Origin of the sequence: Burkholderia sp. LFS061, assembly GCF_047978125.1 — a bacterium.
GTDB lineage: Bacteria > Pseudomonadota > Gammaproteobacteria > Burkholderiales > Burkholderiaceae > Burkholderia > Burkholderia pyrrocinia_C.
In genome coordinates, this window is record NZ_JBFPFS010000006.1 from 224267 (window position 1) to 271870 (window position 47604).

Consider the following 47604-nt stretch of genomic DNA (forward strand, 5'->3'; position numbering starts at 1 on the left):
GGCTCGTTCCCGCACGAACTGCCCGGCTATCGGCACATCAGTGACGAGATCGTGCGCGCGCAGTTCGAACAGGCGTGGTCGGCCAAGCTGCAGCCGGAACCGGGGCTGCGCATCCCGAACATGTTCGACGCGGCGCTCGACGGCAGTTTCAAGGGGCTCTACTGCCAGGGCGAGGACATCGTCCAGTCGGATCCGAACACGCAGCACGTGTCGGCCGCGCTGTCGGCGATGGAGTGCATCGTCGTGCAGGACATCTTCCTGAACGAGACCGCGAAATATGCGCACGTGCTGCTGCCGGGCTCGACGTTCCTCGAGAAGGACGGCACGTTCACGAACGCGGAGCGCCGCATCTCCCGCGTGCGCAAGGTGATGCCGCCGCTCGCGGGCTACGCGGACTGGGAAGTGACGCTGCTGCTGTCGCAGGCGCTCGGTTACGACATGCACTACACGCATCCGTCGGAAATCATGGACGAGATCGCGCGGCTCACGCCGACCTTCTCGGGCGTGTCGTACGAGAAGCTCGACGCGCTCGGCAGCATCCAGTGGCCGTGCAACGAGCACGCGCCGGAAGGCACGCCGACGATGCACATAGACGAGTTCGTACGCGGCAAGGGCCGGTTCGTGATCACCAAGTTCATTCCGACGCCGGAAAAGGTCACGCAGCGCTATCCGCTGATCCTGACGACGGGCCGCATCCTGTCGCAATACAACGTCGGCGCGCAGACGCGCCGGACCGAAAACGTCCGGTGGCATGAAGAGGATCGCCTCGAGATCCACCCTCACGACGCGCAGGATCGCGGCATCCGGACCGGCGACTGGGTCGGCATCGAATCGCGTGCCGGGCAGACGGTGCTGCGCGCGCTCGTGACGGAACGCATGCAGCCGGGCGTCGTGTACACGACGTTCCACTTCCCCGAATCGGGCGCGAACGTGATCACGACGGAAAGCTCCGACTGGGCGACGAACTGCCCTGAATACAAGGTGACGGCCGTGCAGGTGCTGCCGGTTGCGCAGCCGTCCGAATGGCAGCGTGCATACGCGCGCTTCAACGCGGAGCAGATCGACCTGCTCGAGCGCCGCGCGAGCACGCCCGACACCGTGACGACAGGCAAGTGAGGCTTCGATGGACAACGACCACCTGATCGACATGGCCAACCAGATCGGCGCATTCTTCGAATCGATGCCCGATCGCGACGAAGCGCTGACCGGTATCGCCGACCATATCCGGCGCTTCTGGGAGCCGCGGATGCGCCGCGCGTTGCTCGCCGCGCTCGACGATCCGTCGGGCGAAGGCGCGCAACGCGCGGCACCGATCGTGCGCGATGCGATCGCCGTGCACCGCGCGTCGCTCGTTCCTGCTCCCGCGACTGCCTGAACGCACCGCTACCCGGACACCGACATGCCCGCGAACCAGTTTTCGCAGTGGCGCAGCAGCCCGTTCGCGTCGGTCGCCGTGCGCCCGCGCGCGGCGACATACCCATCGGGCCGCAGCAGGTAGAACGACGGCCGCGAGCGGCCATACTCCTGGGCCAGCCCGGCGGCACCGTCGCCTTCGATATCGGTGACCCGCCACACGCGCACAGCGCCCGGCATGATCCGTTCGAGCCCCTGCACGAGCGCCTGCGCATCGGCCGCCATCGGCGGCGCAGCGCCGGTGTCTGCATTCACCGGCTCTTCGAGCAGCAGCAGCGTGAAGCTCGCCGGATCGTGCAGATCGTATAGCCGCGCCGTTCCGGGCGCCTGACCGAGCGGGCCGTCGAGCACGTGCACGAGTGCGTCGGGCGCCCGCTCGCCCGCACGCGGACCGCCGTCGAGCACACGCTCCAGCGTGAGCGGACTCTTCCGGTACTGCACGCCGAGCTCGCTGACCGTGCGCCGCACCGCATCGCGCATCGGCCCGAACGACACCAGCAGCGGCACGACATGATCGCGCAGCAGCTTCATCGCGCCGCGATCCGCCTCGACGATCTGCGTAATGAAGCCGGTTTGCCGCAACACGTCGCGCTCGATCGGATGGCGCTCGGCGTGATACGTGTCGAGCAGCCGTTCGGGCGTGCCCGCACCGAGCACGCGCGCAAGCTTCCAGCCGAGATTGAACGCTTCCTGGATGCCGGTGTTCATGCCCTGCGCGCCGGCCGGGCTGTGGACGTGCGCTGCGTCGCCCGCGAAGAATACGCGGCCGTGACGCAGTCGGTCGACCATCCGGCTATGCAGGTGGAAATAGGACGACCACGCGAGATCGCTCGGCGAGATCGACGCGCCAACGCGTGCGCGCACGATCGCCTCGCATTCCGCGAGCGACGGGGTCGGCGCATCGGGCGACGCATCGCTGCCGGGCGGCCGGTCGGCAACGAGCCGGTAACGGCCGCCGCCCATCGGAAACAGGCCCGCCATGCCTTCGGGCGTCGTGAACAGGTGGATCTCTTCGTCCGGCCAGTCGGGTATCGCCGCGAAATCGGCGAGCAGGAAAGTCTGTTCGAACGCCTGCCCGGTGAAGCTCATGCCGAGCAGATGCCTGACCGTGCTGTGCGCACCGTCGGCAGCGATCAGGTACGACGGCGCGAACGATTCGTCGCGGCCGTCGGCGCAGCGGATCGTCACGTCGAGCGACGTGCCGCCTGCGTCGCACGCGGTCAGCGTCGCGCCGCGCTCGACCGTCACGCCGAACCCGGCCAGATGCTCGGCGAGCAGCCGCTCGGTAATGCTCTGGTCGAGAAACAGCAGATACGGGTAGCGCGTTTGCAGCGGATCGAAATCGAGCCGCGCGATCACACGGCCATCGGCATGCAGCGCGGCCGCATGCGCGCGATGGCCGAGCGCGAGAAACGGCTCGACCGCGCGATGCTGCTCCAGCAGTTCGAGCGTGCGTGCCTGGATGCCGATCGCGCGCGAATACGGCGCGGGCGCGGCGAGGCGATCGATAATGCGCACCGGCACGCGGGCCCGCGCGAGGCTCATCGCCGCGGCAAGGCCGGTCGGCCCCGCGCCGACGATCAGCACGGGCGGGATATCGGGCAGTGTGTCAGCCATGAGAACCTCGATGACACGCGACCCTGCAAGTCTACGCCGCTCCGCGTGACGGGGCCATATGCCGACCGGTCGACACGCGGCACCCATGCGCGGTGTGGGAAAATACGCGCTTTCCGCCAGTTTTCGCGTCATGGATTCCGCATTCGACCGAGCGTATGCAGCACACCGCGCGGGCCGCCTCGCCGAGGCTGAGCACGGCTATCGCGCCGCGCTCGCCGCCAACCCCGCCGACGCAGACGCGCTGCATCTGTTCGGCGTGCTGCGGCACCAGCAGGGCCAGCACGCCGAGGCGGCCGATCTCGTCGGCCGCGCCGTCGCGCTGCGTCCGGACGATGCCGCGCTGCAGCTCAATCTCGGCAACGCGCTGAAAGCGCTCGGCCGGCTCGACGAAGCGATCGACCGCTTTCGCAACGCGCTGACGCTCGCGCCCGAATTTCCGCTCGCGCACTACAACCTCGGCAACGCGTATGCGGCTCTGCAGCGCCACGAGGATGCGATCGACGCGTTCGGCCGCGCGCTCCGGCTCACGCCCGACGACGCATCGATCCACAACAATCTCGGTAACGCGCTGAACGCGCTCGGCCGCCACGACGACGCGCTCGCCGCGTTCCGGCGCGCGCTCGAGCTGCGGCCCGGGCATGCGGGCGCGCACAACAACCTCGCGATGGCGCTGAACGCGATGGGCCGCGCCGACGACGCGATCGCGCACTTCCAGGCCGCGATCGCCGCGCAGCCGCGCTTCGTCGCCGCGCATTTCAATCTCGGCAACACGTTCGATGCGGTCGGCCGGCATGCCGAGGCGGCCGCCGCGTTCGAAGCCGCGCTCGCGCTGCATCCGCCGTTTCCGCTCGCGCTGTTCGGGCTCGCGAACGCACTGTGCGCGCAGGCACGCCACCGCGACGCACTGCCCTACTACGAGCGCGCCGTCGGTCTCGATCCGTCGTTCAGCCTGGCGTGGCTGAACCTCGGTAACGCGCATCACGCGCTCCGCGCGCACGAGATGGCGCTGCGCGCATTCGACCAGGCGTTGCGCGTAGAACCCGATCTCACGCTCGCACGGCTGCACCGCGCAGTCACGCTGCTGACGCTCGGCGACTTCACGCGCGGCCTGCCCGCGTACGAAGCGCGCCACGAGACGCCGGGCGCGATACCGCTCGGCACGCTGCCGCGCTGGCAGGGCGAGCCGATTGCGTCGCGCACGCTGCTGATCCGCGCGGAACAGGGGTTCGGCGACACGCTGCAGTTCGTCCGCTTCGTGCCGCTTGCCCGCGCACGCTGCGCGTGCGTCGTGCTCGAAGTCCAGCAGGAACTCGTGCCGCTGCTGGCGCCTGCCGCATCGCGCTGGCGCGTGACGCTCGTCGCGCAAGGCGCCGCGAAACCGCCGGCGGCGGACGTCGCCTGCACGCTGATGAGCCTGCCGTTCCTGCTCGGGCTTCAGCCGGCGGACATCGTCGGAGGCTCGCGCTACCTCGACGCGCCCGAAAGCGCTCGCCGGCGCTTTCGCGGCTCGCTCGGCGGGCAGTCGAAGCGCAAGTTCGGCCTCGCTTGGTCGGGGCGCCGCCAGGCACAGGAAAACCGTTCGATGCCGTTCGACGCGCTCGCGCCGCTGCTCGCGCTGCCGGACATCGACTGGATCGTGCTGCAGCCCGCGCTCGACGACGACGAACGTGCGCGCGTCGACGCGCATCCGCGCGTGCATCGCCTCGACGGCCGGCTGAACGACTTCGCCGATACGGCCGCGCTGATCGAACGGCTCGACGGCGTCGTCACGATCGATACGGCTGTCGCGCACCTCGCGGGCGCGCTCGGCAAGCCGCTGTGGGTCATGCTGCCGTTCGCGCCCGACTGGCGCTGGTTCACCGGCGACGACTGCCCGTGGTATCCGCAGGCCAGGATCGCCCGCCAGCCCGCACCGGGAGCATGGCTCGACGTAGCGGCCATGGTCGCCGACAAGCTGCGCGACGCCTGAACGAAGACGAAAAAAGGAGCGTGCTGCGCTCCCTTTTTTTCGATGCAATGCATGCGGCCGGCGCCGCGCGATGTGCAATATACGAGCGCCTGTCAGGCCGCCTTGTACTGATTGCGCGCGTCGGGCGTGCGGTACAGCACGAGCGTCGCGATCAGCCCGCAAATCGCGGCCACGCTCAGCCACAGCCCCGGCGCCGCCTTGTTGCCCGTCTGGTGGATCAGCAGCGTCGAGATCGCCGGCGTGAAGCCGCCGATCGTCGTCGCCAGGCTGTACGCGAGCGAGAAGCCGGCCGTGCGCACGTCGGCCGGCATCACTTCGGTCAGCGCGACGACCATCGCCCCGTTGTACGACGCGTACAGGAACGACAGCCACAGCTCGACCGCAAGCAGCCGCAGGAACGACGGATCGCCGACGAGCCACAGCACGGCCGGGTATGCCGACAGCAGCGTCAGCACCGTGAACGCGATCAGCACCGGGCGGCGGCCGATACGGTCGGACAGCGCGCCGGACAGCGGCAGCCACACGAGGTTGGAAATGCCGACGCAGACGGTCACGACGAGCGCGTCGAGCGACGACAGGTGCAACACTTCCTTGCCGAAGGTCGGCGTGTACGCGGTGATCATGTAGAACGACACCGTCGTCATGATCACCATCCCCATGCCGGCAACCACGATGCCCCAGTTGTCGAGCATCGAGCGCATGATCTCGCCCATCGACGGGCGGTGGCGCTTCGCGAGAAACTCGTCCGTTTCCTTCAGCGAACGACGGATCAGGAACAGGAACGGCACGATCAGGCAGCCGATCAGGAACGGAATGCGCCAGCCCCACGCGGTCATCTCCTCGACCGGCAGCGCGCGATTCAGCAGCACGCCGACGAACGCGGCGAACACGACGGCCACCTGCTGGCTGCCCGACTGCCACGACGTATAGAACCCCTTGTGGCCCTTCGTCGCGATCTCCGACAGGTAGACCGACACGCCGCCGAGTTCGACGCCCGCCGAGAAACCCTGCAGCAGCCTGCCGAGCAGCACGAGCACCGGCGCGAGCACGCCGATCGTCGCGTAGCCGGGTATCGAGGCCACCGTGAGCGTACCGAGCGCCATCAGCCCGAGCGTCAGGATCAGCCCCTTGCGGCGGCCGTGATGGTCGATGTACGCGCCGAGCACGATCGCACCGACCGGCCGCATCAGGAAGCCGGCGCCGAATACCGACAGCGACAGCATCAGCGACGCGAATGCGTTGCCGCTCGGGAAGTAGGTTTTCGCGATGGCCGACGCGTAATACCCGTAGACCATGAAGTCGTACATTTCCAGGAAGTTGCCGCTGACGACCCGGAACACGGTGCGGAATTTCGATTCCTGCGCGATGGCGTGTGACGCTGTGGACATGTTTTTCTCGCTCGGCTCGGATGGCGCGAATCCGCGCCGCATGGATCAGACGACGCCCGCGGCGCCGGACCGGCGCCCACGGGCATCGCTGCCCGCCGGCGGCGCGCCGCACGACGACGCGCGCACCGGCATGGTCCGCGAATGATGCCACGCCAAGCCGACATTTGCCTTGTGTCGCCCCTGCTGCCGCCGTCGCGGCATTCGACTCGTACGAGTCGCCCCGAAACGGGCGCGAAAATCAGACTGATTTGATCGACCGGCTCTCGCCAGCCGACCACAATGTCACGATTTGCGACGAGATTTCCGCGCCGCGGCCGGCACGGTTGCCTGTGTCGCACGGCGCACCGCCCTCATGACCCCATCGCCCCTCGTCCCCGTCGAAGGCGCGCTCGCCCGCCCTCGCATCGCTCCGCTCGATCACGTACCGCCGTTCGGCCGCGAATGGACCTTTCGCGGCGCGCCCGGTGCGCGGCCCGGCAAGCACTGCCTCGCCACACTGACGACGTCCTGCATCGACGTCGACCGGCCTCATCGCGCGTGCCGCTGGCAGCCATGGCCCGTGGCGGCGTCAGCACCGAATCCGGCAGGGGCGCCGGTCGCGCCGGCTGCAGTTGCCGGCAGACGCTCCCGGCACACCGTCCAGGGCTCTCGCGACCGACGTGCTATGTACGCAATCTGCTGGAGCATCGGCGCGTTCGGCATCATCGGCTGGCTGATCGCCGCGCACGAACCGTTCACGGGCTTCGAGCCTGCGCCCACGATCCAGATGGCCGTCATTGCGCCGGACCACACCACGTCATCGACCGGTACCGTGCGAGTTGCCGCAGTTCAGTCCGGTATGTCGACAAACACGTCACCTCGGCGCACGGTGGCGACACCCGTCACGAAGACTGCAGAATCGCCACCGGCCACGCACCATGCCGCGCCTCGTCCGGCGTCGCTTCGCACAAAGGCAACGTCCGACGTGCAGCACGCCGCCGCTGCATCGCCGCGTCGAACAAACGGCACGCGCACGACAGCGGCCCCGGCCCGGATACCGACCGTGCCGCAACTGGCTGCACGTCCGCCAGTCCTGAGCAATGCAGCCAGCACTCGCGCCCCCGATCGGCTCGCCCCGCCGCCGCGCTCGACGGACACACGCGATGCACACGACACACTCGACGATCCGCTCACGCTGATCGCGACGGCAAATACGCTGCGCGCCGCGCAGCCTGCCCGTGCGGCGCATGCGCCGGCCGCCGGCTTCGACTGGACATCGCAACTGTCCCATCGCCGCGTGACCGACATACCGGACGCGTTCGCGCGCTGACGGTCGCCCAATAAAAAACCCGGCGAAGATCGCTTCGCCGGGTTTTGCTCGTCTCTCCGTCCGTTTGACGACTCGTTACTTGTGCGAGGGCAGCCCCGTCTCGGTCTGCCTCTCGAGTTGCCGCACCTGCTCCTGCAGATCACGCAACTGCATCTGCGCGGCCCGCTTCTCGACCTGCAGCGCCTGCGCCTGCTCCTGGGCCGACTTTTGCCGCTGCACGACCTCGGCCTGCTGGCTGCGCGCGACGCTCAGATCGGCCTGCAACTGCTGCGCACGATTCGCCTGTAGCGCGATCACGCGTTCGAGGAACGCCTTCTGCGCCTGCAGCTCGGTACGGCGGATCTCGATATCCGCGAGCTGCGCGGTCTGCTGGACGAAGTTCGCATACACCATCTCCGCGCGGCTCTTCTCCTGCGACCGGATCACGCGCCACAGATGCTTGTCCTGGAACAGCGCGACGTAGTACGTCATCTCGCGCGGATCGAACATCAGGCTCGCACCGTAGCTGCCGTTGTACGTCGTGCGCATCTCGACGATCCGGCCGTCGTGCAGCATCTGCGTCAATTCGGCGACGTTACCTTGCGTGCTCGCGTCCGACGCGGATGCAGCCGGCGCCGCATCGCCGCTCAGGCTCGTGACCGCCGGACGCGTACCGGCGGCCGGCGCGGTCGCGTCGGCAGACCAGACCGCGCCCGCTTGTGCGCAGGCGGCCAGTGCAACGATCCACGTCGCGCATCGTGCAGGGAAAAAGTTTCGGAAAGCCAACGTCAGACTCCGGCGAACGAATCGGAACTCGCGATTATCGTTCAAAACGAAACGGCCGCATCTCGAAATTTATCGGGATGCGGCCGGACTGCGTGCGACACGAAGAATGCGGCTTGCTACAGACGGGTTTCGCGCGCCGCGCGCAGGAACGCATCGAGCAGCGGCGTGCAGTCGAGCAGCTCCGAGCCGCCCGCGCGATGGAACTCGGGGTGCCATTGCACGCCGACGACGAACGGCGAACGCCGATGGCGAATGCCCTCGATGATCCCGTCGCCGGCCGACACCGCCTCGATGTTCAGATCGCGGCCGAGATCGCGGATCGCCTGGTGGTGGATCGAGTTGACGATCGCTTCGCTGCGCCCGGGGAACATGCTTGCGAGCGTCGACGAGTCGGGGAAGCGGATGGCGTGGCGATGCTGGTCGTAATGCTCGCTCACGTGCGCATTCGCGGTCGGCACATCGGTGGCGATGTCCTGGTACAGCGAGCCGCCGAACGCGACGTTGATCAACTGGCAGCCGCGACAGACACCGAGCACGGGTTTGCCGGATTCGACGAACTCGTGCAGCAGCTCGAGTTCGTACATGTCGCGCACGCGGTCGCCCGGCCATTCGGGGCGGGCGTCCGACGCCGCGTAGGTTTGCGGCGACACGTCGGCGCCGCCTTGCAGCAGCAGGCCGTCGAGATGCTTCGCGTAGTCGCGCAGGCGGATATTGCTCGGGTGAATCATGCCCTGGTGGCCGACGGTCGGAATCATGAACACGAGCACGTCGCGCGACATCACCCAGTGTGCGATCGATTCCTCGAGATACTGCAGCGTCTTGCCCCGCAGCCCCTTCGCGCCCGGTTCCGGATGGAAGATCCGCGCCGACACGCCGATGCGCAGCGTGCGCTGCGTGATGCGCTGGCCGGCGCGGTCGAACAGCCGGCGCGCGCGCGCCGCGATGATCCGGCCGAACACCGACCACGGCGTGTCGCTCTGCTTCAGGTAGGCCGGCGGCGCATTCTGCGCGCTCGCGGGCGGCGGCCGCGGCGTATCGAAATCGGGCGGCGCGCCGAACCCGGGCGGCGGCGAGCCGGGCTTTGGCGGCGCGGCGGCGCCATCGCCCGCGGCGCCCGCCCCCCCCGGCTCGGATGCGGCCGTGACGGGCGACGCGCCGTCCACGGCGACGTTTTGCGCGGCAGCCTGCGCTGCCGGCGCATCGGGCGTTTTCGCCGGATCGGGACGGGGAGAATCGGAAGAAGCGGAAGAGGTGCCGGGCAGACCGGCCGGGGAAAGCGTGTTTTCGCTCATGACGATGGTCTGGTACGTCGCTCACGCGTATGGATAAACGAGGATTCATTATGCTTCAGTGCACGATCGCGCGGTAAACCTGCAACATCCTGTCGACATTGTTGCAAGTCGGTGGCAGGCCGTGCCGGGGCGCGCCCGCGTTCGCGTGCCGGCGACGCCACCGCGTCGCCGCGTGCACTGGACACCAGTGATATATCACAATAATATCCACGGATTGTCCATGCTTCCCGATCGCCCGCGCCATGATCGCGCCCCGTCCGGCCGCCGCGCCGCAACCCGCATGAATGCCCTGACCGACGTCATCCGCGACCGGCCCGCCGCGTCGGCGATCAGTCTCGCCGACCGCGCCTACGCGCTGATCCAGCGGGACATCATCACGATGCGCCTGAAGCCGGGCGCCGCGCTCAACGAGGCCGATCTGGTCGCGCGCACGGGGATCGGCCGCACGCCCGTGCACCAGGCCGTGCACCGGCTCGTGCTCGAAGGGCTGCTGTCCGTGATGCCGCGCAAGGGGCTGATGGTGCAACCGCTGTCGCTCGACGACATCGTCGCGGTAATCGACGTGCGGCGTATCAACGAAGCGCACTGCGCCGAACTCGCCGCGCGCCATGCGACGCCCGACGATCTCGCGCGCATGGCCGCACAGCTCGACGACGGGCAGGCCTGCGTCGACACGCACGACGTCGAAGGCATGATGGAGCTCGACCGCGCGTTTCATCAGGCGATCGCCGCAGCCGCGCGCAATGCGGTCCTCGCCGAAATCCTGCGCGCGCTGCACGAGCGCTCGCTGCGCTTCTGGTTCGTCACGCTGTCCGAACCTCACCATCTCGCCGACGTCCAGCACGAGCATCGCGAACTGTTCGAACGGCTGTCCGCGCGCGACGCCGCCGGCGCGCGCGCGGCCGTCGAGCGCCATATCGATTCGTTCCGCTCCACGCTTCTTCAACATCTTCGCCCCTGAGCCGCCCATGACCACGTTCACGCCCTTCCCCCCGCTCGCCCAGCTCGCCGCCGACCTCGCCGCCGGCCGGACCACGAGCCGCGCGCTCGTCGACGCCGCGCTCCACCGGATCGCCGATCCGTCGGGCCAGGGCGCCGTCGTCTTCACCGAAGTCGATGCCGACAACGCGCGCGCGGTCGCCGACGCGCACGACCGGCTGCGCGCCGCGGGCACCGTGCTGTCGCCGCTCGCGGGCATTCCCGTGTCGGTGAAGGACCTGTTCGACGTCGCGGGCCAGGTGACGCGCGCGGGCTCGCGCGTGCTCGACGGTGCGCCGGCCGCGCGCACCGATGCGGTCGCCGTCGCGCGGCTCAAGCGCGCGGGCGCCGTGCTGGTCGGCCGCACCAACATGAGCGAGTTCGCGTTCTCCGGGCTCGGGCTGAATCCGCACTTCGGCAATCCGCGCTCGCCGTACCACCGCGACGTGCCGGGCGACGCCCGGATTTCCGGCGGCTCGTCGTCGGGTGCGGCCGCGTCCGTCGCCGACGGGATGGCCGCCGTCGCGCTCGGCACCGACACGGGCGGCTCGATCCGCATTCCGGCCGCCCTGTGCGGGCTGACGGGCTTCAAGCCGACCGCGAGCCGGATCCCGACGCAAGGCGGCGTGCCGCTGTCGACGACGCTCGACTCGTTCGGCCCGATCGGCCTGACGGTCGCGTGCTGCGCGCTCGTCGACCGGATGCTCGCGGGCCTCGAACCGCACGTGCCGGCCGCACGGCCGCTCGAAGGCGTGCGGCTCGGCGTGCTGACGAACTACGTGACGGACGGCGTCGATGCCGATGTCGCGGCCGCGCTCGACGCCGCGCTCAAGCATCTCGAAGCCGCCGGCGCGATCGTCACGGAAGTGCGCTTCTCCGCGCTCGACCGGCTGCCCGACATCAACCGCTTCGGCTTCTCGCCGATCGAGGCGTACGCGTGGCATCGCCCGCTGCTCGCGCAGCACCGCGACCAGTACGACCCGCGCGTGCTGACGCGGATCCTGAAGGGCGAACCCGCGAGCGCGGCCGACTATCTCGACCTGCTCGCCGCGCGCGCCGCGATGCTCGACGAAGCCGCGCACACGGTCTGGTCGCGCTTCGATGCACTCGTCGCGCCGACGGTGCCGGTCGTGCCGCCGCGCATCGCGGAACTCGAAGCGGACGACGCCGCGTTCACGCGCACCAATGCGCTGATCCTGCGCAACCCGAGCGCGTTCAACTTCCTCGACGCGTGCGCGCTGTCGCTGCCGTGCCATCCGCGCGACGCGGCGCCGGTCGGCCTGATGCTCGCGGCAGCGCCGCATCGCGACGACGCGCTGCTCGCGATCGGCCAGGCGGTCGAGGCCGTGCTGAACACGATCCGCTGACCGCGCCAGCCGATCGACGGCGGGCGATGCGCGCGGTGCGGCAGGGTGCCGCACGCGCGTTGTCAGTTTCGTGCCAGACCGTTCGCGCTAAAATCGCGCGATTGTTTTCCGGACCGACCCACGAGGAACCCCGCCGACATGAACGACTACACGCTTGCGCTACGCCGCGAACGCCGCCTGCTGATGCTGCTCGGATGGGTGTGCATCGCCCTGCTGGCCGGTGCGCTGTACCTGCAGTACGTGAAGAACGAAGATCCGTGCCCGCTGTGCATCATCCAGCGCTACTTCTTCGCCGCGATCGGGATCTTCGCGTTCCTGGCCGCCGGGATCCGCCACTGGCGCGGCATCTGGGTGCTCGAGCTGCTGATCGCGATCGCCGCGGCCGGCGGCGGCGGCACCGCCGCTCGGCACCTGTCGATCCAGATGAATCCGGGCTTCAGCTGCGGCTTCGACACGCTGCAGCCGATCGTCGACAGCCTGCCGCCCGCGCAATGGTTCCCCGGCATGTTCAAGGTCGCCGGGCTGTGCGAGACCGTCTACCCGCCGATCCTCGGCATCCTGCTGCCCGGCTGGGCGCTGATCGGCTTCGCCGCGATCCTGATTGCGGTCGTCGCAAGCCTCTGGCGTCATCGCCGCAAGCTCGCGGCCTGACCGGCCGGCCGCTTCAGCGGCGCCCTGCGCGCGCGGCCCGCTCAGTCGGGCCGCGCAGCCGCCGGTCCGTCGTCGCCCGGCCGTGCCGGACGCCTTCGCAAGCCGCATCCGGCCAGCCACACGTAAACCCCTACCCCGCCACTGCCCGGATTTCCGGGCGAACGCGCGTCGCGCGACTGCCGCATCCGCGCCCCGTCACGCCTGCGTTTCGGCCCGATGTGCACGCAGCGGCGCCCCGATCCCGCGCGGCGGGCCTATGATCGACATGATCGCCTCCTGATAGCCCGGATCACCGCCCGGCAATGTTCCCGTCGCCTTGCGGTGCTATCTTCCTGACTGGATGGCGATCTACGTGCGCGAGGCCAGGCGGTCTCACCGCCCCCTGCGTAACGCGCGCCCGATCCGCAATGTCGACTGGATTCATCATGACAACGCAAACCATCCGCATCGGTCACCCTCATGGTGTACGCGTGTCCGGCGGCACCGCCCGCACGCGCGTTCAGCGCGCCGCCGCACTGCATCGGCCGTGCGGCCGGCCTGCCCCGCTCCCGTCCGTCCTCGTTGCCGCCGCGCCCGCCAGCCCGCGCCGCGTGTCGTGCTGCGTCGTCCCGAACGGAGCGTGCTGATGGAAGCCTGGCTCGGCGATCTGCAGCAACTGCTCGCGCACGGCGAAGCGGCCGTGCTCGTCACGGTCGCGCACACCGACGGCTCCGCGCCGCGCGAAGCCGGCACCAAGATGCTCGTCACGCGCGACACGGCCCGCCATACGATCGGCGGCGGTCATCTGGAATGGAAGGCAATCGAGATCGCGCGGCATCTGCTGAAGGATGGCGCGCACGTGCCGCATGCGCGCAGGCTCGAGCGGCTCGCGCTCGGCCCGAGCCTCGGCCAATGCTGCGGCGGCGCGGTCGTGCTCGCGTTCGAGCGGCTCGACGTGGGCGATCTCGGCTGGATCATGTCGCTCGCGAAGCGCGTCGCGGCCGGCGCCGCGACCGTGCGTAGCGTATCATTCGGCCCCTCGCCGGGCGCGCCGCTGCTGAGCGAGCCCGAATCGGAAGCCGCGCGTGCCGACTGCCTGCTGTGGGAAACCGGCGGCGTGGCGCTGATGACCGAAACGATCGCGCCGTATGCGTTCCCCGTCGTGCTGTTCGGCGCCGGGCACATCGGCGCCGCGCTCGTGAAGGTGCTGGCGACGCTGCCGTGCCACGTGCGCTGGATCGACGGGCCCGATGCGGTGTTCCCGCCGGCCGACGTGCTCGCCGGCATCGGCAATCTCGCGATCGAGGCGGCCGCTGCCCCGGCGGACGCCGTCGACACGGCACCGCCGCAGTCCTACTTCGTCGTGATGACGCACGACCACGCACTCGATTTCGTGCTGGCCGAGCGCATCCTGCGACGCGGCGACTATGCGTACTTCGGGATGACCGGCTCGCACGCGAAACGCGTGCAGTTCGATCATCGCCTCGCGGCCATCGGCATCGACCCGGCCCAGGTCGCGCGGATGCGCTGCCCGATCGGTGTCGAAGGCATCATCGACAAGGCACCCGAAGTAATCGCGATCTCGGTGGCCGCGCAGTTGCTGCAGGCCGTCGAGGCGAACGCGAACGCGCAGGCTTCCCCTACCTACTGACCGACCAAGAACGACGCCATGACCCCGACATTCAAGGACAAGATTGCCCGTGCGCCGAAAGCGGAGCTGCACATCCATATCGAAGGCTCGCTCGAGCCCGAACTGATTTTCGCGCTCGCGCAGCGCAACGGCGTGAAGCTCGCGTACGACTCGATCGACGCGCTGCGCGCCGCGTACGCGTTCACCGACCTGCAGTCGTTCCTCGACATCTATTACGCAGGCGCAAGCGTGCTGCTGACCGAGCAGGATTTCCACGACATGACGGCCGCGTATTGCGAACGCGCGCTCGCCGACAACGTCGTTCACACCGAGCTGTTCTTCGACCCGCAGACGCACACCGAACGCGGCGTGCCGATCGAGACGGTCGTCGCGGGCATCGAGCGCGCACTCGCCGATGCCGAGCAGCGCGGGCTGTCGAGCAAGCTGATTCTGTGCTTCCTGCGCCACCTGTCCGAAGAGGACGCGCTCGCGACGTTCGAATCCGCATTGCCGCTGTTCGAGCGCTATCGCCATCGCCTGATCGGCGTGGGTCTCGACTCGTCCGAGCTCGGCCATCCGCCGACGAAGTTCGCGCGCGTGTTCGACAAGGCGCGCGCGCTCGGGCTGAAGCTCGTCGCGCACGCGGGCGAGGAAGGCCCGCCGGCGTACATCTACGAAGCGCTCGACGTGCTGAAGGTCGACCGGATCGACCACGGCGTGCGCAGCATCGAGGACGCGGCGCTCGTCGAACGCCTCGCGCGCACGCGCACGGCGCTCACCGTCTGCCCGCTGTCGAACCTGAAGCTGTGCGTGTTCGACGACATGGCGAAGCACACGCTGAAGGCGCTGCTCGACCGCGGCGTCGCGGTGACGATCAACTCCGACGATCCGGCCTATTTCGGCGGCTACGTCAACGAAAACTACTTCGCGACGGCCGAAGGGCTGCGCCTCACCGATGCCGAAGTCCATGCGGTGATCCGCAACGGCTTCGAGGCGTCGTTCATCGACCCGGCGCAGCGCGATGCACTGATCGCGCGCCTCGACGCGTACTGGCAGGCCGCGTGACGGCCCGCATCGAGGTGCGCTGGACAGATGAAACACGGTAACGGCATCCGCTTCGCGACTCCCGGTCCGGCCCTGCGTCGAGCCGAACGCTTGCATGCACCCGGCGCGAACGCGTTCAACGCGTTCGCCGCCCGCCGGCGCGTGCGGTCGCGGCTTGCCGTCCCGTTCGCCGCCGCATCGGTCGCGATCGCCAACGCTGCGAGATTCGCGGGCAATCACGCGCTGGCGGCCGCGGCCGCCACGAGCGCTTGCGCAATCGCATCCGGACGCGCCGCACGCAGTGTGTCGCGGCGACTCGCGAAGCGGCGCCCGGCAGCCGCGCGGGCGGCGCCGTCCATGCCGTCGCCCGCGCGGCGTCGATCGCTTTCTTCTGTTCGCCTTACCTTGATGCAGGGCCATTCGTCATGACGCAAACCGCTTTTCGTTCCCAACTGCTGACCTTCAACGGCGACCCGGCTAAATCGAGCCAGGCCGCGAACTACGAGACCGACGGCCTCCTGATCGTCGACGACGGCAAGGTTGTCGCGGCCGGTCCGTATGCGCAGCTCGCCGCGACGCTCGCGCGCGACGCGATCGTCCATGACCTGCGCGACAAGCTGATCGTGCCCGGCTTCATCGACACGCACATCCACTATCCGCAGACGGACATGATCGCGTCGCCGGCGCCGGGCCTGCTGCCGTGGCTCGACAAGTACACGTTCCCGACCGAGCGCCAGTTCGGCGATCCCGAGCATGCGCGCGAAGTCGCCGACTTCTTCGTCGACGAACTGCTCGCCTGCGGCACGACGAGCGCGCTCGTCTACTGCACGGTGCACAAGCAGTCGGCCGACGCGCTGTTCGCGGCGAGCGACGCGCGCGACCTGCGGATGATCGCGGGCAAGGTGCTGATGGACCGCAACTGCCCCGAATTCCTGCGCGACACCGCGCAATCGGGTTACGACGACAGCGCCGAGCTGATCGGCCGCTGGCACGGCAAGGGCCGCCAGATGTACGCGCTCACGCCGCGCTTCGCGCCGACGTCGACCGAGGCGCAGCTCGAAGCGTGCGGCGAACTCGCGCGCCGCCATCCGGACGTGTTCGTGCAAAGCCACGTCGCGGAAAACGTCGACGAGGTGAAATGGGTGGCCGAGCTGTTCCCCGGCCACCGCAGCTATCTCGACATCTACGATCGCTACGGGCTGCTGCGGCCGCGCGCGGTGTACGGCCACTGCATCCACCTCGACGACGAGGACCGCCGCCGGATGGCCGAGACGCGCACCGTCGTCGCGCACTGCCCGACGTCGAACTTCTTCCTCGGCAGCGGGCTGTTCGATTTCGACAAGGCCGGCGAATACGACGTGCCCGTCACGCTCGCCACCGACGTCGGCGGCGGCACGTCGTTCTCGATGCTGCAAACGATGAACGAAGCGCACAAGGTCGCGCGGCTGTCGGGCCACCACCTGAGCGCGACGCGGATGTTCTGGCTCGCGACGGCCGGCGCCGCGCAGGCGCTCGACCTCGCCGACACGGTCGGCACGCTCGCGCCGCGCACCGAGGCCGACTTCGTCGTGCTCGATCCGCAGGCCACGCCGCTGCTCGCGCGCCGCACGAAGCGCGCGGATTCGCTCGAGGAGTTGCTGTTCGCATTGGCGCTGCTCGGCGACGACCGCGCGGTGTACCGCACCTATGCGGCGGGCAAGCTCGTCCACGAACGCGGCGCGGCCCGCCGCGCGGCCGCAGCGTAACTGCCCGCCGGGCTTCCGTCCCGGCATGCGCGGCGACGCGTCCACCGCCGCGCATGCCGGGTAGCCGAAGGCGCCACGCGCCGATCGTGTCCCAGTGCGCCTCGCAACCCTACCCGGCCGCTTTCCCGCCCGCGACACACCGTGCTAGAATTCGCCGCTCATTGGGGAGTAGCCGCTCCGCTCGATGCCTCGCGCCCCCAGCGCTCATCGTGACGGAGGCGTCCGTCAACAGACTTGGCCGTTCGGCCATGGCGGACGCAGCCACCTAGGCCTGGCGAGACCGATGGTTCACAGTGCGCCGCATCAGGGCCCGGCGCGCCGTGGATCGTCGCTCGCACGCACAACATCGGCCCGCGGAACCCCATACGTGTCCCAAGCCTTCCTGATTTCCACCGGCGCCGTCGCCCTCGCTGAAATCGGCGACAAGACCCAACTGCTGTCCCTCGTGCTGGCCGCGCGCTATCGCAAGCCGGTGCCGATCATCCTCGGCGTGCTCGTCGCGACGCTCGTGAACCACGGTTTCGCCGGCGCGCTCGGCGAATGGCTCGGCGCGCTCGTCACGCCGTCGATCATGCGCTGGGCGCTCGCGTTCTCGTTCATCGCGATGGGGTTGTGGATCCTCGTGCCGGACAAGCTCGATGCCGACGAAGCCAATGCCAACCGTTCGCGGCTCGGCGTGTTCGGCGCGACCCTCGTCGCGTTCTTCCTCGCGGAAATGGGCGACAAGACGCAGATCGCGACCGTCGCGCTGGCCGCGCGTTTCCAGGACTACATCGGCGTCGTGGCCGGCACGACGTTCGGGATGATGCTCGCGAACGTGCCGGCGATCCTGCTCGGCGACCGCTTCGCGCACCGTCTGCCGACGAAGCTCGTGCACGGGATCGCGGCCGTGCTGTTCGTCGTGCTCGGCGCGCTGGCGCTGCTGGGCGTCGGGGTCTGACGGACGGAGGTGGCCGGCGCGGCCGGGCGGCCGGGCGGCCGCGCCGTTGCTGACGCAGCGTTACTTCGCGACCGCCGCGCCCGAAGCCGGCGCAGCCGGCACCGCACGCTCGTTGGCGGCCGGCGCCGCCGGGCCGCCGCGCTTGTCGACCGGCAGCCGGACCGAGCGGACCGCGCCGTTCGACAGCGGGAAATCGGCGAGCGCGCTGCGCGCAAGGAACGGCATCGCGTACAGCAGCGTGCCGTTGTCGCCGGTCGTGCGCGCGGACACGTTGTAAACCTCCTTGCCCGTCGCGCGCTCGGTGATGCGGATGCCGAGCGTGTAGTCGAACACCTGGTACGTCTGCGCGACGTAGCCGGCCGGCATCGGCCCCCAGGGCCCCCACGGGCCCCACGGCCCGCGCCGCCAGTACGGCCCCGGCCCGACGAACCAGGGATCGTAGTAGACGGGTTGCGGCACCGTCACGAGATCGCTGCCGACCGCATAGGTCAGCCCGACGAGATACCGCGCCTGCGCCTGCGGCACCTGCCGGAACGCATACGCGGACAGCTCGCTCGCGACGATCGGCTCGTAGGTCGATTGCTCGATGCTGTTCTTCTGCGCCTCGGTGCGCGTAAACGCATAGGTGCGTGTCGCGTCGCTGCCGCTCCAGTCGGAGAAGGCCGTGACCTGGGTCGTCACGTAGCTGGTGCAGCCCGTCAGCAGCGCCACGCACAGCGCCGCCGCCCAGCCCGTACCGCGAAAAATCCATTCGCGTTTCATGTTGATCCTCGTCGATCCGTCACCCGTTCGTCGCACCGCGCGAACCGGACGGGATGCCGATAATACGCGGACTGCCGGAACCGGTAAAAAGTTCGCGCGGCACGCAGCCGCAAGCCTTTGTACAATGGCCCGGTTCGCCCGGCCCGTGCCGCGGGCCCGTCCCCCACTCCACCGATCTCGACGACCATGTCCGACAACGCCTCCTCCACCGTGATCCGCCGCGCCGACTACACGCCGCCGGCCTTCCTCATCGATTCCGTCGCGCTCGAATTCGATCTCGCGCCGGCTCGCACGATCGTCAGGAATACGATGCGCGTGCGCCGCAATCCGGACGCCGCGCCCGCGCCGCACCTGGAGTTGATGGGCGAGGCGCTCGAATTCCTCGACGCACGGCTGGATGGTGCGCCGTTTGGTGCCGTGCGCGCGCACGAGCACGGGCTGACCGTCGAGAACGTCCCCGACGCATTCGAGCTGACGCTCGAAAGCGCATGCGCGCCCGACCAGAATACGACGTTGTCGGGCCTGTATGTGTCGAGCGGCAACTTCTTCACGCAATGCGAAGCCGAAGGCTTCCGCCGCATCACCTACTTCCTCGACCGCCCCGACGTGATGGCCTCGTACACGGTCACGCTGCGCGCCGACAAGGCCGCGTACCCGGTGCTGCTGTCGAACGGCAACCTCGTCGATTCGGGCGATCTGCCCGACGGCCGCCACTTCGCGAAATGGGAAGACCCGTTCCGCAAGCCCAGCTACCTGTTCGCGCTCGTCGCGGGCAAGCTCGTCGCGATCGAGGAAAAGATCACGACCGGCTCGGGCAAGGAGAAACTGCTGCAGGTGTGGGTCGAGCCGGCCGATCTCGACAAGACGCGTCACGCGATGGATTCGCTGATCCACTCGATCCGCTGGGACGAAAAGCGCTTCGGCCTCGAGCTCGATCTCGACCGCTTCATGATCGTCGCGGTCGGCGACTTCAACATGGGCGCAATGGAAAACAAGGGGCTCAACATCTTCAACACGAAGTACGTGCTGGCGAACCCCGAGACCGCGACCGACACCGACTTCGCGAACATCGAATCGGTGGTCGGCCACGAGTACTTCCACAACTGGACGGGCAACCGCGTGACCTGCCGCGACTGGTTCCAGCTGAGCCTGAAGGAAGGCCTGACGGTATTCCGCGACCAGGAATTCTCGGCCGACATGGCCGCGGGCGACGACGTCGAATCGGCGGCCCGCGCGGTCAAGCGCATCGAGGACGTGCGCGTGCTGCGCCAGCTGCAGTTCGCCGAGGACGCGGGCCCGATGGCGCACCCGGTGCGCCCGGAGAGTTACGTCGAGATCAACAACTTCTACACGATGACCGTCTACGAGAAAGGCTCGGAAGTCGTGCGGATGTACCAGACGCTGTTCGGCCGCGACGGCTTCCGCAAGGGGATGGACCTGTACTTCAAGCGCCACGACGGCCATGCGGTGACCTGCGACGACTTCCGTCACGCGATGGCCGATGCGAACGGGCGCGACCTCGCGCAGTTCGAGCGCTGGTACAGCCAGGCCGGCACGCCGCGCGTGTCGGTGCGCACCGCGTACGATGCAGCCGCGCGCCGCTATACGGTCACGCTCGCGCAGGGCTACGGCGACGCGTCGCCGGCCGCGCGCGAAACGCAGCAGGGGCCGCTCCTGATTCCGTTCGCGATCGGCCTGATCGGCCGCGACGGGCGCGACCTGCCGCTGCGCCTGGACGGCGAAGCCGCCGCATCGGGCGCGACGCGCGTGCTCGATTTCACTGAAACCGAGCAGACCTTCACGTTCGTCGACGTGCCGGAAGCGCCGCTGCCGTCGCTGCTGCGCAACTTCTCGTCGCCGGTGATCGTCGAGTACGACTACAGCGACGACGATCTCGCCTTCCTGCTCGCGCACGACAGCGACCCGTTCAACCGCTGGGAGGCCGGCCAGCGCCTCGCGACGCGCGCGCTGCTGACGCTCGCGTCGCGCGCTGCCGCGAACGAGCCGCTCACGCTCGGCGAGAACTTCGTCGCCGCGTTCCGTCGCGTACTGACCGATGAAAGCCTGTCGCCGGCGTTCCGCGAACTCGCGCTGACGCTGCCGTCGGAAACCTATCTCGCCGATCAGATGGCAGAGGCCGATCCGGCTGCCGTGCATCGCGCGCGCCTGTTCGTGCGCCGCCAGCTCGCGACCGCGCTGCGCGCCGACTGGCTTGCCGCGTACGAGCAGCACCAGACGCCCGGCGCCTACGAGCCGACGCCGGAAGCCTCGGGCCGCCGCGCGCTGAAGAACCTCGCGCTCGCGTATCTCGCCGAGCTCGACGATCCGGCCGATGCCGTGCGCCTCGCCACGGCCCAGTACGACGCGGCGAACAACATGACCGATCGCGCGGCTGCGCTCGGCGCGCTGCTGTCCGCGGCCGCCGCAGGGGCGAGCGAGCCGGCCGAGCATGCGCTCGACGACTTCTACCGTCACTTCGAGAAGGAGGCTCTCGTGATCGACAAGTGGTTCGCGATGCAGGCTGCGCAACGCGGCACACCCGCGCAGCCGACGCTCGCGAAGGTTCGCAAGCTGCTCGCGCACCCCGCGTTCAACCTGAAGAATCCGAACCGCGCGCGCTCGCTGATTTTCAGCTTCTGCGCGGCCAACCCCGCGCAGTTCCATGCGGCGGACGGCTCGGGTTACGCGTTCTGGGCCGAACAGGTGCTCGCGCTCGACGCGATCAACCCGCAGGTCGCGGCGCGCCTCGCGCGCTCGCTTGAACTGTGGCGTCGCTTCACGCCCGCGCTGCGCGACCGGATGCGCTCAGCGCTCGAGCAGGTTGCCGCCGGCGCGAAATCGCGCGACGTGCGCGAGATCGTCGAGAAGGCGCTCGCCTGACGCAAGCGACCGCATCGCGCCCGCGCGATAAAGCCGGTGCCGCGTGACGCGGCGTCGGCTTTTTTCATTGCGCGAGTGCGGCTGGAACCGAGCGGAATCGCAGGGTCTGACCGCGCGGTTTGCCGCTGCGGCGATGTGCGCTCCGCCCGTCGCCGACGCCGGAAACCGGGCCGATCCGGCCGCCCGGCCTTGTAACCGGACGAAAAAAGCCGGCGGCACGCGAGGCGCGACGGGTAAAATTGCGGCAATTCAAGGATTCTTTGGCCTTTCGGAGTCTGTCATGTCCATTGCCCGCCGCACCACGCTGTCGAAGTTCCTGATCGAACAGCAACGTGAGACCAACAACCTCCCCGCCGACCTGCGCCTGCTGATCGAAGTCGTCGCCCGCGCGTGCAAGGCGATCAGCTACAACGTGTCGAAGGGCGCGCTCGGCGAAGCGCTCGGTACCGCCGGCAGCGAGAATGTCCAGGGCGAAGTGCAGAAGAAGCTCGACATCCTGTCGAACGAGATCCTGCTCGACGCGAACGAATGGGGCGGCAACCTCGCCGCGATGGCGTCGGAAGAAATGGAAACGTTCTTCCCGATCCCCGCGAACTACCCGCGCGGCGAATACCTGCTCGTGTTCGATCCGCTCGACGGGTCGTCGAACATCGACGTGAACGTGTCGATCGGCACGATCTTCTCGGTGTTGCGCTGCCCGGACGGCAAGCTGGCAACCGAGGAATCGTTCCTGCAGCCCGGCACGCAGCAGGTCGCGGCCGGCTACGCCGTCTACGGCCCGCAAACGGTGTTCGTGCTGACGACCGGCAACGGCGTGAACTGCTTCACGCTCGATCGCGAAGTCGGCTCGTGGGTGCTCACGCAGAGCAACATGCAGATCCCGGCCGACACGCGCGAATACGCGATCAACGCATCGAACGCGCGCCACTGGTACGACCCGGTCAAGCGCTATGTCGACGAGCTGAACGCCGGCAAGGACGGCCCGCGCGGCGACAACTTCAACATGCGCTGGATCGCATCGATGGTCGCCGACGTGCATCGGATCCTGAACCGCGGCGGCATCTTCATGTACCCGGCCGACAAGCGCACGCCCGATCGCCCGGGCAAGCTGCGCCTGATGTACGAAGCGAATCCGATGTCGTTCATCGTCGAACAGGCGGGCGGCGCCGCGACGACCGGCACGCAGCGCATCATGGAAGTGCAGCCGACGGGCCTGCACCAGCGCGTGCCCGTGTTCCTCGGTTCGAAGAACGAAGTCGAGCGCGTTACCGGCTATCACGACGAAGCCGAATAATTTGCACTGCAGCACTGGACGGAGATGCGCGACGCAAGTACAATCGCGCCTCGCGATGTGGCCCTGACCGGCCGCATTGCAGTGAAGTGAAAGCGGGAAGTCCGCCGGATCGATGGTTTCGCGAAGCAGCAGCAGTAGCAAGCTGAAAAAAAGTTCGCAAAACCTATTGCCAAGATCTCGGATTTGACCATATAATCTCATTTCTCTGCTGCCGGTGTAGCTCAGTTGGTAGAGCAGCGCATTCGTAATGCGAAGGTCGTAGGTTCGACTCCTATCTCCGGCACCAAGACATAAAGGTCTGACAAGCATCGCTTGTCAGACCTTTTCTCTTTTCCGGCGCCGAAATCGCGCGGCCCGCCTTCTCTCCGCGTCGCGCTCCGGCGATTGCAGTCGCCGGACCACTCCGCCCTCTCCCCGCAACACGGCAACCACACTCGGCACGGTCACCTGACCGATCTCGTCGCGCCGCTTCACCGCGTTTTGCTTCACGCTCGATGGGGTGTCCGATCCGGGCGCTGGCCGATCTCGAACGACGCCTGCACGATGCGCGGATGCCGTTCGCATTCGGCACGCTCGCACGACACGCGATGCCGCGGCAACCGGCCGGTGTCGGCCGTGACGACGGCGGCCGGCTGTTCGACATGTACGGTGCGCGCGACGGCACCGTCAACCTGGGGCGCACTGACGAACATGTACTCGGCCGCGGGCAAGACGCTCGCTCCGACGACGTGGCCGCCGCGCTCGAACGCGCGCTCCGTCCGCATGCATCGACCAATCCTTAGGATGCCGCATGATGACCGACGCCGAACGCGACACGCCCTATACCGACCTGTTCCGAACGATGACCCGTATCGGCGAAGCCGGCGCATCGCTCTTTCTCGCCCGTTTCGCACTGCTGTCGATCGAGGCGATCGGCGACACCGCGACCGTCGCGCGGCTGATCGCCGTCGCAGGCGACGGACTGCCCGATGCGGGCATGCAAGCATCGACGCACGAAAGGCACGGTTCCTGACTGACGGACTTTATCGACGACCGATTCTTACGGATTCATTGCGCCATGCATCGTCCGCGCACGCGCCGCGCCGTAGGCAGACGAATTCCCTGGAAAATCCGCTTGAGGGTGCATAACATTACTTAACGATCCTGACCCGCCTATCGCGTTACATTGCGGGGGCGGCGCGGCGGGTCGCAACGCCGCCTTCACCCAGCTTGCGGCGCGACAGCCGAAGTCCGGTCATTTCGACTCAACTCAAGGAGAGGACCACCATGACTCATGGCTTGATTATGTGGCTCATCATCGGCGCGATCGCCGGCTGGCTTGCCGGCGTGCTCGTCAAGGGCGGCGGCTTCGGGCTGATCGTCGACATCATCGTCGGGATCGTCGGCGCGGTGATCGGCGGCTGGCTCGCCGGGCTCCTCGGCATCAGCATCGGCAGCGGCTTCATCGGCTCGGTGATCGTCGCGGTCATCGGCGCGGTGATCCTGCTGTTCGTGATCCGGCTATTCAAGCGAGCGGCCTGACGCTTCTCTCCACGCGCCTTCGGGCGCGTTTCCGCATCAGGCCGGCGCGCGGCCCGTTCACCGCGCGCCGCCGGCTCGTTCAGCGCCTCACGCGCCGCGACCAGCCGCCGAGCACGTCGGCCGTCAGCAACCCGCAGCGCGCTTCGCGTACGCCATCGCGCCCGATCCACACGGTGCACGGCATTTCCCCTCTCCATCCCGCATCGAGCACCGCGAACCACAGCGCACCACCGGCCGCGAACGATTTCACAGCGACCATTTCAGTTCTCCATAGAAAGTGCGGCCCGGATACGGATGGAACACGTAGTAGCGGCGGTCCGTCAGGTTGTCGATGCCGACCGAAGCGGTCCAGTGACGGTCGAAGCGGTAGCGCGCCTTCAGGTCGACGACCGTGAACGAGCTCGTGCCGCCGTAGACGTCCGGATTCACGTCGCTGTTGTCGAGCGTGTTGAACTGGCGGCCCGAATAGCGCACGCCGACGCTCGCGAGCCAGTGCTCGTCGAAGCGATACGACGCGAGCAGGTTCGCGCGCATGCGCGGAATACGCGGAAAACGCGAGCCGACATACGCGGGATTCGCGGCATCGGCAAGGATCTGCGCGTTGCTCGCCGATACGTTCGCGTCGATCGCGAGCCCCTTCAACCCGACGTTCTCGCCGCCGAACGCGAGTTCGACGCCGCGCACGCGCACGCGGTCGACGTTCGAGATGTTGGTGACGGTCGACGCGCCCGACACGGTGGTCTGGCTGTAGATCGAATCGCGCAGGTCGCTCTGGAACACGCTGGCGCGCACGACGCCGACGCCCACGTCGCGTTCGGCCGTGAAGTCCCAGTCGATCGCCTTTTCCGGCCGCAGGCTCGGGTTGTTGTTGACGATCGCGTTGTTCGAGATCGTGCCCTGGAACAGCTCGCCGACCGTCGGGAATCGCGTGCCGGTCGCGAACGACAGCCGGAAGCGCCAGACCTCCGTCGCGTCCCATTGCAGCGCGACTTTCGGCGACAGCGCGTTCGCGCCGCGGTCCGCATAGCCGAGCGTGCCGGCTGCGTTGCCGAGCGCGCCGCCGTATGCATCCCAGCGCTCGTAGCGCAGCCCAAGCGTCGCGAGCCAGCCCGGCGCGAAGCGCCACGCATCCTGCCCGAACAGCGCCTGCGTGCGCGTATCGCCGCGATAGACGCTCGACAGCGACGTGGTCGGCCCGGCCAGCCAATCGGCCGTGTTGTATGTGACGTTGCGCAGGAAGTAATTGTCGTAGTGATAGCCGAACGTGAACGTGTGGCCCTTCACTTCCGGCGCCTCGGCCTTCAGGTCGAGCGTGCGCCAGCCCGTGCCATCGCCCTGGAACAGCGTGCCCGCGCCGCCCTGCACGGTCGACGCCGCGCGCAGCACGTCGCGCGACACGTCGTACGCGGACACGACGCCCGACAGCCGCCAGCCGGAATCGAGCCGGCCGTTCAGGCCGAGCGCATACAGCCAGTTCTCCTGGTCGCCGCGCTGCGGCGCGAACGCATTCGGCGCGATGGTCATGTTCCGGCCGCCGATCGACACGTTGCCGCCGTACACCCGATTGCCGGCCGCATCGCGCAGGAAGGATTCGCCGTGCTGCCGGTAATGGTTCTCCCAATGCCCGAGCGTGAGCGTCGCGTCGACATGGTCGGTGAACGCGTAGCCCATCCGGACCGTCTCGTTGAGCTGCTCGGTCCGCTCGATCGTCTGCGCGCCGACGATCGTCCGCGGCTTGCCGTTGGGCCCGATGTCGGTCGCGGCGCCGGTCACGGGTACGGCAGCGCCCAGCTTCGGGTTGTAGGCCGGATTGGGGCTCGCGTACTGCATCGGCTGCCCGTCGTTCTCCAGCCGGTCGAGCGACAGTGCGAACCAGAACCGGCCGACGCGGTTCGCGACCCGCGCGGTCTGGTGATTGCCGCCGAAGCTGTCCGCGAACCCGTAGCCGTCGTGGTAGCGCTGCGTAAAGAACTGCGTCGACAGCGACGCCTCGAGTTTTTCCGGGCGGCGCGTCGCGAGCAGCACGGTCGAGCCGATCGAGTTACCGGGATACAGCGCGGAAAAAGGGCCATAAAGCACGTCGACGCGCGCGATGTCGTCAGGCGGAATCAGCGACCAGCGCGGCGGATACGCATAGCTCGAGCCAAGCAGGTTCGACAACAGCACGCCGTCGGCGTAGACGAGCCCACGCGCGCTCTGCAGTTCGTTAAAGTCGCGGCCCGCGAACACGCTGTTGCGGTCACCGATATAGCGCTTGCGAACCATCAGGTTCGGTGCGTATTTCAGCGCGTCCTCGGTGGTAACGTTGGTATGCGTATCGATCTGCTCACGCGTGATCGACTCGACGACGGCCGGCGTGTCCGGATCGACGGGTTGCCGCTGCGCGGTCACGCTGACGGCGGTCAGCGTATCGCCGGCCGTGGCAGCCGACGCGGCTGCGACAGCAGAGGCCGGCGCGGCTCCGACGGATCGATCGATACCGTTGCGGGCCGGATCGTTGCGTGCATCATCCGGTGAGGCCGCGTGGGCGGCTGGCCACGCGAAAGCGGCCGCGCACGCGAGTGCGAGCCGGCCGCGCGACGACCGCGCGGCGAAGGTAGACGACATGAGTGAATTCCTGAAAACGTGATCGGACGCCGCCGGACACGAGCGGACGCGCCGCGCACGAACGGCGCGGCGCGCGGGCCCGGCCGCGGGCGGCACGCGCGCCACCGGGCGCGCGAACGACATCAATCAGATCGGGGCGTTTTCAGGCGGGGCACGCGGCTGCGCGAGACGAATGCCCTTGCGGGGGAAATCGGGAACGGCCGGGGCGGCCGCGCGGTAGGCGAACGTCCGTACGAAGCCCGGCATTGCGGGCAAGCTCGCGCCGAGTGCGACGTTCGCCGCGAAGCCCGGGCAGTACACGCAGTGCGGCACGCCGGCATGATCGAACGACGATGTGTCGCGGTCGTCGCCCGACTGCGCGAGCACGACCTGGCGGGCGCCCGCTGCACTGCACAACTCGAGCGTGAGCTCGCCGGAGCCGCTCGACGCAAGACGCGCATAGCCGATGACGGGCGACAGTACGTTCAGTACCAGCGCCAGCCATACAAGGCCGATCCATCGCGTCGTTCGTTTCATCGCGGTCCAGGAAAAAGTGCGCGCAAGTATAACAAGCGGCCCGATCGTTGCCGATCGCTCAGGACGCAATAGTCGGCATCGCAGCGCATGTGCCGTTAATACAACAGAGACAAAATCTAACGATTCGCCTCTGGCACAAATCCAAGCACGAGGTTGATAATCATCGAACCTGCTGGAGAAACAACCATGGACGAAAGACCAACTCGCATGCCACCGCCCGAGCAAGTGATGAGCCCGGATCCGGAACCCGTCGGCGTGGAATTCCTCGCCGAATTGCCCGAGCACGTCCGGGCATTCTTCGACGAGCAGCACAAGCTGTACTCGCCGAAGTGACCGCCTGTTCGGTTCTGTAACCGCTACGTGTCGATCATCGCTATCGTGCGGTTCATCGCTGCGCATCGCGCGCAATTCGCGTCGCACCCGGGCCGCAACAGCCTGACGGTGCCGGATCAGTTCGCCTGCTGATTCTTCTGTCGCGTCGCTACGCCGCGCGACTGTCTTCGTCTATTCTTCTGGTTTTCCACGTCCGGCCCACCCGGCTCTCCCGATCATTCCGATGAAGCAAGCCATTCGTGCCAGCGTCGCTGTCGCCGCGCTCGGCGTCGCCCTCTTTTCGTCGCCACGCATCGCCAGCGCAGACGGCGATGACACCGCCCTCACCAACGTCGTCGCGCTCGCATCACAGCGCCTCGCGCTCGCCGAACCGGTCGCGCGATGGAAATGGGCGAATCACAAGGCGATCGAGGACCAGCCACGCGAAGCGGCACTGCTCACGTCGGTCGAGAAGCGCGCGGCACAGGCCGGCGTCGATCCTGCGTTCGCACGGACGTTCTTCGAGGATCAGATCGCCGCGAGCAAGGACGTACAGAACGCACTGTTCGCGACCTGGCGCGCGACGCGGCCGCCCGAGGGCACACCGCCCGATCTCGCGACCAGCACGCGCCCGGCGCTCGACCGGCTGACGCAGAAAATGCTCGCGGGTCTCGCGCAAGTCGCGCCGCTGCGCGATGCGCCCGATTGCCAGGCGCGACTTGCTCGCAGCATCGCGAACTGGAAGACGCTCACACGCTACGACTCGACGCAGACGCGGGCGCTCGACACTGCGCTGTCGCATGTCTGTTCGGCCGGCGGCGCAAGCGCGATCGGCTGACGCGGCAGGCAGGCACCGCAGGCGTGGATTGCACCGCTGGGCTCAACCCGCGGGCGTCAGCGCAGCAAGCGGAATCAGTTGAAGCCCACGCGCGAGATGCGTCTGCAGCAGGCGATGAGTAAAGGGTTCGAACGTGCCGTCCGCCGCGTCGGCCACGAGCCGCGCGGCCGCATCGAGCGATTCGGCCGAACCGAGGTAACGCCAGCCGTCGATCACATGAAACAGGCGGCGCTCGCCGTTCGCCTCGAACACAACGGCGCCCTCGAACGGCCAAGGCGCACCGCCCGCACGGGCCGTATCGGCCGCCGGACGCCGGTTGTACGACGGACGCAGCCGAGCGATCCATTGCGCTTCGGCCAGCATCGCGCCCAGTTCATTGCCGGTCTCGTGCCATTCGACACGCCGCACCTGCTGCGCGAGCCGCATTTCCTTCGAAGAGCGCCGCTCGCCCGTCAGCAGCGCACGCAGCCGCTGCCGCACGCGCACGCTGCGACCGACATACAGCGCTGCGTCACCCTCCCCGAACAACGCATATGCACCGCACCCGGCCGGCGCGGTGTCGAGCCAGGCTTCGGTCAGATCGCCGGCCAGACGGAAGTGGCGCGTCGTACGCGCGATCTGGTCGCGCAGCCGCTCGAGCGGCACGATGTCGTGCAGTTGACGCCAGAACTGCCAGAGCAGATCGGCATCCGCGAGCGCCCGATGGCGCGCAGCCGGAACGAGACCATGCCGTTCGATCAACGCATCGAGCCCGTGCCGCGATTCGCGCGGGAACAGCGCGCGTGACAGCCGCACCGTACACAGCACATCGGGATTGAACGCGAAGCCGGCACGCTCGAATTCGGCGCGCAGGAAACCGCGATCGAAACTCGCGTTGTGCGCAACGAACAGCTTGCCGTCGAGTCGCTCGAACAGCGCCGGCGCGAGCGACGCGAACGACGGCGCGTCGCGCACCATCGCGTCCGAAATGCCCGTCAGTTGCTGGATGAACGGCGGAATCGACTGGCCCGGATTGACGAGCGTCGTCCACGTCGACACGCCGAACGGGCCGATTTCGACCACGCCGATTTCGGTGATGCGGTGCTCGGCGGACGAGCCGCCGGTGGTTTCAAGGTCGACGAAAACGAGCGGTTGTTCGCTGGCGGGATCGGACAGGCGGGAATCGGACATGAAAAGACACGGAAACGATGCTTCCGTGAGTATGCACCGGCACGCGTGTTTGCCGCCAGCACGGACGGGAACGATCGGCCCCCGGAAAACAAAAAGCCCCCGCCATGCGGGGGCCGGACGTGATCGGCAATGCGTGGCGCGTCAGACCGCCTGGATATTCGCTGCCTGCTTGCCTTTCGGCCCGACTTTCACGTCGAATGAAACACGCTGGTTTTCCTTCAGCGTCTTGAAGCCGTCCATCCGGATTTCGGAAAAGTGCGCAAACAAATCTTCACCGCCATTGTCCGACGTAATAAAGCCAAAGCCTTTAGCATCGTTAAACCATTTCACGATACCGGTATCCATGTCTTCGTTCCCCACTCGTTTAGATCAAAAAAGCTATTTTTATAGCCGTTTCCCGAAATCCCGAAACATTGCGCCAGCACCCGCACCAGCACGCCGCCCGAGGACGGAGTGCTGACTTTATAAATTGGACAATCCGGGTGCGTCAAGAAAATTTTTGACGACCTCTTTATCAAAAAAGCGCTAATGCCGTTGGAATCGGTACACCATCGCCTTTTATAAATTGATTCGCATCACAAACCTGTCAATATTACCGGGATCGGATCATCAATAATCTCGGCCATGAAAATCCTACCGGGGACAAATCGACTCGGTAAAATCCTCGGGTTTTTTCCGGGTTGCGGAAATCCGGGGACGTTGCGATGCTGATGTAACGCCGAAAGGAAGGAGAAGGTCATGTGGCTGGACGGAATCAAGCGCTTCGCGAGCCGGCTCGGACGCGTACGTCGCAAGTCCCGCGCCCTGGCCGAGTCTGCTCGCGAAGCGCCGTGCGACACCGAGTTCGATACGACGTGGCATGGCGATCACTGGCAGAACCTGCTCGCATCGCCGCTGGACGCACGTCACTACGTGATGGAAGACTGGACCTATACGCCGCCGCACACCGAAACCGAGGAAGCTGCGCCGACGGGCAAGCGCAAGAAGCGACGCTCGTACGCGCAATAGCACACGGAAAGCGGGCAAAAAAAAAGCGCGACTGGGAAGTCGCGCCGACAAAGGTTTGGAGATCTTTTCCGTCAACGAAAAAGTCTGCTTCGGAAAGCAGAGATCGCAGTATAGCGAGAGAACAACCTTTCATTAGCCATGCTCCACACAAACCTCTATTGCCGAAGCGTCAATAATCGCGCTAACGCCTCCGAGGTCCTTCGTTGAGCGTCTGTCGCGATCGCGCAACGCCCACTACGCACTCCTGATTGCCTCCCCCGTTCGCTGCGCTGCCGCAAAACCTTGATGGACATGGGTTCCAGCGCGCCCATCCATTTTTGCGCATTCCAGAATACTGTATTGCTTAAAGCAGTTTTCCTTCGCACCCGGCCCGCTCCGTACACTGCAAGTGGATTTCCGACAAGGGCTCCCATGCCCACTAATTCGGCGTCGCAACGATTTGCCGCCGCCGATGCCCGCAGCAGGTTCGATCGATATCATCCTGTTTGGAGACAAATCCATGAAAAAGACCCTGATCGCCGCCGCCTTGTCGGGCGCGTTCGCGACCGTCGCCCATGCGCAAAGCAGCGTCACGCTATACGGACTGATCGACGCCGGCATTACCTACACGAACAACCAGCACGGCCACAGCGCCTGGCAGGAAACGAGCGGCTCGATCAACGGCAGCCGCTGGGGCCTGCGCGGCACCGAGGATCTCGGCGGCGGCCTGAAAGCAATCTTCACGTTGGAAAACGGCTTCGGCATCAACAACGGCACGCTGAAGCAGAACGGCCGCGAATTCGGCCGGCAAGCGTTCGTCGGCCTCGCGCACGACAGCTACGGCTCGCTGACCCTTGGCCGCCAGTACGACAGCGTCGTCGACTATCTCGGGCCGCTGTCGCTGACCGGCACGCAGTACGGCGGCACCCAGTTCGCGCATCCGTTCGACAACGACAACCTGAACAACTCGTTCCGGATCAACAACTCGGTCAAGTACCAGAGCGCGAACTACAACGGGCTGAAGTTCGGCGCGTTGTACGGCTTCTCGAATTCGTCCAGCTTCTCGAACAACCGCGCGTACAGCGTCGGCGCGTCGTACAGCTTCATGGGCTTCAACGTCGCGGCCGCGTACATGCAGCTGAACAACAACATCAATTCGCTGGCGCTCGCGGCAACCGATCCGGGCGCGGTCGCCGGCGACTGGACCTTCGCGGCCAGCCGCCAGCGCACCTGGGGCGGGGGCCTCAACTACACGTTCGGGCCGGCGACCGCGGGCTTCGTGTTCACGCAGACGCGCCTGACCAATTCGGCCGGCATCAGCGCGGGCCAATCCGGCGTGTCGGGCGGCATTCCGCTGGCGGGCGGCACCCGCTTCAACAACTACGAACTGAACGGCCGCTACGCGCTCACGCCGGCGCTGTCGCTCGCGGGCTCGTACACGTACACCGACGGCCGTCTCGACGGCCAGAAGCCGAGCTGGCACCAGTTCAACCTGCAGGCCGACTATGCGCTGTCGAAGCGCACCGACGTCTACCTGCAGGGCGAATACCAGCGGGTACTGGCGGACGGCCTGCCGATCGGCGCCAACATCAACGGGCTGGGTGCCGCATCGTCGACCAACAAGCAGATCGCGGTGACGACCGGCCTGCGCCATCGCTTCTGAGCGACCGGCGCATCGGCTTCGCGCCGGATGACGAAGCGCCCCGCCGGGGCGCTTTTTCTTTGCCGGAATACGTGGGCCGCCGCTCAGGCGCCCGGTGCCGGATAGCGAACGTCGAGTATGTCGATCGGCTGCGGGCCGGCCGGCGTCATCAGCGTAACGGTATCGCCGATCTTCGCCTTGATCAGCGCACGCGCGACCGGCGAAATCCAGCTGACGCAGCCGCGGTCGAGATCGACCTCGTCGATCCCGACGATCGTGACCGTGTGGTCCTCACCGTCCGGCGTCTCGTAATCGACCGTTGCGCCGAAGAACACCTGGTCGACATTCTCCTGACGGCTCGCGTCGACGACTTCGGCGAGATCGAGCCGCTTCGTCAGGAAGCGGATGCGGCGATCGATCTCGCGAAGCCGCCGCTTGCCATAGATGTAGTCGCCGTTCTCCGACCGGTCGCCGTTCGACGCGGCCCACGACACGAGCCGCACGACCTCGGGGCGCTCGACGTCGATCAGGTTCAGCAACTCATCCCGCAGCCGCTTGTGGCCGGCCGGCGTGATGTAGTTCTTCGCGCCCGCGGGGATCGCGGGTTGAGCCTGGTCGAGATCGTCGTCGTCACCGTCCGACTCTTTGACAAACGCCTTGTTCATGATGCAGATTCAACACGTGGATGACTGATGCTCCAAGGGTACACGAAGGGCGCCCCGCCAAGGTCGCGCCGCGTAATTCGCGAATAAGGCTTCCCTTTTTATACAACCCTGCTATAATTTCGCTTCTGCGTGCGGCTGTAGCTCAGTTGGATAGAGTACTTGGCTACGAACCAAGGGGTCGTGGGTTCGAATCCTGCCAGCCGCGCCACCTTTTCGAGGGCCTTCCAAACCGAAGGCCCTTTCAGTTCGAAGTAGTAGTGTTTTGTTTTGCGTGCGGCTGTAGCTCAGTTGGATAGAGTACTTGGCTACGAACCAAGGGGTCGTGGGTTCGAATCCTGCCAGCCGCGCCACCTTTTTGGGGGCCTTCCCATCGCAGAAGGTTCCGACAGTTGAAGCAGTACCGTTTTGCGTGCGGCTGTAGCTCAGTTGGATAGAGTACTTGGCTACGAACCAAGGGGTCGTGGGTTCGAATCCTGCCAGCCGCGCCACCTTAAAAGGGCTTTCCTCCGGGAAGGCCCTTTTTCTTTTCTGTCTCGCCTCTCCCGTCACTCGCGCCCCGATTTGCGAGCGCCCGACGCGCTTCGGAAGAGCGCCGGCAAGGCCGCACCTTCGCTCCACAACGCACATGAAAACGGCGGCCATCAGCCGCCGTTGAACGATCGCCCTCGAGGGTACGCGTCAATAATCCTGCCGCTCGCGTTCGATGCGCATGCCGCCGTCGTGGCGCGCATGCGCGCCGTCGTCGGTCGAGCGCTCGCGCATGATCCGCATCACGTCCGGATTGGTTCGCACGCGCCGCATCACGTTCGCGAGATGCACGCGATCGCTGACCTGGATCACGAAACGCAGCACCGTCGATTCGTGCGTCAGATCCTCGTCCATCGCGATATGGACAATGTTCGCGTCGGCCGACGTGATGTCCGCCGCGACGCGCGCAAAGATGCCCTTCGTGTTCTTCACGAGCGCCTTCACCGCCACATCGAACAGTCGGCCCGGCTGCGGCGCCCATTCGACGTCGATCCAGCGGCCCGGATCGCGGCGATGGATGCGCTGCGCGACGCGGCAATCGGTCGTATGAATCGCCATCCCCAGGCCGATGCCGATGTAGCCCATGATCGCGTCGCCCGGAATCGGCCGGCAGCATGCCGACAACTGCACGGACATCCCCTCGGTACCGGTAATCACGACCGGCGGCGCATGATGCGCCGGATGCCGCTCGGACTTCGGCAGGTCGTCGTCCGCGTCGCGGCCGCTCATCAACACCTCGATGCGCTTGGCCATCACCGCGGCGACGCGGCGGCCGAGGCCGATGTCCGCGAAAATTTCCTGACGGCTCTTGTTGCCCGTCCACTGCACGAGCTTTTCCCACACCTCCGGCGCAACGTCGGCCAGCGCGAGACCATAGCCCTTCAGGCTCTGGTCGACGAGCCGCTCGCCGAGCTGCACGGATTCGTTCAGGCGCATCGTCTTCAGGTAGTGACGAATCGCCGAGCGCGCCTTGCCGGTACGCACGAAGCCGAGCCATGCCGGGTTCGGCTTCGAGTACGGCGCGGTGATCACCTCGACGATGTCGCCGCTCTTCAACTCGGTGCGCAGCGGCAGCAGCTCGTTGTTGATCTTCACGGCCACGCACTGGTTGCCGAGATCGCTGTGGATCGAATAGGCGAAATCGAGCGCCGTCGCGCCGCGCGGCAGCGCCATGATCTTCGACTTCGGCGTGAACACGTAGACCGCGTCGGGGAACAGGTCGATCTTCACGTGCTCGAGGAATTCGCTCGAATCGCCGGCTTCGCTCTGGATGTCGAGCAACGACTTCAGCCACTGGTGCGCGCGCTTCTGCACGTCGCTGAGATCCGCACTGCCGTTCTTGTACAGCCAGTGCGCGGCGACCCCCGCCTCGGCAATCTCGTGCATCTTGCGCGTGCGCACCTGGAACTCGATCGGTGCGCCGAACGGGCCGACGAGCGTCGTGTGCAGCGACTGATAGCCGTTGATCTTCGGGATCGCGATGTAGTCCTTGAACTTGCCGGGCACCGGCTTGTACAGCGAGTGCAGCGCGCCGATGCACGTGTAGCAGTCGAGCGGGCTGTCGACGACGACGCGAAAGCCGTACACGTCGAGTACCTGCGAGAACGACAGCTGCTTGTCGCGCATCTTGCGGTAGACGCTGTAGATCGTCTTTTCGCGGCCGGTGATCTCGGCGTCGATCTTCGCGTCGGCCATCGCGCGCTGCGCGGCCTCGAGGATCTTGCTGATCACTTCGCGGCGGTTGCCGCGCGCGGCCTTCACGGCCTTCTCGAGCGTCGCGTAGCGATGCGGGTTGAAGTTCGCGAAGCTCATGTCCTGCAGCTCGCGATACGTGTTGTTCAACCCGAGCCGGTGCGCGATCGGCGCGTAGATGTCGAGCGTTTCCCGCGCGACGCGGCGGCGCTTTTCCATCGGCACCGCGCCGAGCGTGCGCATGTTGTGCAGGCGGTCGGCGAGCTTGACGAGAATGACCCGCACGTCGCGCGCCATCGCAAGCAGCATCTTGCGGAAGTTTTCCGCCTGCGCTTCCTCGCGGCTGCGAAATTCCATCTTGTCGAGCTTCGACAGGCCGTCGACCAGTTCGGCGACCTTCGGGCCGAACCGTTCGGCCAGCTCGTTCTTGGTCACGCCCTGGTCTTCCATCACGTCGTGCAGCAGCGCGGCCATCACGGCCTGCGCGTCGAGCTTCCAGCCGGCGCAGATTTCCGCGACGGCGACGGGATGGGTGATGTAGGGTTCGCCGCTCTGGCGGTATTGACCGAGGTGGGCTTCGTCGCTGAAGTGGAACGCCGCCTTGACCTCTTTGATTTCGTCCGGAGCGAGATACTCGGCAAGCGCGGCCGTCAGTTTCGCGATCGAAACGACGCCATGCTTGCGCGGCTGCTCCGGAGTGGCGGTCGGCCCGAACAGATGCCGGAAGGACTGTTCGAGGACCGCGTCGATGTACTGGCGCGCAGGCGACTGGGCCGTGGTTTCGGTGGTCGAATCCGCGGAGGCGGACGATGGGGTGGTGCTCATATTCGCCTCCAGGTCGAGTCGTTGCGCGCGTGGACTACATGGCTGGAACGGGCCGGATGCGCGTTACACCGGCACCTTCTTCAGCATCTCGACGCCGACCTGGCCGGCGGCGATCTCGCGCAGCGCGACGACGGTCGGCTTGTCGCGGCTTTCGATCTTCGGCGTATGGCCTTGCGCGAGCTGCCGCGCGCGATAGGTGGCGGCGAGCGCCAGTTCGAAGCGATTCGGGATTTGCTTCAGGCAGTCTTCGACGGTAATGCGAGCCATGTTGGTAATTCCTTCTGAATATAGTGCTTATTCTACCTTATGTCCCTCGTGCCCCGCGTCATTCCGCGTGGGGCAGATGGATGCCAAGCTCGATGAACAGCTCGGCGTGTCGCGCGTACTGCGAAGCAAAGCGCAGGCGCGTCGCCGCGACGATGCATTCGAGCTCCGCGAGCGCACGCTCGAAATTCTCGTTGATCACCACGTATTCCGCTTCCGACGCGTGCGCGATCTCGCTGCCGGCGGCAAGAAGACGCCGCGTGATCACGTTCGGCTCGTCCTGGCCGCGCTTCTTCAAACGCTCCTCGAGCGCGTCGAGCGACGGCGGCAGGATGAAGATGCCGACCGCGTTGCGGAACTGCTTCTTCACCTGCAATGCGCCCTGCCAGTCGATCTCGAGCAGCACATCGTGGCCGTTCTTCATCTGCTCTTCGATCCAGACGCGCGACGTGCCGTAGTAGTTGCCGTGCACTTCCGCGCTCTCGAGGAATTCGTGCGCCGCGTGACGCGTGCGGAAATCGTCGACGGTCGTGAAGTGGTAATGCCGGCCGTCCTGTTCGCCCGGGCGCGGCTTGCGCGTCGTGTACGAGATCGACAGGCAGATGTCGCTGTCCTTCGACAGCAGCGCATTCACGAGCGTCGACTTGCCGGCGCCCGACGGCGCGACGACCATGAACAGGTTGCCGGGATAGACGCCGCCGTGCAGCGAATGCGCGGCGTGGCCGTCGTGAGTGGATTCGATCATGTTGCGTTACTCCAGGTTTTGCACTTGCTCGCGCATCTGCTCGATCAACAGCTTGAGCGCCATCGACGCGTCGGCGAGTTCCTTCGCCGCCGCCTTCGAGCCGAGCGTGTTCGCTTCGCGATTCAGCTCCTGCATCATGAAGTCGAGACGCTTGCCGACGCGGCCGCCCTTCTCGATCACATGACGCGTTTCGTTCAGGTGCGCGGTGAGCCGCGACAGCTCTTCCGCGATGTCGATCCGGATCCCGTACATCGTCACTTCCTGACGAATGCGTTCCGCGGCTTCCTCGCGCGTCACGATCGGCGCGCTGCCTTCGGGCGCCGCGATGCCGAGCGCTTCCTGCAGCCGCTCGACGATCTTCTGCTGATGCTTCGCGATCAGCTCCGGCACGAGCGGCGTGATGCGCGCGACGATCGCTTCCATCTCTGCAACGTTCGACAGCAGCATCGTCGCCAGTTGCGCGCCTTCGCGCGAACGCACGACGACGAGTTCACCGATCGCTTCCTTGCCGCATGCGAGCACCGCGTCGCGGATCGCGTCGGCCGACACGCCGCTTTCCGCGATCACGCCGGGCCAGCGCAGGATCTCGCCCGCGCGCAGGCGGCCGACGCCCGGGAACGAGTCGAGCACCGCGCGCTCGAGATCGGCAAGCTGGCCGAGCGCCGACTGGTTCAACGCGCCCGCGCCGATGCTCTGTTCGCCGCGCTGCAGGTTGATGCGCACGTCGACCTTGCCGCGCGACAGCTTGTTCATCAGCATTTCGCGCAGCGCGGGTTCGCACGCGCGCACGTCGTCCGGCATCCGGAAATTCAGGTCGAGGAAGCGCGAGTTCACGTTGCGCAGTTCGACCGACACGCTGGTGCCGCCGTTGCCGGTGGCCGTTGCGAGTTCGCGCGTCGCGCTCGCGTAGCCCGTCATGCTGTAGATCATGGTTCGTCTCGCCGTCTGGTTGCCCTCGCGGGCGGGGATATGTCGAGGCGCCCGGCGCATCGGACAAGCGCGGGGCGGGAAGCGCGCATTATCCCATTTTTGCGGACCACCCCGCCGGGCAAGCCCGCCGTTCGGCGCTAAAATCGGGGTTTCCTCTCCTTCCGCGATTCCCACATGACGTCCTCCCTTTCCCGCCCGAGCGGCCGCCGCGCCGACGAACTGCGCAAGGTCGCCCTCACGCGCCACTACACGAAACATGCGGAAGGCTCCGTGCTGGTCGAATTCGGCGACACCAAGGTGCTCTGCACCGCGAGCGTCGCCGAGCGCGTGCCCGAATTCCTGCGCGACCGCGGGCAAGGCTGGCTGACCGCCGAGTACGGGATGCTGCCGCGCGCGACGCACACGCGCAGCGACCGCGAAGCCGCGCGCGGCAAGCAGACGGGCCGTACGCAGGAAATTCAGCGCCTGATCGGCCGCGCGCTGCGCGCGGTGTTCGATCTCGAGGCGCTCGGCCCGCGCACGATCCACATCGACTGCGACGTGATCCAGGCCGACGGCGGCACGCGCACGGCGAGCATCACCGGCGCATTCGTCGCCGCGCACGACGCCGTGTCGAAGCTGATCGCGGCCGGCAAGCTCACGCGCTCGCCGCTCACCGACCACGTCGCCGCGATCTCGGTCGGCGTGTACGAAGGCGCACCGGTGCTCGACCTCGACTACGCGGAAGATTCGCGCTGCGACACCGACATGAACGTCGTGATGACGGGCGCCGGCGGCTTCGTCGAAGTCCAGGGCACGGCCGAAGGCGTGCCGTTCTCGCGCGCCGAGATGAACGCGCTGCTCGACCTCGCGCAGGGCGGGATCGCCGAGCTCGTGCAACTGCAGAAGGACGTCCTGGGCGCCGGCCATGCCTGACGATCGCACCATCGCGCCGCTGTCGCGCATCGTTCTCGCGTCGAACAACCCCGGCAAGCTGCGCGAATTCACCGCGCTGTTCTCGACGGTCGGCATCGAGATCGTCCCGCAGGGCGACCTTGCGGTGCCCGAGGCGGCCGAGCCGTTCGGCACGTTCATCGAGAACGCGCTGACGAAGGCGCGGCACGCGTCGCGGCTCACCGGGCTGCCGGCGATCGCCGACGATTCGGGTCTGTGCGTGCGCGTGCTGCGCGGCGCGCCGGGCGTCTATTCGGCGCGCTACGCGCAGCGCGCCGGCCGCGACAACGGCGACGCGGCGAACAACGCGTATCTCGTCGAGCAATTGCGCGGCGTCGACGACCGGCGCGCATACTATTGCTGCGTGCTCGCGCTCGTGCGCCATGCGGACGATCCCGAGCCGCTGTTCGCCGAGGGGCGCTGGGCCGGCGAGATCGTCGACGCGCCGCGCGGCGAGCACGGATTCGGCTACGACCCGTATTTCTACCTGCCGTCGCTCGGCGCGACGGCAGCCGAACTCGAGCCGGCCGTGAAGAACACGCACAGTCATCGCGCGCTTGCGCTGAAGGCGCTGCTTGCGCGGCTCGCGGAGGAAGCATGACCGTGCCCGATACCCATCCGCTGCGGGAGGTCGCATGAGCCAGGCCGCGGAAACCGGCGCGCGCGTCGTGGCGACGTTCACGTCACCCGGACAGGTGCGGCTCACGTCGCTGCCGCCGCTCGCGCTGTACGTGCATTTTCCGTGGTGCGTGCGCAAGTGCCCGTACTGCGATTTCAACTCGCACGAGTGGAAAGGCGAACGGTTCCCGGAAACCGAGTATCTCGACGCGCTGCGCGCCGATCTCGAGCAGGCGCTGCCGCTCGTGTGGGGACGGCAGGTGCATACCGTGTTCATCGGCGGCGGCACGCCGAGCCTGCTGTCGGCGGCCGGTCTCGACCGGATGCTGTCCGACGTGCGCGCGCTGCTGCCGCTCGACGCCGATGCCGAGATCACGCTCGAGGCGAATCCGGGCACGTTCGAGGCCGCGAAGTTCGCGCAGTTCCGCGCAAGCGGCGTGAACCGGCTGTCGGTCGGTATCCAGAGCTTCAACGAGGCGCACCTGAAGGCGCTCGGCCGGATTCACGACACCGCGCAGGCGCGCGCGGCCGTCGAGATCGCCGCGAAGAACTTCGACAACTTCAACCTCGACCTGATGTTCGCGCTGCCGAACCAGACGCTCGACGAATGCCGCACGGACATCGAGACCGCGCTGTCGTTCGCGCCGCCGCATCTGTCGCTGTATCACCTGACGCTCGAGCCGAACACGCTGTTCGCGAAGTTCCCGCCGATCGTCCCCGACGACGACGCATCGGCCGACATGCAGGAATGGATCCACGCGCGCACGGCCGAGGCCGGCTACGGGCGCTACGAAGTTTCCGCTTACGCGAAGCCGAATCACCAGTGCAAGCACAACCTGAACTACTGGCGCTTCGGCGACTATCTCGGGATCGGCGCGGGCGCGCACACGAAGCTGTCGTTCCCGAACCGGATCCTGCGGCAGGCACGCTACAAGCATCCGGCAACCTTCATCGAGCAGGCGATGGCCGGCGCGGCCGTGCAGGAAGAGCGTGAAGTCGGCGCGCGCGACCTGCCGTTCGAGTTCATGCTGAACACGCTGCGGCTCGTCGAAGGCTTCCCCGTGCACAGCTTCGCCGAACGCACGGGCCTGCCGATGAGCACGATCGAGCCGGCGCTGAAGGAGGCGGAACGGCGCGGGCTGATCACGCGCGATTTCACGCAGATCGCGCCGACGCCGCTCGGCCAGCGTTTCCTCAACGACCTGCAGGAATTGTTCCTGCGCGACGATTGAAGCGAAGCCGACTCCGGTCGACAGCGGCGGCATTTCGGTTACAATGCCGCCTCGCGTGGAAGCGTGGCCGAGCGGTTTAAGGCACTGGTCTTGAAAACCAGCGACGGGAAACTGTCCGTGAGTTCGAATCTCACCGCTTCCGCCAGGAAATTCGCCAAACCCCGTCCATTCGCTGAATGACGGGGTTTTTGTTTGTCCGCACGTCCCCTCCCCCACGTTCCGACGCATCGCACCGGATGCCGTTACAATCCCGCGCTCCGATTCGCGAAACGGGAAACCCACGTCATGAAACCCTTCATCGTCTCGTCGCTCGTCGCCATGCTGGCTGCCGTCAGCACGCACGCTGCGGCCGACACCGCCTCCGGCAGCGGCGCACAGGCGTCGTGCGCAATCGCGTACGTGACCGGCGTCGGCGGCTCGCCGCGCGGCCTGAGCGAATACCTCGCGAGCCCGTCGCCCTACAACTACCTGAAGGACAACGATCTCCAGTGCAAGGTGTCGGACGACGGGCGCACGTCGAACTGCACCGGCGTGACCTACCTCCGGAACGAACAGGTCAGCGTATACGACGATTCCGATCCGGCAACGCTGACCGTCGTGGCGCGCGTGGAGCTCGACCACGGCCAGAAGTACCCGGTGATCGTCGTCGTGCAGCGAAAGGACGCGCGCTGCAAACAGTGACGCAGCCATGCGCGCGAGCGTGTCCGTCGAGGCGGAACATGCGCTCGCGGCGGCGCACACCCGAATCCGCGTAACGGCTGCTGTCGCGCCCGCCGGAAGCCTCCCGGCCCGCCCCGCGATCACCTAGAATTCGTTCAACACGGCGACACGACCGCCGCCGCGTACTCGATGCCGCACGCGCCCCCCCTGCGCGCGGCACACGGAGATCGCCATGACCGAACTGTCGACACCGACGAATCACGTCGATTACGAAGGCTTCGAGATCCATGTCGTGCCGGCCGCCGCGCCCGGCAGCGACACGCGCTACACGTACACCGGCTACGTGTGCCATCCTGGCGCGAATCCCGCGCTGCCCGGCCACGCGGTGCCGTTCCACGCGGACGGCGAGGAAAGCTTCGCGAGCGTCGACGAGGTGGTCCACGAAGCCGTGCACATCGGCAAGAGCATCATCGACGGCACGCACCCCGACCTGTCGGTGCTGTCGCTCGTCACGCACGGCTTCTGAAGCGGACGAACGACTTCGCATGTGATTGTGCGGACGTCGGTCGCGGTGCTGCATTCGGCGACCGCTGCGCGCAGCCGGACGATCGACGCGAGCCTGCGCGCAACTCGCGTGCCGCGCCTTTCAAGCTTTCAAACCTGCAACATGCACGCGCGGCCGCAACGCGGGCCGGTCGGACGCGCTGCCACATGTCACGTCACGTCACATCGCGACGCGCGGTGCGGCGTCCGGCCGCCATCATCAGCGATCCCAACACCCGGCGTCGCGCGCTATGCGTTTCTCCCGATATCGACTCGCGTGCGTACGCCTATCATTTTTTTATAGTCACTTCTGGCTATCTCCCATGCGCCCCGTTCTTACTCCGCGCGTCGACCGGCTGCGTGCTGCTGCGCTGGCCGTCGTCGCCATGCTTGCCGCATGCACGATCACGCCGCCGCCGTCGCTGCACCCGGTCCTGACGATTCCGTCGATCACGCGTAGCGCGAGCCGCGCCCAGTATCGTGTCGAGATCGCGCAACGCGTTGCCGAACGCAATCCGTCCGGCGTACTGCACGGCACACCGCAGGCGATGCTCCGCTCGCTCGTCGTCGTCGCATTCACCGTCGATCGCAATGGCCGCCTCGTCAACGCCTCCGTCTATCGCAGCAACGGCGACAGCGAGGCGGAAGCGCTCGCGCTCGCGTCGCTGCGCCGCTCGGCGCCGCTGCCGGCGCCGCCGTCGCGACTGCTCGACGGCAACGGCCAGATCGAAATGATGGAAGGCTGGCTCTTCAACGACGACGGCCACTTCCAGTTGCAAAGCACTGCGTCCGCGCAGGCGCAATCGCTCGACTGACCGCCTGCCGCGCCGCGATTGCCGGTGTGCGGCGGCGCTGGCTATAATTTTCCGCAATCGCGCGGCCATCACGCCGCGCGCGCGTTCGCGCGCCCCACCCGGCATGCGAGCCGACCACGCCGGCACCGGGCGGCGGCGACATACCCGTCTCCATCGTCGACCGGCGGGTGACGTTCGCGCCACGGCGCGCGTCCACGCCGCCACCGCATCATCCGCTCGGCTGCCCATCGGCAGACGTCCGCCTGCCCGAGCGCACGCACAGCCGACCGCCCCAACGACAAAACGGAGACATCCATGTCCGCATCCCCCCCGGCCGTTGCACACGCAACCGGCTCGGCCGGCGCCGTCAGCCACCGGCGCATCGTGTTCGCGAGCTTCATCGGCACCGCAATCGAGTTCTACGATTTCTACGTGTACGCGACGGCCGCCGCGCTCGTCATCGGCCCCGTATTCTTCCCGCACGGCTCCGCGACCGCGCAGGCGCTGTCCGCATTCGTCACGTTCGGCATCGCGTTCATTGCGCGCCCGATCGGCTCGTTCCTGTTCGGGCATTTCGGCGACCGCATCGGCCGCAAATCGACGCTCGTCGCGTCGCTGCTCGTGATGGGCGTGTCCACCACCGCGATCGGCTTCGTGCCCGGCTACGACGCGATCGGCACGCTCGCGCCGGTGCTGCTGTGCGTGCTGCGCTTCGGCCAGGGGATCGGCCTCGGCGGCGAATGGGGCGGCGCGGCGCTGCTCGCGACCGAGCACGCGCCGCAGGGCAAGCGCGGCTGGTTCGGGATGTTCCCGCAGCTCGGGCCCTCGGTCGGCTTCCTGATGTCGAACGGGCTGTTCTTCGCGCTCGCGCTGTCGCTGTCCGACGAGCAGTTCCGCAGTTGGGGGTGGCGCATCCCGTTCCTGGTCAGCGCGGTGCTCGTCGCGCTCGGCCTGTACGTGCGGCTCAAGATCACCGAAACGCCCGCGTTCCAGGCAACGCTCGACCGCAACGAGCGCGTGCGCGTGCCGGTCGCGACGCTCGTCACGCAACACTGGCAGCCGACGCTGCTCGGCGCGCTCGCGATGGTCGTCTGCTACACGCTGTTCTATATCTCGACAGTGTTCTCGCTGTCGTACGGCGTGTCGGCGCTGCATATTCCGCGCCAAAGCTTCCTCGGCCTGCTGTGTTTCGCGGTCGTGTTCATGGGGCTCGCGACGCCGCTTTCCGCGTGGGCGTCGGACCGTTTCGGCCGCAAGCCGGTGCTCGTCGTCGGCGCAATCGCCGCGCTGCTGTCGGGTTTCGCGATGGAACCGCTGCTCGGCAGCGGCTCGATGCCGCTCGTCGCGCTGTTCCTGACGATCGAATTGTTCCTGATGGGCGTGACGTTCGCGCCGATGGGCGCGTTGCTGCCGGAACTGTTCCCGACCAACGTCCGCTACACGGGCGCAGGCGTCGCGTACAACCTCGGCGGGATTCTCGGCGCGTCGATCGCGCCGTATATCGCGCAACTGCTGGCTGCGCGCGGCGGGCTGTCGTGGGTCGGCGGCTACGTATCGGTCGCGGCGGCGATCAGCCTGGTCGGCGTGCTGCTGATGCGCGAAACGCGCGACGCGTCGCTCGTCTGAGACTCCGGGACGGCCCGGGTTGTGCGGCGACCGGCGCTGCCTATACTCGATCCTGGGCGCGCCGCAGCGCGCCCCCGGGATCCCGCCCCGAAGGAGCCGCGCCATGAACATCCGCCTCGGCAATGCCGATCTCGTCCTGATCCTCGCGCTCGCGCTAGGTGGCGCGTTGTTGCTCGCGCTGCGCTTCCGGCCGAAGACATGGCGCGGCCTCGTGTTCGAGGCGCTGCTGGCGAATCTGGCGGCCATCGCCGCCGTCATCACGGTCGAGGCGCTGCTGGCCTGAACCGGCCCGCCCCGCTGCGTCAGGCGGTCAGCCGCGCGCGCAGCTCGCCATACGCGGGGTCGACCGTATCGATCGCGTCGAGCGCCTGCTCGACGGACGGGATCGTGCCCGGCTCACCGATCGACAGTGCATTCGGTGCGCCGCCGATGCCGCAATGGTGACGCGACGTCGCGACGAAAATCATCACGGTCGGCCGCTGCAGCGCGTGCGCCATATGCACGAACCCCGTATCGACCCCCACCACGAGCGCGGCCCGACCGAGCGCCGCGCCGAGTTCGCGCACGGTCATCGCGGGCAGCACGATCGCGCCCGGCGCGCGCGCGGCGATGTCCTGCGCATCGTCATGCTCGGCAGCCGATCCCCACGGCACCAGCACGCGCACGCCACGCGCCATCATCTGCGTGGCGAGCGCGGCCCAGTGGTCGGCCGGCCATTTCTTGTCGGGATTGGACGTCGCATGGAACAGCAGCATGAATGGCGCGCCGTCGGTCACGGCGGCCGGCAGGCTCGCGTCCTGCGGCGCGACGATGCCGTACGTGGCGACGCCTTCGGGCACGTAGCCGAGCGCCTCGCCGGCGCTCACGCGCATCCCGTGCCATGCGTCGCAGTCCGGCCGCGGGCCGAAGCGATGCGAATACGCGAAGCGTGCGCCCGTTTCGCCGAGATCCTGAGTCTGGTAGCCGACGCGGCGCGCGGCGCGCGCCAGCGCCGAAATGATCGCGCTCTTGTAGACGCCGTGCAGGTCGATGACGGCATCGTAACGGTGCGCACGCAACGCACCGATCGACGCCGAGATCGCCTTCAGGTCGCCGGCATTCCGGAGTTTCTTGAAGCGTCGTAGCGGCGCGCACAGGACGGCGCTCACGCCCGGATGCCAGCGCACGACCTCGGCGCACGATTCGTCGACGGCCCAGTCGACCGTCACGCCGGGAAAGGCGCGATGCAGGTCCGCGACGACGGGCAGGGTCTGGACGACGTCGCCGAGCGACGTCACTTTTACGATGAGGATGCGTTTCACGATATGTGGGGATTGACGACCATTTCGGCATGCTAGCGACGGTTGCCGCGCGCGAACATTACTTCAACATTACATTTGCAACAAAATGCATCAAGCTTGCGAAACGCTGTCGCCCGCGGCGTGGCTCCGGTTCCTTCTTATAATGCGGTCTTTGCCTTCCGGCCCGCGCCGATGCCACGCCCCGCCCTTCCCGCGCTGTTTCCTGCTCTCACCCGCCGCTCGCTGCGAATCTGGCGCCAGTATGGCGTTTTCTGGCTCGGCGCGATCGTCGTCGGCCTCGCGGCCGTGCTTTACGCGCGGCTGATCGACTGGGGCTACGAGACGTTCCGCACGATGCGCGATCATGCCACGTGGCTGCCGCTGCTGCTGACGCCGGCGATCGCCGCCCTGTCGGTATGGATCACGCGCCGGTTCTTCCGCGGCGCCGAGGGCAGCGGCATCCCGCAGGTGATCGCAACGCTGCATGCGCGCCCGAGTGCATTCGGCGCCCGGCTGCTGACGCTGCGCATCCTGTTCGGCAAGGTGCTGGTCTCGTTCCTGGGCATCCTGGGCGGCTTCACGATCGGCCGCGAGGGGCCGACCGTGCAGGTCGGCGCGGCGCTGATGTTCAACCTGCGGCGCTTCTATCCGCGCTCGAACGCGCAGATCGAACGCCAGCTGGTGCTGGCCGGCGCGGCAGCCGGGCTGTCGGCCGCATTCAATACGCCGCTCGCCGGAATCGTGTTCGCGATCGAGGAGCTGACCCGCAGCTTCTCCGCGCGCGCGAGCGGCGTGCTGATCACCGCGATCATCCTCGCCGGCGTCGTCGCGCTCGGCCTGAACGGCAACTACACGTATTTCGGCACGATCGATGCCGGCCTCCATTTTCCGAAGCTGCTGGCGCTCGCGGTGCTGGTCACCGCGATCGTGACGGGCATCGCGGGCGGCCTGTTCTGCTGGCTTCTGCTCAACACGGGGCGCTGGCTGCCCGCGCAACTGCTCGGCCTGTATCGCGAGCGTCCGATCGCGTTTGCCGCGCTGTGCGGCTTCGCGATCGCCGTCGTCGGCCTCGTGTCGGGCGGCACGACGTTCGGCAGCGGCTACGCCGAGGCGCGCGGCCTGCTCGACGGCCGCGAGCAGTTGTCGGTGTTCTACCCGTTCCTGAAAATGGTGTCGATGGTCGCGTCGTACCTGCCGGGCATCCCGGGCGGGATCTTCGCGCCGTCGCTGTCGATCGGCGCCGGGTTCGGCAACCTGCTGCACGTCGTGTTCGGCAACATGAGCCTGCCGATGCTGATCGCGCTCGCGATGGTCGGCTATCTTGCGGCCGTCACGCAGTCGCCGATCACGTCGTTCGTGATCGTGATGGAGATGATCAACGGCCACGCGCTCGTGATTTCGCTGATGGCCACCGCGCTGGTGTCGAGCCGCGTGTCGCGCTTTTTCGCGCCGCCGCTCTACGAAACGCTCGCCCAGCGCTATCTCGCGCCGCCCGTTGCGGCCGCGGAACCGGCCGCGGCCACCGCGGCGGGTGCCGCGACGACGACCGGCGTCACCGAGCCGCAGGATGCGACCGCCGCGCCCGCCGATCCGCTCGACACGCTGCGCGACGAAGGCAGCGACGCGCCGGCCGCCGCTGCGCCGGGCGAACAC

Annotated in this window: 45 protein-coding genes, 5 tRNA genes, 1 pseudogene and 1 riboswitch (1 of these 52 running past the window's edge); of the genes and pseudogenes, 35 read left to right on the forward strand and 16 right to left on the reverse strand. The window is 67.4% G+C overall.

Annotation, left to right across the window (positions count from 1 at the left end; translation table 11 throughout):
* Both fdhF and ACNQQL_RS08090 read left to right on the forward strand, forming a co-directional pair.
* Positions 1-1116, forward strand: partial view of a formate dehydrogenase subunit alpha gene (gene fdhF / locus ACNQQL_RS08085; RefSeq protein ID WP_347063780.1) — the 3' end only. It extends 1836 nt beyond the left edge of the window; 1116 of the gene's 2952 nt are visible here — the last part of the coding sequence; the start codon falls outside the window, past its left edge; it ends in the stop codon at positions 1114-1116.
* Between the two features lie 7 nt (positions 1117-1123).
* The gene (locus ACNQQL_RS08090) at positions 1124-1375 is read left to right on the forward strand and encodes a formate dehydrogenase subunit delta (protein ID WP_072436069.1); all 252 of its coding nucleotides are present in this window, start codon (positions 1124-1126) and stop codon (positions 1373-1375) included.
* An 8-nt stretch (positions 1376-1383) separates the two neighbouring features.
* Here ACNQQL_RS08090 and ACNQQL_RS08095 read toward each other — a convergent pair whose 3' ends face one another.
* Positions 1384-3030, reverse strand: coding sequence for an FAD-dependent monooxygenase (locus ACNQQL_RS08095; RefSeq protein WP_347063781.1), 1647 nt, complete (start codon positions 3028-3030; stop codon positions 1384-1386).
* Between the two features lie 130 nt (positions 3031-3160).
* Between ACNQQL_RS08095 and ACNQQL_RS08100 the strand changes: the two genes are divergently transcribed.
* The gene (locus tag ACNQQL_RS08100) at positions 3161-4999 is read left to right on the forward strand and encodes a tetratricopeptide repeat protein (protein ID WP_416392558.1); all 1839 of its coding nucleotides are present in this window, start codon (positions 3161-3163) and stop codon (positions 4997-4999) included.
* Between the two features lie 92 nt (positions 5000-5091).
* On the opposite strand, the gene ACNQQL_RS08105 is transcribed toward ACNQQL_RS08100, so the two are convergent.
* The gene (locus ACNQQL_RS08105; protein WP_347063783.1) at positions 5092-6387 is read right to left on the reverse strand and encodes an MFS transporter; all 1296 of its coding nucleotides are present in this window, start codon (positions 6385-6387) and stop codon (positions 5092-5094) included.
* Positions 6388-6676: 289 nt separating this feature from the next.
* Between ACNQQL_RS08105 and ACNQQL_RS08110 the strand changes: the two genes are divergently transcribed.
* Entirely contained in the window at positions 6677-7696 is a 1020-nt protein-coding gene (locus tag ACNQQL_RS08110) for a hypothetical protein (protein WP_347063784.1), read from the forward strand.
* 75 nt (positions 7697-7771) lie between these two features.
* Here the strand turns inward: ACNQQL_RS08110 and ACNQQL_RS08115 are convergent, their stop codons facing one another.
* Entirely contained in the window at positions 7772-8461 is a 690-nt protein-coding gene (locus tag ACNQQL_RS08115) for a DUF2968 domain-containing protein (protein WP_347063785.1), read from the reverse strand.
* Positions 8462-8577: 116 nt separating this feature from the next.
* Positions 8578-9753, reverse strand: coding sequence for a type 1 glutamine amidotransferase (locus ACNQQL_RS08120; RefSeq protein ID WP_347063786.1), 1176 nt, complete (start codon positions 9751-9753; stop codon positions 8578-8580).
* Positions 9754-10033: 280 nt separating this feature from the next.
* Between ACNQQL_RS08120 and ACNQQL_RS08125 the strand changes: the two genes are divergently transcribed.
* The 8 genes from ACNQQL_RS08125 to ACNQQL_RS08160 all read left to right on the forward strand — a co-directional run bounded on the left by ACNQQL_RS08125 (position 10034) and on the right by ACNQQL_RS08160 (position 18087).
* Positions 10034-10714 carry a GntR family transcriptional regulator gene (locus tag ACNQQL_RS08125; protein WP_175963694.1) on the forward strand — a complete coding sequence of 227 codons (681 nt, stop codon included), beginning with the start codon at positions 10034-10036 and terminating at the stop codon, positions 10712-10714.
* A 7-nt stretch (positions 10715-10721) separates the two neighbouring features.
* Entirely contained in the window at positions 10722-12098 is a 1377-nt protein-coding gene (locus tag ACNQQL_RS08130) for an amidase (protein ID WP_347063787.1), read from the forward strand.
* A 138-nt stretch (positions 12099-12236) separates the two neighbouring features.
* Positions 12237-12749: a disulfide bond formation protein B gene (locus ACNQQL_RS08135; RefSeq protein ID WP_347063788.1), complete on the forward strand. Its 513-nt coding sequence runs from the start codon at positions 12237-12239 to the stop codon at positions 12747-12749.
* Positions 12750-13374: 625 nt separating this feature from the next.
* Positions 13375-14379 carry a xanthine dehydrogenase accessory protein XdhC gene (gene xdhC, locus ACNQQL_RS08140; protein WP_347063789.1) on the forward strand — a complete coding sequence of 335 codons (1005 nt, stop codon included), beginning with the start codon at positions 13375-13377 and terminating at the stop codon, positions 14377-14379.
* An 18-nt stretch (positions 14380-14397) separates the two neighbouring features.
* Complete coding sequence (locus ACNQQL_RS08145; protein ID WP_072436081.1) at positions 14398-15423, forward strand: adenosine deaminase; 1026 nt, start codon at positions 14398-14400, stop codon at positions 15421-15423.
* Positions 15424-15450: 27 nt separating this feature from the next.
* Positions 15451-15831, forward strand: a complete 381-nt coding sequence (locus tag ACNQQL_RS08150; RefSeq protein WP_347063790.1) for a hypothetical protein — start codon at positions 15451-15453, stop codon at positions 15829-15831.
* Positions 15828-17147 carry a guanine deaminase gene (gene guaD / locus ACNQQL_RS08155; RefSeq protein ID WP_347063791.1) on the forward strand — a complete coding sequence of 440 codons (1320 nt, stop codon included), beginning with the start codon at positions 15828-15830 and terminating at the stop codon, positions 17145-17147. The genes ACNQQL_RS08150 and guaD overlap by 4 nt, the downstream gene beginning before the upstream one ends.
* Positions 17148-17298: 151 nt before the next feature.
* Positions 17299-17436, forward strand: a riboswitch (yybP-ykoY riboswitch).
* Between the two features lie 78 nt (positions 17437-17514).
* The gene (locus ACNQQL_RS08160) at positions 17515-18087 is read left to right on the forward strand and encodes a TMEM165/GDT1 family protein (RefSeq protein ID WP_021163944.1); all 573 of its coding nucleotides are present in this window, start codon (positions 17515-17517) and stop codon (positions 18085-18087) included.
* Positions 18088-18147: 60 nt separating this feature from the next.
* Here ACNQQL_RS08160 and ACNQQL_RS08165 read toward each other — a convergent pair whose 3' ends face one another.
* Complete coding sequence (locus ACNQQL_RS08165) at positions 18148-18849, reverse strand: DUF4136 domain-containing protein (RefSeq protein ID WP_347063792.1); 702 nt, start codon at positions 18847-18849, stop codon at positions 18148-18150.
* A gap of 186 nt (positions 18850-19035) precedes the next feature.
* Between ACNQQL_RS08165 and pepN the strand changes: the two genes are divergently transcribed.
* The 6 genes from pepN (at position 19036) to ACNQQL_RS08195 (ending at position 24544) form a co-directional block, all read left to right on the forward strand.
* The gene (gene pepN / locus ACNQQL_RS08170; RefSeq protein ID WP_347063793.1) at positions 19036-21729 is read left to right on the forward strand and encodes an aminopeptidase N; all 2694 of its coding nucleotides are present in this window, start codon (positions 19036-19038) and stop codon (positions 21727-21729) included.
* A gap of 280 nt (positions 21730-22009) precedes the next feature.
* Positions 22010-23023 carry a class 1 fructose-bisphosphatase gene (locus tag ACNQQL_RS08175; RefSeq protein ID WP_072436087.1) on the forward strand — a complete coding sequence of 338 codons (1014 nt, stop codon included), beginning with the start codon at positions 22010-22012 and terminating at the stop codon, positions 23021-23023.
* A gap of 210 nt (positions 23024-23233) precedes the next feature.
* A tRNA-Thr gene (locus ACNQQL_RS08180) sits at positions 23234-23309 on the forward strand.
* 208 nt (positions 23310-23517) lie between these two features.
* Complete coding sequence (locus ACNQQL_RS08185) at positions 23518-23805, forward strand: hypothetical protein (RefSeq protein WP_347063794.1); 288 nt, start codon at positions 23518-23520, stop codon at positions 23803-23805.
* Positions 23806-23813: 8 nt separating this feature from the next.
* The gene (locus tag ACNQQL_RS08190) at positions 23814-24035 is read left to right on the forward strand and encodes a hypothetical protein (RefSeq protein WP_347063795.1); all 222 of its coding nucleotides are present in this window, start codon (positions 23814-23816) and stop codon (positions 24033-24035) included.
* Between the two features lie 254 nt (positions 24036-24289).
* Positions 24290-24544, forward strand: a complete 255-nt coding sequence (locus tag ACNQQL_RS08195; protein ID WP_034182994.1) for a GlsB/YeaQ/YmgE family stress response membrane protein — start codon at positions 24290-24292, stop codon at positions 24542-24544.
* 79 nt (positions 24545-24623) lie between these two features.
* On the opposite strand, the pseudogene ACNQQL_RS08200 reads toward ACNQQL_RS08195, so the two are convergent.
* From ACNQQL_RS08200 to ACNQQL_RS08210, 3 genes and pseudogenes are all read right to left on the reverse strand, one after another.
* Positions 24624-24758, reverse strand: a pseudogene (locus ACNQQL_RS08200) (TlpA family protein disulfide reductase); the annotation flags it as partial.
* A gap of 32 nt (positions 24759-24790) precedes the next feature.
* Entirely contained in the window at positions 24791-27151 is a 2361-nt protein-coding gene (locus tag ACNQQL_RS08205; RefSeq protein WP_347063796.1) for a TonB-dependent receptor, read from the reverse strand.
* Between the two features lie 126 nt (positions 27152-27277).
* Positions 27278-27667 carry a DUF2946 domain-containing protein gene (locus ACNQQL_RS08210; protein ID WP_072436089.1) on the reverse strand — a complete coding sequence of 130 codons (390 nt, stop codon included), beginning with the start codon at positions 27665-27667 and terminating at the stop codon, positions 27278-27280.
* A 228-nt stretch (positions 27668-27895) separates the two neighbouring features.
* Here ACNQQL_RS08210 and ACNQQL_RS08215 point away from each other — a divergent pair, with 228 nt between their 5' ends.
* Together ACNQQL_RS08215 and ACNQQL_RS08220 are read left to right on the forward strand one after the other, a co-directional pair.
* The gene (locus ACNQQL_RS08215) at positions 27896-28000 is read left to right on the forward strand and encodes a chorismate mutase (protein WP_162484450.1); all 105 of its coding nucleotides are present in this window, start codon (positions 27896-27898) and stop codon (positions 27998-28000) included.
* Positions 28001-28223: 223 nt separating this feature from the next.
* A complete protein-coding gene (locus ACNQQL_RS08220; protein WP_072436090.1) occupies positions 28224-28817 on the forward strand; it encodes a chorismate mutase in 594 nt (197 codons plus the stop codon).
* A 42-nt stretch (positions 28818-28859) separates the two neighbouring features.
* Here ACNQQL_RS08220 and ACNQQL_RS08225 read toward each other — a convergent pair whose 3' ends face one another.
* Both ACNQQL_RS08225 and ACNQQL_RS08230 read right to left on the reverse strand, forming a co-directional pair.
* Positions 28860-29987, reverse strand: coding sequence for an exonuclease domain-containing protein (locus ACNQQL_RS08225; protein ID WP_204425969.1), 1128 nt, complete (start codon positions 29985-29987; stop codon positions 28860-28862).
* Positions 29988-30128: 141 nt separating this feature from the next.
* Positions 30129-30332: a cold-shock protein gene (locus tag ACNQQL_RS08230; protein ID WP_006476615.1), complete on the reverse strand. Its 204-nt coding sequence runs from the start codon at positions 30330-30332 to the stop codon at positions 30129-30131.
* Between the two features lie 393 nt (positions 30333-30725).
* Here ACNQQL_RS08230 and ACNQQL_RS08235 point away from each other — a divergent pair, with 393 nt between their 5' ends.
* Positions 30726-30995 carry a hypothetical protein gene (locus ACNQQL_RS08235; protein ID WP_072436092.1) on the forward strand — a complete coding sequence of 90 codons (270 nt, stop codon included), beginning with the start codon at positions 30726-30728 and terminating at the stop codon, positions 30993-30995.
* 499 nt (positions 30996-31494) lie between these two features.
* Complete coding sequence (locus tag ACNQQL_RS08240) at positions 31495-32637, forward strand: porin (protein ID WP_072436093.1); 1143 nt, start codon at positions 31495-31497, stop codon at positions 32635-32637.
* 83 nt (positions 32638-32720) lie between these two features.
* Here the strand turns inward: ACNQQL_RS08240 and greB are convergent, their stop codons facing one another.
* Complete coding sequence (gene greB / locus ACNQQL_RS08245) at positions 32721-33281, reverse strand: transcription elongation factor GreB (RefSeq protein ID WP_072436094.1); 561 nt, start codon at positions 33279-33281, stop codon at positions 32721-32723.
* A 131-nt stretch (positions 33282-33412) separates the two neighbouring features.
* Between greB and ACNQQL_RS08250 the strand changes: the two genes are divergently transcribed.
* The 3 genes from ACNQQL_RS08250 (at position 33413) to ACNQQL_RS08260 (ending at position 33769) form a co-directional block, all read left to right on the forward strand.
* Positions 33413-33489, forward strand: a tRNA-Arg gene (locus tag ACNQQL_RS08250).
* Between the two features lie 65 nt (positions 33490-33554).
* Positions 33555-33631: transfer RNA gene (locus ACNQQL_RS08255), tRNA-Arg, on the forward strand.
* 61 nt (positions 33632-33692) lie between these two features.
* Positions 33693-33769: transfer RNA gene (locus ACNQQL_RS08260), tRNA-Arg, on the forward strand.
* A gap of 190 nt (positions 33770-33959) precedes the next feature.
* Here the strand turns inward: ACNQQL_RS08260 and ACNQQL_RS08265 are convergent.
* The 4 genes from ACNQQL_RS08265 to ACNQQL_RS08280 form a co-directional block, all read right to left on the reverse strand.
* Positions 33960-36326 (reverse strand): RelA/SpoT family protein, encoded by a 2367-nt coding sequence (locus tag ACNQQL_RS08265; protein ID WP_072436095.1) that lies wholly within the window; start codon positions 36324-36326, stop codon positions 33960-33962.
* Positions 36327-36389: 63 nt separating this feature from the next.
* Positions 36390-36593, reverse strand: coding sequence for a DNA-directed RNA polymerase subunit omega (gene rpoZ / locus ACNQQL_RS08270; RefSeq protein ID WP_006025620.1), 204 nt, complete (start codon positions 36591-36593; stop codon positions 36390-36392).
* A gap of 58 nt (positions 36594-36651) precedes the next feature.
* Positions 36652-37335, reverse strand: coding sequence for a guanylate kinase (gmk, locus tag ACNQQL_RS08275; RefSeq protein ID WP_072436096.1), 684 nt, complete (start codon positions 37333-37335; stop codon positions 36652-36654).
* Between the two features lie 6 nt (positions 37336-37341).
* Positions 37342-38265 (reverse strand): YicC/YloC family endoribonuclease, encoded by a 924-nt coding sequence (locus ACNQQL_RS08280; RefSeq protein WP_347063797.1) that lies wholly within the window; start codon positions 38263-38265, stop codon positions 37342-37344.
* A 174-nt stretch (positions 38266-38439) separates the two neighbouring features.
* On the opposite strand from ACNQQL_RS08280, the gene rph reads away from it, so the two are divergent.
* The 9 genes from rph to ACNQQL_RS08325 all read left to right on the forward strand — a co-directional run bounded on the left by rph (position 38440) and on the right by ACNQQL_RS08325 (position 44954).
* The gene (rph, locus tag ACNQQL_RS08285) at positions 38440-39180 is read left to right on the forward strand and encodes a ribonuclease PH (RefSeq protein ID WP_072436097.1); all 741 of its coding nucleotides are present in this window, start codon (positions 38440-38442) and stop codon (positions 39178-39180) included.
* On the forward strand, positions 39173-39799 hold the full coding sequence (rdgB, locus tag ACNQQL_RS08290; RefSeq protein ID WP_175963677.1) for an RdgB/HAM1 family non-canonical purine NTP pyrophosphatase: 627 nt from the start codon (positions 39173-39175) through the stop codon (positions 39797-39799). Before rph ends, rdgB begins: the two co-directional genes overlap by 8 nt.
* 34 nt (positions 39800-39833) lie before the next feature.
* The gene (gene hemW, locus ACNQQL_RS08295; RefSeq protein WP_072436099.1) at positions 39834-41048 is read left to right on the forward strand and encodes a radical SAM family heme chaperone HemW; all 1215 of its coding nucleotides are present in this window, start codon (positions 39834-39836) and stop codon (positions 41046-41048) included.
* A 57-nt stretch (positions 41049-41105) separates the two neighbouring features.
* Positions 41106-41193 (forward strand) — tRNA-Ser (locus tag ACNQQL_RS08300).
* Between the two features lie 140 nt (positions 41194-41333).
* Positions 41334-41729 (forward strand): hypothetical protein, encoded by a 396-nt coding sequence (locus ACNQQL_RS08305; RefSeq protein WP_034182980.1) that lies wholly within the window; start codon positions 41334-41336, stop codon positions 41727-41729.
* A 211-nt stretch (positions 41730-41940) separates the two neighbouring features.
* Positions 41941-42234 carry a hypothetical protein gene (locus ACNQQL_RS08310; RefSeq protein WP_347063798.1) on the forward strand — a complete coding sequence of 98 codons (294 nt, stop codon included), beginning with the start codon at positions 41941-41943 and terminating at the stop codon, positions 42232-42234.
* A 340-nt stretch (positions 42235-42574) separates the two neighbouring features.
* The gene (locus tag ACNQQL_RS08315) at positions 42575-43066 is read left to right on the forward strand and encodes an energy transducer TonB family protein (RefSeq protein WP_204425966.1); all 492 of its coding nucleotides are present in this window, start codon (positions 42575-42577) and stop codon (positions 43064-43066) included.
* A 294-nt stretch (positions 43067-43360) separates the two neighbouring features.
* Complete coding sequence (locus ACNQQL_RS08320) at positions 43361-44671, forward strand: MFS transporter (RefSeq protein WP_347063799.1); 1311 nt, start codon at positions 43361-43363, stop codon at positions 44669-44671.
* Between the two features lie 103 nt (positions 44672-44774).
* A complete protein-coding gene (locus ACNQQL_RS08325) occupies positions 44775-44954 on the forward strand; it encodes a hypothetical protein (RefSeq protein ID WP_034182977.1) in 180 nt (59 codons plus the stop codon).
* Positions 44955-44973: 19 nt separating this feature from the next.
* Here the strand turns inward: ACNQQL_RS08325 and waaC are convergent, their stop codons facing one another.
* Positions 44974-45972 (reverse strand): lipopolysaccharide heptosyltransferase I, encoded by a 999-nt coding sequence (waaC, locus tag ACNQQL_RS08330; RefSeq protein WP_347063800.1) that lies wholly within the window; start codon positions 45970-45972, stop codon positions 44974-44976.
* Positions 45973-46143: 171 nt separating this feature from the next.
* Here waaC and ACNQQL_RS08335 point away from each other — a divergent pair.
* On the forward strand, positions 46144-47604 hold a 1461-nt coding region (locus tag ACNQQL_RS08335), incomplete at its 3' end, for a chloride channel protein (RefSeq protein WP_347063801.1).

Excerpts from the sequence above, each read along its gene's own strand:
- ACNQQL_RS08265 (WP_072436095.1), bottom strand. The coding sequence starts at position 36,326 with ATGAGCACCACCCCATCGTCCGCCTCCGCGGATTCGACCACCGAAACC.
- ACNQQL_RS08165 (WP_347063792.1), bottom strand. The coding sequence starts at position 18,849 with ATGAAACGCGAATGGATTTTTCGCGGTACGGGCTGGGCGGCGGCGCTG.
- ACNQQL_RS08220 (WP_072436090.1), top strand. The coding sequence starts at position 28,224 with ATGAAGCAAGCCATTCGTGCCAGCGTCGCTGTCGCCGCGCTCGGCGTC.
- ACNQQL_RS08205 (WP_347063796.1), bottom strand. The coding sequence starts at position 27,151 with ATGTCGTCTACCTTCGCCGCGCGGTCGTCGCGCGGCCGGCTCGCACTC.
- xdhC (WP_347063789.1), top strand. The coding sequence starts at position 13,375 with ATGGAAGCCTGGCTCGGCGATCTGCAGCAACTGCTCGCGCACGGCGAA.
- ACNQQL_RS08095 (WP_347063781.1), bottom strand. The coding sequence starts at position 3,030 with ATGGCTGACACACTGCCCGATATCCCGCCCGTGCTGATCGTCGGCGCG.
- ACNQQL_RS08210 (WP_072436089.1), bottom strand. The coding sequence starts at position 27,667 with ATGAAACGAACGACGCGATGGATCGGCCTTGTATGGCTGGCGCTGGTA.
- hemW (WP_072436099.1), top strand. The coding sequence starts at position 39,834 with ATGAGCCAGGCCGCGGAAACCGGCGCGCGCGTCGTGGCGACGTTCACG.
- ACNQQL_RS08305 (WP_034182980.1), top strand. The coding sequence starts at position 41,334 with ATGAAACCCTTCATCGTCTCGTCGCTCGTCGCCATGCTGGCTGCCGTC.
- gmk (WP_072436096.1), bottom strand. The coding sequence starts at position 37,335 with ATGATCGAATCCACTCACGACGGCCACGCCGCGCATTCGCTGCACGGC.
- ACNQQL_RS08315 (WP_204425966.1), top strand. The coding sequence starts at position 42,575 with ATGCGCCCCGTTCTTACTCCGCGCGTCGACCGGCTGCGTGCTGCTGCG.
- ACNQQL_RS08125 (WP_175963694.1), top strand. The coding sequence starts at position 10,034 with ATGAATGCCCTGACCGACGTCATCCGCGACCGGCCCGCCGCGTCGGCG.
- guaD (WP_347063791.1), top strand. The coding sequence starts at position 15,828 with ATGACGCAAACCGCTTTTCGTTCCCAACTGCTGACCTTCAACGGCGAC.
- greB (WP_072436094.1), bottom strand. The coding sequence starts at position 33,281 with ATGAACAAGGCGTTTGTCAAAGAGTCGGACGGTGACGACGACGATCTC.
- rpoZ (WP_006025620.1), bottom strand. The coding sequence starts at position 36,593 with ATGGCTCGCATTACCGTCGAAGACTGCCTGAAGCAAATCCCGAATCGC.
- ACNQQL_RS08190 (WP_347063795.1), top strand. The coding sequence starts at position 23,814 with ATGATGACCGACGCCGAACGCGACACGCCCTATACCGACCTGTTCCGA.
- ACNQQL_RS08135 (WP_347063788.1), top strand. The coding sequence starts at position 12,237 with ATGAACGACTACACGCTTGCGCTACGCCGCGAACGCCGCCTGCTGATG.
- ACNQQL_RS08240 (WP_072436093.1), top strand. The coding sequence starts at position 31,495 with ATGAAAAAGACCCTGATCGCCGCCGCCTTGTCGGGCGCGTTCGCGACC.
- pepN (WP_347063793.1), top strand. The coding sequence starts at position 19,036 with ATGTCCGACAACGCCTCCTCCACCGTGATCCGCCGCGCCGACTACACG.
- ACNQQL_RS08145 (WP_072436081.1), top strand. The coding sequence starts at position 14,398 with ATGACCCCGACATTCAAGGACAAGATTGCCCGTGCGCCGAAAGCGGAG.
- ACNQQL_RS08185 (WP_347063794.1), top strand. The coding sequence starts at position 23,518 with ATGGGGTGTCCGATCCGGGCGCTGGCCGATCTCGAACGACGCCTGCAC.
- ACNQQL_RS08100 (WP_416392558.1), top strand. The coding sequence starts at position 3,161 with ATGGATTCCGCATTCGACCGAGCGTATGCAGCACACCGCGCGGGCCGC.
- rph (WP_072436097.1), top strand. The coding sequence starts at position 38,440 with ATGACGTCCTCCCTTTCCCGCCCGAGCGGCCGCCGCGCCGACGAACTG.
- ACNQQL_RS08235 (WP_072436092.1), top strand. The coding sequence starts at position 30,726 with ATGTGGCTGGACGGAATCAAGCGCTTCGCGAGCCGGCTCGGACGCGTA.
- ACNQQL_RS08120 (WP_347063786.1), bottom strand. The coding sequence starts at position 9,753 with ATGAGCGAAAACACGCTTTCCCCGGCCGGTCTGCCCGGCACCTCTTCC.
- ACNQQL_RS08195 (WP_034182994.1), top strand. The coding sequence starts at position 24,290 with ATGACTCATGGCTTGATTATGTGGCTCATCATCGGCGCGATCGCCGGC.
- ACNQQL_RS08130 (WP_347063787.1), top strand. The coding sequence starts at position 10,722 with ATGACCACGTTCACGCCCTTCCCCCCGCTCGCCCAGCTCGCCGCCGAC.
- ACNQQL_RS08105 (WP_347063783.1), bottom strand. The coding sequence starts at position 6,387 with ATGTCCACAGCGTCACACGCCATCGCGCAGGAATCGAAATTCCGCACC.
- ACNQQL_RS08280 (WP_347063797.1), bottom strand. The coding sequence starts at position 38,265 with ATGATCTACAGCATGACGGGCTACGCGAGCGCGACGCGCGAACTCGCA.
- ACNQQL_RS08325 (WP_034182977.1), top strand. The coding sequence starts at position 44,775 with ATGAACATCCGCCTCGGCAATGCCGATCTCGTCCTGATCCTCGCGCTC.
- ACNQQL_RS08320 (WP_347063799.1), top strand. The coding sequence starts at position 43,361 with ATGTCCGCATCCCCCCCGGCCGTTGCACACGCAACCGGCTCGGCCGGC.
- ACNQQL_RS08090 (WP_072436069.1), top strand. The coding sequence starts at position 1,124 with ATGGACAACGACCACCTGATCGACATGGCCAACCAGATCGGCGCATTC.
- ACNQQL_RS08215 (WP_162484450.1), top strand. The coding sequence starts at position 27,896 with ATGAGCCCGGATCCGGAACCCGTCGGCGTGGAATTCCTCGCCGAATTG.
- rdgB (WP_175963677.1), top strand. The coding sequence starts at position 39,173 with ATGCCTGACGATCGCACCATCGCGCCGCTGTCGCGCATCGTTCTCGCG.
- ACNQQL_RS08225 (WP_204425969.1), bottom strand. The coding sequence starts at position 29,987 with ATGTCCGATTCCCGCCTGTCCGATCCCGCCAGCGAACAACCGCTCGTT.
- ACNQQL_RS08230 (WP_006476615.1), bottom strand. The coding sequence starts at position 30,332 with ATGGATACCGGTATCGTGAAATGGTTTAACGATGCTAAAGGCTTTGGC.
- ACNQQL_RS08175 (WP_072436087.1), top strand. The coding sequence starts at position 22,010 with ATGTCCATTGCCCGCCGCACCACGCTGTCGAAGTTCCTGATCGAACAG.
- ACNQQL_RS08150 (WP_347063790.1), top strand. The coding sequence starts at position 15,451 with ATGAAACACGGTAACGGCATCCGCTTCGCGACTCCCGGTCCGGCCCTG.
- ACNQQL_RS08310 (WP_347063798.1), top strand. The coding sequence starts at position 41,941 with ATGACCGAACTGTCGACACCGACGAATCACGTCGATTACGAAGGCTTC.